Source organism: Paracoccus kondratievae (assembly GCF_009301415.1).
GTDB classification, from domain to species: Bacteria; Pseudomonadota; Alphaproteobacteria; order Rhodobacterales; family Rhodobacteraceae; genus Paracoccus; species Paracoccus kondratievae.
In genome coordinates this window covers 790893-846626 of the sequence record NZ_CP045072.1, presented here as the reverse complement: position 1 = coordinate 846626, position 55734 = coordinate 790893, and the positions used below count along the sequence as shown (strand labels likewise).

Genomic DNA, 55734 nt, shown 5'->3' with positions numbered 1-55734 from the left:
CGAATACGGCAAGCAGGACCGCCGCCCCGGCGAATTCGTCGAGGCGATCGCCATGCCGCTTAAAGGTAATGCCCGTATCGCCGCCTATAAGGTCAGCAAGCGCCACCACGCCGATATCACCGCCTCTGCCGCCGCCTTCCGGGTGGAAACCGACGGGACGACGATCATCGACGCACGCGTGGCCTTTGGCGGCATGGCCGGCACGCCCAAACGTGCGACCGGGGCCGAGGCCGCACTGAAGGGCCAGCCCTTCACCGCCGAGACCTTCGAGGCTGCGGCGCGCGCAGTCGCCAATGACTTTCAGCCGCTCACCGACTGGCGTGCCACCAAGGAATATCGCCAGACGCTTGCCGCCAATTTTTTCCGCCGCTTCTGGCTTGAACAGCAGGGTGAGGACCACCGCCTGAGGAGGGTCGAATGAAACAGGACGTTTTCGTCAAGGGCGCTGCCCATACGCCGATCATCCATGACTCGGCGGTCAAACATGTCACCGGCCAGGCCGATTACACCGACGACCTGCTGGAACCGGTGGGAACGCTGCACGCCTATCTGGGCCTTTCGACGGTCGCGCATGGCCGCATCCGTTCGCTGGATCTGTCCAAAGTGCGCGAGGCGCCCGGGGTGCATCTGGTCCTGACAGCCGAGGATATTCCCGGCGTGAACGACATCTCTCCCTCGGGGCTGCATGACGAACCGCTGCTGGCCACCGATGAGGTGCAGTTCCACGGCCAGCCGATCTTTGCCGTGGTGGCCGAGACCCGCGATCAGGCACGCCGCGCCTGTCAGCTCGCACAGATCGAATACGAAGAGCTGCCCTTTGCCATCGACGCCATCGGTGCCCGCGACGCCGGTATGGGCTATGTGACCAAGCCGCTGAAGCTTCAGCGTGGCGACATGGCCGGGCTTGAGCGCGCGCCCCGCCGCATCTCGGGGCGGCTGACCGTCGGCGGGCAGGAGCATTTCTATCTTGAAAGCCAGATCGCCATGGCGATCCCGGGCGAGGATGATGAGGTGGTCGTCAACACCTCTACCCAACACCCCAGCGAAGTGCAGCATATGGTCGCCCATGTGCTGGGCGTGCCCTCGAATGCGGTGGTGGTAAACGTCCGGCGGATGGGCGGCGGGTTCGGCGGCAAGGAATCGCAGATGAACCCCTTTGCCTGCATCTCGGCGCTGGCAGCGAAAAAGCTGAACCGGGCCGTCAAGTTGCGGCCCGACCGCGACGACGATTTCGCCATCACCGGCAAGCGCCACGATTTCGTCATCGACTATGAGGTCGGCTATGACGAGACGGGTAAGATTCATGCGGTCGAGGCCGATTTCTACGCCCGCTGCGGCTTTTCGGCCGATCTGTCGGGTCCGGTGACCGACCGGGCGCTGTTTCATGCCGACAACGCCTATTTTTACCCGGCGGTCGAGCTGCGCAGCCATCCGATGAAGACCAACACCTGCTCAAACACCGCCTTCCGCGGCTTTGGCGGGCCGCAGGGCGTCATCATGGCCGAGCGCGTGATCGAAGATATTGCCTATACGCTGGGCCGCGATCCGCTGGAGATCCGCAAGCTGAACCTCTATCAGAACGGCCAGCTGACCCCCTATCATCAGGAGGTCGAGGACCAGATCCTGCCGCGCATCTTTGATGAGCTTGAGGCAAGCAGCGACTACCACGCCCGCAGGCAGGCCGTGCTGGACTGGAACGCCAAGGGTGGCGTCATCCGCAAGGGTATCGCACTGACCCCGGTCAAGTTCGGCATCAGCTTTACCGCAACCTGGTACAACCAGGCCGGCGCGCTGATCCACATCTATTCCGACGGCTCGGTCCACCTGAACCATGGCGGGACCGAGATGGGTCAGGGCCTGAACACCAAGGTCGCTCAGGTCGTGGCCGAGGCGCTGGGAATCGACATCGACCGCATCCGCATCACCAGGACCACGACCGAGAAAGTGCCGAACACCTCGGCCACCGCCGCATCGTCAGGGTCGGACCTGAACGGGATGGCGGCGCTTGATGCCTGTCAGCAGCTTATCGCCCGCCTGACCGCATTTGCGGCCGAGACCAAGGGCGTTGCCCCCGAACTGGTCAGCATCGGCGAGACGGTGCAGATCGGCAATGAAACCATGCCCTTCGACGCCTTTATCAAAAGCGCCTATATGGCGCGGATCCAGCTGTCGGCGGCGGGCTTTTACAAGACGCCAAAAATCCATTGGGACCGCGAAACCGGCCGGGGTCGCCCGTTCTACTATTTCGCCTATGGGGCGGCCTGCTCCGAAGTCTCGGTCGATACGCTGACCGGCGAATACGTCATCGAGCGCGCCGATGTCCTGCATGACGTTGGCCGCAGTCTGAACCCTGCGCTGGACAAGGGGCAGGTCGAGGGCGCTTTTGTACAAGGAACCGGCTGGCTGACCAGCGAGGAACTGTGGTGGGATGACAAGGGGCGACTGCGCACGCACGCGCCTTCGACCTACAAGATCCCGCTGGCCTCGGACCGACCCAAGGTCTTTAACGTCAATCTCGCCGACTGGTCAGTGAACCGCGAGGCGACGATCAAACGCTCAAAGGCCGTGGGCGAGCCGCCCTTTATGCTGGGGATCAGCGTCTTTCAGGCGCTGAACATGGCGGTCGCCTCTTTCAACGGCTATGCCGAGAACCCGCGCATCGACGCCCCCGCAACGCCCGAGCGGGTGCTGATGGCGATCGAGCGGGTGCGGCGATGATCCGGGTCGAGGTTACGCGCACGCGCGGTTCAGCCCCGCGCGAAAAGGGGGCGGTGATGCATGTCACCGGACAGGGCCTCAGCGGCACGATCGGGGGTGGCCAGCTTGAATATATGGCCATCGACCGCGCCCGGCAGATGCTGGCGCGCGGCGAAGAGGCGGCTTGCATGGACGTGCCGCTGGGACCGCAGATCGGCCAATGCTGCGGTGGCCGGGTCGAGCTTGTGCTGACCCGCGTCGCCGAAGCGCCGCCCCAGCCCGAACATCCCCGGGTGCTGATTTTTGGCGCAGGCCATGTCGGGCGGGCGCTTTCGCGCGCGCTGGCGCTTTTGCCGCTGCGGCCGATCCTGATCGACCAGCGCGCAGGCGAGCTCGCGCAGGCAGAGGGCGAAACCCGCCTGACCCCCCTGCCCGAAGCCGAGATCCGCCACGCCCCCTTTGGCACCAGCTTTGTCGTCGTTACCCATGATCACGCGCTGGATTTCCTGCTGGCGGCCGAGGCGCTGCGCCGTATGGACGCGCCTTATATCGGCATGATCGGCAGCCGGACCAAGCTGGCGCAGTTTCGCCGCTTTGCCCGGGCGCAGGGGCTCGACACCGACCGGCTGACCTGCCCCATCGGTGCAGGCTGGTCGCGTGACAAGCGCCCCGAGATCATCGCCGCCTTCACCGCCGCCGAGATTATCGGCCGTCTGACCGAAACCGTTTCTTCACCGAAAAGACACCCATGCGAAAGCTGATCCGGGGGCGCACGCTCTCATTCCATGCCGACCCGGTCGAGGTCGAAAACGCGTTTACCTATCACGAGGATGGCGCCGTCATCGTCGAGGATGGCAAGATCGCCGCCGTCGGCGATTACGCCGATCTGCGCCAGCCCGACCTGCCGGAAACCGATCACCGCCCGCATCTGATCCTGCCGGGCTTTATCGACACCCATATCCATTTCCCGCAAGTGCAGGTGATCGCCAGCTGGGGCGCGCAGCTTCTTGATTGGCTGAACACCTATACCTTTCCCGAGGAATCGCGCTTTGCCCAGCAGGGACACGCCCCGGCCATGGCCGAGCGGTTCCTTGACCTGCTGCTGGCCCATGGCACCACCACCGCCGTCGCCTTTTGTTCGGTCCATCCGCAATCGGCCGAGGCGCTGTTTTCAGCAGCCGAGGCACGCAGTATGGCGATGATCGCCGGCAAGGTGATGATGGACCGCAATGCGCCCGAGACGGTGCTGGACACCCCCCAACAGGGCTATGACGACAGCAAGGCGCTGATCGCCAAATGGCACGGCCGCGGCAGACTGCGCTATGCGATCACACCGCGCTTTGCCATCACCTCGACGCCCGAGCAGATGCAGATGGCGGGCCAGCTTGTCCGCGAACATCCCGACTGTCATGTGCAAACCCACCTGAGCGAGAACCGCGACGAGATCGCATTTACGCTAAGCCTATACCCGCAGGCGCGCGACTATCTGGACATCTATGAGACCTACGGCCTGCTTTCGGATAAGCTGCTGCTGGGCCACTCGATCCACCTTGAACCGCGCGAGATTGCCCGCATGGCCGAGACCGGCTCACGCGCGGTGTTCTGTCCGACCTCGAACCTGTTCCTCGGCTCGGGCCTGTTTGACGAGGCGGGCTTGCGCGCTGCGGGCGTGGTCAGCGGCATCGCCACCGATGTCGGCGGCGGCACCAGCTATTCGATGCTGCAAACCCTGAACGAGGGTTACAAGATCCTGCAACTGCGCGGGCAAAAGCTGCATCCCTTTGCCGCCTTCCATTGGGTCACGCGTGGCAATGCGCTGGCGCTTGGCATGGCCGACCGCATCGGCACGCTGGACACCGGCAGCGACGCCGATCTGGTGGTGCTCGACAGCCGCGCCACCCCGGCGATGGCACTGCGTATGGATCGGGCCGGGACGCTGGCCGAAGAGCTGTTCATCCTGCAAATCCTGGGCGATGACCGCTCGATCGCGCAGACCTATGTCGCCGGAGAACCGATGCTTGGCTAAGGGCCAGACCAGCTGACGGGTTCAGTCCCGCCAGCCCCGGTCTGCCTCGTGAATACGTTCCGCAAAGCGGACCAGATCGGCAAGCGACTGTGCCCCGATCTTGCGCATCACCCGGCCGCGCCGGACCTTGACGGTGATTTCACTGACATCCAGCATCCCGGCGATCTGTTTGTTCAACAGCCCCTTTATGACCAGATCCATCACTGCGCGTTCGCCTTGGTTCAGGCTGGCATAGCGGCGGCGCAGATCCTGCCTGACCGCCTCTTCCTGCCGGCGGATGCGGTCCCGGGCGATACCCTGCTGAATGGCATCAAGCAGGTCCTGATCCCGAAAGGGCTTGGTCAGAAACTCGATGGCGCCGCCCTTCATCGCACGGACGGACATGGGGATATCGCCATGGGCAGTGATAAAGACGATGGGGATATACAGCCCCTGCCGCGCCAGCTCGTCCTGAAAATCAAGGCCGCTCAGCCCGGGCATACGCACATCAAGCACCAGACAGGCAGGGGCATCGGGCCGCTCAGCCTGTAAAAACTCCTGGCTTGAGGCAAATAGCATGCTGCCCAGTCCGACCGAGGCCAGCAGATCCTCAAGCGCGTCCCGGACCGATCTGTCGTCATCGACGACAAAGACCACAGGCTGATCCTGCTGACTGTCTTTAGGCATATTGTCCCGGTTCATAGGCATCATCACCCCCGTGTCTGGCGCGCGCGCAGGGTAAAATGAAATACCGCCCCGCCCTCGGGTTGCGGCTCGACCCAGATCCGTCCGCCATGCGCCTCGACGATCGAGCGGCTGACGGCAAGCCCAATCCCCATTCCCTGAGGTTTGGTGGTGTAGAAGGCATCGAATATGCCTGCAACCGCCTCGGGCGGGACACCTGTGCCATGGTCGCGGATCGAGAAGCGCACGAAGCCCGGCACTTCGCACGCCAGATCAATCGCCAGCTCGCGTCGCTCGGCCGGGGTGGCGGCCATGGCGTCGATGGCGTTCAGGACGATGTTCAACAGGACCTGCTGGACCTGCACGCTATCGGCCAACACAAGGGGCAGGCCATCGGCCGGTCTGACACGCACCCGGACCCCGTTCCGGTCCAGCTCACCGCGGCTTAGCGCGACGACCCCGGCGACCAGTACCGGGGCCTCTTGCCAATCTGCCCGCGGATCGGCGCGTTTGGACAGGTTGCGCACCTGCGCGACGATATCGCTGGCCCGGTTCGCATCGCCGATGATCCGCTCAAGCGCCTGTCGCGCCTTGCCAAGATTGGGCGGACCCGCCGCCAGCCAGCGCAACCCCGCATTGGCGCTGGTTACCACCGCCGTCAGAGGCTGGTTCACCTCATGCGCGATTGATGCGGTCATCTCGCCCAGCGTATTGACCCGGGCAAGCCGGACAAGCTGAGCCCGCGCCTCATGTTCGGCCAGAATGACCGAAGATCGGGTCAGGGCCAGATATGTGGTGATGGCAATGGCGCAAAGGCTCAGCGCGCAATTGATCACGCCAGCTTCGTAAGCCCCGGCGTGAGTAAAGAAGAAACTGGCCAGCGTCAGCACGATGCAGCTTGCCGCCACTACCAGCACACCGCGCCGGCGCAGGAACCCATCGGCGATCAGCACCACGGCGACGTAAAAGACCGCCACCGCGATTTCCAGCGCAGTGATGGTATCGGCGACGAATATCACCACCATCAGCCCAAGCATGAATGCCCAGCGCAGGGTGACGGCGATTTCTGCAAGACCCGGACGATTTTCGATCACCCCATCATCCTTTTCGGCTGTACCGACTGCTGTCGGGCGCGGTTCTACACCTTCGACGCGGGCGGAACGACGCATTAATCCCGCCCCGTCCCGGCCGCGTCCAGACGCCATCGGGCGGCAGTGACCATCGGCTCAAGGCTCAGCCGGCCGACGATCTGCTCAAGCAGCCGGTCCTGCCGGTTGTCGGCGCGCACGAAGGCCAGGACCTCGACCCGGTTGCTGTCCTCGATATTGCTGCTTTCCAGCTCGTGGATATGCAGGGCTGTGCCCAGATCGCGCAGCAGCAGCGCGCGGATCTGGGCCTCGACCTCGCCATGACAAACGATCGAGATGTGGTAATCCGCCCCGGCCTCGCTGGAGGCGACGGGGCGGCGTCCGATGACCCGCACCAGTGGTCGCAGTACCAGATTGACACCGATCACGAAACAGGCGGCAATGGTGGCGTGGGGATAAAAACCGGCGCCACACAGCACCCCCACCGCCGCCGAACACCAAAGCGTCGCTGCCGTGTTCAGGCCGGTGACGTTGAGGCCTTCCTTGAAGATGATGCCGGCGCCCAGAAAGCCGATCCCCGAAACGACCTGCGCCGCCATCCGGGTCGGGCTCATCTCGCCCGAGACAAGGCTTGCAAACAGCACGAAACTCGCCGCACCCAGCGCCACCAGCGTGTTGGTGCGCAGACCGGCGAGCCTTTGGCGCCATTGCCGCTCAAACCCGATCAGGCCGCCGAGCAACACCGCTGCGCTGAGGCCGAAAAAAGTCTGCGGAAGATGGTCAGTATTCAACATCGCACTCTCTCCTTCTGCCTGGGTCAAAGGGTCCGCGCCGGAGCGGGTAGCGGGGCCACCCCCTCTGCCTCGCGGATCGGCGCAACGAGCAGCAGGAGCGTGATCAGCAACAGATAGACGGCAACCGTGACCCAGCGGGCGGCACGAAGCGCAATGGGCGCGGGCTGGACAAGAGGCTGGGGGTTGCGTGACATAAGGATCGGACGTTGAAACATGGCGAAACTCCGTGGCAGGCAGTAAGAGAACGCCTCATCCGCCTGCCGTGGTGCCGCGCTCAGAATATCCAGATGAACTGGCCGCAAACAGACCGGCCGCAACTTGAAGGGTCGTCCATTGTCCCTGTCCTTTCTGTCATGCAGTGATCCGGCCAACGGCATCGCCAGGACGCGCCGCTGGCCATTCCGGTTCTGGCCGCGCCTTACAGCCAGGCCTTGAAACGGCGGATGTAGAGCGTTTTCACCAGCTGGGTCAGCACACAATACCCCGCCAAAGTCGCCACCAGCCAAGGAAAGTAGGACCAGGGCAGCGGTTGCAGCCCAATCATGCTGCCAAGCGGCGAGAAGGGAATATAGATGCCCAGCACCATGATCGCCCCGGTCAGCAGCAGAACGGGCCAGGTCGCCGTGCTCTGGACAAAGGGTATCTTACGCGTGCGGATCATATGCACGACCAGCGTCTGGGACAGCAGCCCCTCGATGAACCAGCCCGACTGAAAGAGCGACTGTTCCCCGATCGTGTTGGCGCTGAAGACGAACCACATCAGGCAATAGGTGGTGATATCAAAGATCGAGCTGATCGGACCGATGACCACCATAAAGCGGGCGATGTCCCCCGCATACCATTGGCGCGGCTTTTCCAGATACTCCTCATCCATGCGGTCCCAGGGCAGCGACAGCTGCGAGACGTCATAGCAAAGGTTCTGGATCAGCAGGTGGATCGGCATCATCGGCAGAAACGGCAGAAAGGCCGAGGCCACCAGCACGCTGAACACATTGCCAAAGTTCGAGCTGGCCGTCATCTTGATATATTTGATGATATTGCCAAAAACCTCGCGGCCCTTGATCACGCCCTCTTCCAGCACCATCAGGCTTTTCTCAAGCAGGATGATATCGGCGGATTCCTTGGCAATATCTGCGGCGGTATCGACCGATATCCCCACATCGGCATCGCGCAGCGCCGGAGCATCGTTGATCCCGTCGCCCAGATAGCCGACGGTATGACCCAGCGATTTCAGCACCTGAATGACGCGCGCCTTGTCCAGCGGCGACATCTTGGCAAATACCGTCGTACGCCCGGCAACCTCGGCCAGCTGCGTATCGTCCAGCCTTGCGATGTCGCGCCCAAGCAGCGGGGTTCCGACCTTTAGCCCGACTTCATGACAGATCTTGGCGGTGACGACAGCATTGTCACCGGTCAGGATCTTGACCGCTACGCCATGGGAATGCAGCGCGGCAATCGCCGCCCGCGCGCTGTCCTTGGGCGGATCGAGAAAGGCGAGGAAACCGTGCAGCGTCAACCCGGCCTCATCGCTAAGCGAATAGGCAGATTTTGCCTCTGCGCTGGTAAATTCGCGGGTGGCGACCAGCACCACGCGCAGACCATCCTCATTCAGCGCCCGCGCGCGGGCAACCAGAGCGGCGCGCCGCTCGGCATCCAACGGGCACATGCCATCAGGACCCGCGACGAAAGAGGAAATCGCCAGCATCTCTTCGACAGCGCCCTTGCAGACAAGCAGGTGCTCCCCCCCTTCTCCGGCGACCACGACCGAAAGGCGGCGGCGGACAAAATCAAAGGGGATCTCGTCCACCTTGTGATAGTTCAGGGGCCAGTCCGTGCCTTTGCGGTTTTTGTTGGCCGCGGCATAGTCCAGCACAGCAAGGTCAAGCAGGTTCTTGACCCCGGTCTGATGGTGGCTGTTCAGCCATGCAATCTGCAACACCCGGTCATCTGGCACGCCTTCGGTATTGAAATGCGCCTCAAGAATGACGCGGTCCTGGGTCAGCGTGCCGGTCTTGTCGGTGCAAAGCACATCCATCGCGCCAAAGTTCTGGATGGCGTTCAGGCGTTTGACGATCACCTTGCGCCGCGACATGGCAATCGCGCCTTTGGCAAGGTTCGCGGTCACGATCAGCGGCAGCATTTCGGGCGTCAGGCCGACAGCGACAGACAGCGAGAACATCAGCGCCTCAAGCCAGTCCCCCTTCACCACGCCATTGATGACCAGAACGATCGGCACCATCACCAGCATAAAGCGGATCAGCAAATAGCTGACACTTTTGACGCCGCGGTCGAACGAGGTCTCGGCCCGGGTGCCAACGATGGCTTTGGAAAGAGAGCCGAAATAGGTGTGATTGCCGGTCGCAACCACAATCGCGTGGCCCTGTCCGCTGACGACATTCGTCCCCATGAAGCAGATGTTGCTGAGATCAAGCGGCCCGGCATCGGCGGGCGCGACGGCACCGGCCGATTTCTCGGCCACCGCGCCGAGCGTGTCGTATTTCTCGACCGGGATGGATTCGCCGGTCAGCACCGCCTGGCTGACAAACAGGTCCTTAGATTCGATCAGCCGCACATCGGCGGGGATCATGTCACCGGCACCAAGGCGTACAATATCGCCGACGACCAGTTCGCGCATGGGTATCTCGGACCATTGCCCCTCTGGCGCGCCCCCGGTACGGCGCAGCACGGTTGCGGTGGTGCGCACCATGGCCTGCAACGCCTCGGCCGCGCGGGTCGAGCGGAACTCCTGCCAGAAACGCAGGATAACGCTCAGCACGATCATGGTGCCGATGATGATCGGGCCGGTCAGATCCTCGGGCTCAAGATAGACCGAAATCGCCGCCAGCATCGCCAGAACCAGGATGAAGGGGTTTTTCAGTGTTGCAAGCAACTGGATCGCCCAATGCGGAGCCTTTTCGTGGACGGTCTCGTTCGGACCGTTCCTGTGCAGGCGACGTTCGGCCTCGGCCGCAGTCAGGCCGCTCAGCGAGGATTTCAGGTTCGCAATCGTGATGGTCAGGTCGTTGTTTGCCTCACGCACGGCCCGCATCGAAAGAAGGGCCGCAGGTTTCTGCGGCGTCTGCCTGTGTCGCTCGCGGGTGGAAAGTGTCTGGTTCATTATCGGTTCTGCCTTGTCGTTTTGCACGCAGCGGCGCGGCAGAAACGGTACCCTGTCTCAGAAAAACAGCGGCCCGTCCCTCGCTGGCACGAGCCGCGTGGAGCATTGATCAAATCGCGTTTCTGCATGGGGCCGCCGCCCGGGCCTCAGGGCAAAAGCGGCGGCCGGTCAAGGTCCGCTATCCGTGTCGGAGCCTTTTCCCCGGCATCCTGCGCGGAAACGCCCGTGCGCCCCGCAAAAGCCCAGGCTCGGTGCCAGCGCCTTCATCGACAGTGACACGGGCGGCGTGCCAGGAAACCGTCAGTTGCCGGGTGTCAGGGCTGACGGACCAGCACATCCGCAGACGCGGCGCGGCCTGCATGGCCGACACCGGGCGGATGGGACGGATAACGTGATTGCGCCGGCCCTGGACCGGCACCACATTCCTGATGCGAATGCTGTTGTTCATGTCTCACCTCGTTATCCGCTGCAACGGACACCCCGAGGAGAGACCTGGCGGCCTAGCCCGTGCGGAGCATCTTTTGCAGCGCGTTAGATCGACTACTGTCGCTCGCCATTTCTGTACTTTCCTGTAGATGTCCGGTCGCGCAGGCGTCGGACGGCGTGGTTGCTCTTTAGACCAGGCGCGCACTCCTGACGAGTGCGCGTGAGGAAAGAACGGCCTGCCATTGGTATCCCGTTGATATACTTTTGTATAGCCGCGCCCCGGACAGAGGGCCTGGCCGATCCGGGCTCAGCAGGGTTTGGTTGCGGCCGGGCGGTGTGGCGCGACCCGGGCTATTGCCGGGCCAGCCATTCGGTGACCGGGCGACGCAGATTGATTTCGCCCGCAGCGCGCGCGTCATCAATCACCCGCTTCAGCTCGCTCAGGTTCACCCGGCGGATCAGATGCTTGACCGGCCCGATCGAGGCCGGGCGCATCGACAGCCGCCGAAAGCCAAGCGCGGCAAAGGTCACCGCCTCGATCGGGCGGCCGGCATCCTCGCCGCAGAAAGATACGGGCACCCGCGCCTCATCGCAGCGCTGCACGATCTGCTCCAGCAGCGTGATGAACGAGGTGTTGAGCGTGTCATAACGCCGCCGCACCATCTCGTTTTCACGGTCAGCAGCAAAGAAGAACTGCTTCAGGTCATTACCCCCGACCGAGATAAAGTCGCACATCTCAAAGAATTTCTTCGGGGCAAACGCCATCGACGGCGTCTCAAGCATCGCACCGACCCGGATATCCGACGGCAGCGCGTGACCCAGACGCTGTTCACGGGCAAGCTGCTCCATCAGCAGCTTATGCGCCTCTTCGAACTCGTTCATCTCGGTGATGAAAGGAAACATGACATGCAACGGCTGGCCAATGGCGGCACGGATCAGCGCCTGCAACTGCATGCGCAGCACCCCCCGCTTGTCCAGCCCGACACGGATCGCCCGCCAGCCCATGGCCGGGTTCGGTTCGTCCTGTGGCTTCATATAGGGCAGCACCTTGTCCGAACCGATATCGAGCGTTCGGAACATCACCGGCTTGCCATGGGCATTGTCCAGCACATGGGCATAAAGCGCCGCAAGCTCACCCCGGCGCGGAACCTTGGTACGGGTCAGGAACTGCAACTCGGTGCGGAACAGCCCCACCCCCTCGGCGCCCGAGCTTTCAAGGCTGGGCAGATCGGCCATCAGCCCCGCATTCATGTAAAGCTGAATCGTCGTGCCGCATGTCGAGGTTGCAGGCAGGTCACGCAGCCCGGCATAGCGCTGTTGTGCTTCGGCCTGCATGGCCATCTTGTCGCGGAAAGCCTTGGTGACGGTCTCTTCCGGGCGCAGATGCACCGTGCCCATGTCGCCATCAACAAGGATCAGATCACCGTTAAGCGCCTCGGAGGTGATGCGCTCGGCATGGATCACCAGCGGAATTGCCAGCGCACGGGCGACGATGGCGGCGTGGCTGCCAACAGAGCCTTCCTCAAGCACCACGCCTTTGAGCCGTCGGCCATAGTCCAAAAGCTCGGCCGGACCGATGTTGCGGGCGACAAGGATCGGATCCTCGGGCATTTCGGCCCCGGTATCGCGACCCTGCCCGGTCAGGATGCGCAGCAGCCGGTTGGACAGATCGTCAAGATCGTGCAGCCGGTCGCGCAAATAGGGATCGGCGGCGCTTTCCAGCCGGGCGCGAGCCTGGCTTTGTTCTTTTTCGACGGCCGCTTCAGCCGAAAGGCCAAGGTCGATCGCCTCTTCCATCCGGCGCAGCCAACTGCGCGAATGGGCAAACATGCGATAGGTCTCCATCACCTCGGCAGAATCGCCCGAGCCCATATCGGCGGCGGCCAGCAAGGAATCGACCGTGGTGCGCAACATGGCCACGGCCTCATTCAGCCGCGCCTTTTCCTTTAACGGATCGTCGGCAACAGGGTTCGTTATCACGACGCGCGGCTCGTGCAGCCAGACATGACCTTCGGCCGTGCCCTCTTGCCCGGTCGTGCCGCGGAACATGATCGGGAAATGGTGCAGGCTGTCCGCCTGCGAGCCAAGAAAAGCGCCCAGTTCGGCCATTTCGGCCAGAACCATGGCGACGACCTCAAGGCCATAAACCTCATCCTCGCTGAACTGGCGGGCACTGCGGGACTGCACCACCAGCACACCCAGTCTTTCGCCGACGCGCTGAATCGGCACGCCCAGAAAGCTGGAGAACACCTCTTCGCCGGTCTCGGGCATGTAGCGAAAACCGGGCTCACCCGGGGCATCGGCGGTGTTTACATGCCGCCCGGTACGGGCAACACGACCTACCAGCCCCTCACCCAGACGCAGACGGGTCTTGTGCACGGCCTCGGGCTTCAGCCCCTCGGTCGCGCAAAGCTCCAGCGTTTCGGGGTCGCGAAACAGATAGATCGAGCAGACCTCGGTCCCCATCGAATCAGCGATATGATGGGTAATCTGGTCCAGACGATGCTGCCCCCCTCCGGGGGCCGCCAAAGTCTCGCGCAGCCGCCGCAGCAGCTTGCGCGATTCGCTGTCTTTGCGTTCGGGCATAATCCTCCCGCTTCAGCCGTCAGTCTGGTTCAGGACTGTTCCAGTTCAAAGGCATCATGCAGTGCCTGAACCGCCAGTTCCATATATTTGCGGTCGATCAGCACCGAAATCTTGATTTCGCTGGTAGAAATCACCTTGATGTTGATGTTTTCATCGGCCAGCGCCTTGAACATGCGCGCCGCAACACCGGCATGGCTGCGCATACCGATACCAACGACCGAAACCTTGGCGACCTCGGTATCGACGACCAGTTCGTCATAGGCGATGTGACCGGCGGCCTTGGCCTCTTCCATTGCCTTGCGGGCGCGGGCGACCTGGTTGACCGGGCACGAGAAGGTCATGTCGGTGACGGCACCCGGATGGTCCTCGTAGTTCCGTTCCGAAATGTTCTGGACGATCATATCCACGTTGACGCCAGCGTCGGCCAGCGGCGCAAAGATCGCGGCCGAAATGCCGGGACGATCCTCGACGGTGACCAGGGTGATCTTGGCCTCTTCGCGGGAATATGCGACGCCGTTAACGACTTTCGATTCCATGATTTCATCCTCATCGCAGACCAGAGTGCCGCTGTTTTCGTCGGTATCTTCGAACGAACTCAGCACCCGCAGGCGGACCTTGTAGCGCAGCGCCAGTTCGACCGAGCGCGTCTGAAGCACCTTGGCCCCCAGACTGGCCAGCTCCAGCATTTCTTCAAAGGCGATCTTGTCAAGCTTGCGCGCCTTGGAGGTGATGCGCGGGTCGGTGGTATAGACCCCGTCCACATCGGTATAGATATCGCAACGTTCGGCCCCAAAGGCGGCGGCAAAGGCAACGGCGGTGGTGTCCGAGCCGCCCCGGCCAAGCGTGGTGATGCGGTTGTCCACGGTGATGCCCTGGAAACCCGCAACCACGGCAACCCGCATGCCTTCGGCAAATTTCTGGTCGATGTTGTCGCGCGGAATATCGACAAGCCGCGCCGCCGAATGCTGGGACGTGGTATGGATCGGCACCTGCCAGCCCTGCCAGCTGCGCGCGGGCACACCCATTTCCTGCAGCGTCAGCGCCATCAGCCCGGCCGTGACATTCTCACCCGAAGCAACGACAGCATCATACTCGCGCGCGTCAAACAGCGGCGAGGTCGCCTCGACCCAGCCGACCAGTTCGTTGGTCTTGCCCGACATGGCACTGACGATGACGATGACGTCATAGCCGCGTTCGACCTCGCGCTGAACTTTCAGCGCGGCATTCTTGATGCGGTCCAGGTCGGCCACCGAAGTGCCGCCGAATTTCATCACCAGAAGCGGCATTTCTTGCCCCCAGCATCACCAGTTTTCCGGGGCGCGTTCTATGGGCCGCACAGGAAAAGAACAAGGGGCGGCGGGCAGTTCCAGCCGTTTCGGCTGCATTATTTTGCCAACCGCCCCGCCGCTCAGGCCCCGTAACGGTCGCGCCAGCGCAGATGGATATTCTCGCAATGGGCGGTTTCACGGAACATGCGGTCCATCAGCGCCATGAAAAAGCTGCGCCACAGCGACGGCGGCTGGCGATAGACACGAGAGCAAAGCGGCTCTGATCTTTGCCCCCCAAGTGTGCGGTTGATGCAGACGGATGCGATCCACCAGGCGTTCATGAAGACCTCGCTTACTCATCGAGGGTCTTTCAGCAGAGGAATGTGACATCTGGAAAACAGCCGGATCGCAGCCACAGGTTCACGCCATAGTGATACCACAAGGCCACACCTGCGGAAAAGCCGACGGGACCCGGGAAAACCCTGTGAATACGCAGATCAGACCGGGCAGATCAAAAAGCCGACGCAGCGTCAACAACCACAAGGTGTGTTGTGTATTTCCGGCGCATCAATTAGCCCCCCCTCACTTCGCAAATATCACGCGAAAACCCCGACCCCACCGCGCCGCACCCGAATTGTTGCTGGCGCTTATAATTCTGTCAGTCGTGCGACCCTGCCTGTCCCTGTCCGGGACATCAGCCGCACTCGATCAGGAGCTTAGTTCATTATGCCGATCTCTGTTACGCTTACCTCTGTGCAAAACATTGCCGGAGGTCCGACGACCGGCCAGCCCGACGCCAGTTTCACTCTGGCCGAAACCTACGATCCCGCGCTGGACACCACGCAGATCGTCTTTCGGTCACCCGGCCAGACATTGGATATATTCGCCAACGGGGGCAGCGCGCTGCCCGGCTCAAACCCCGACCTGACATATGAAGGATCCGACGGTCAGGAAATCAGCCTGGATGAGGTGCAGACCGCTACCATCATACAGGCCGGGGTCATCTATGAAAACGTCAGGCTTCTGCTTGGCTACAGATCAGCTCCGGACTGGAGCGCAGACAATGGTCAGGCCGCGCTGAACGAAGCCGGATTTCATATCAATGCGATCTGGGCCGAGCTCACTCCGGGCAACTGGGAAATCATCGGCTATACCTCGACCGGCATGTCGATCGAAGAGGCGACCCGGCTTGCGCCCGGTGCCAGCACCGACGACATGGCCGAGGCCCCAGGCGATCTCACAAGAGCCATGCCCGGCGTTGTCGAAGGCACCGATGGGGATGACCTGATCGACGAAAACTATACCGGCGACCCCGAAGGTGAAAGGGTTGGTCCGGGCGATGACGTCATCATAGGCCTTGGCGGCAACGACTCCATTTTTAGCGGGGCGGGCAACGATACCATTCATGGCGGTGACGGCGACGACTACCTTGATGGCGGAGACGACGACGACCTCATTTATGGCGATGATGGCAACGACTCCATTTTCGGCGGGGCGGGCAACGACACCATTTTTGGCGGAAACGGCAACGACACCATTCAAGGCGGAGACGGCGACGACTACCTTGATGGCGCAGATGACGACGACCTCATTGATGGCGGTGATGGCAACGACTTCATCAATGGCGAGGCGGGCAACGACACAATTCGTGGTGGCAACGGTAACGACGAAATTCATGGCGGCAACGGTAATGATTCGCTGCTGGGGAATGAAGGCGACGATACGCTTTATGGCGGAGCGGGAAACGATACGCTTGTCAGCGGCGGGGGAAACAACCTGCTGGACGGCGGAGATGGCGACGACTTTTTACTTTCACAAGTTACCGTTACTGATCCTGAAGATCTGAGAGAAGACACCCTCTATGGAGGCGCGGGAAACGATACCCTTATCGCATACCATGGACATCACCTTCTGGACGGAGGTGAAGGGAATGACTTTCTTTATGGCATGAGCGGCGGCAGCACTCTGACTGGTGGTGAAGGGTTCGATCGATTTGACGTTCACCATGGCGGCGTTCGCGAAACCATCCTGATCACCGATTTCAACACCGGCACCGGTCAGGACATCCATGACGGCGACCAATCCAACAACGACCTTGTCGATCTGAGAGAATACTACAATCAGACCAACCTCGACGCCTATAACGCCGCCCACGGCACGAATTATAAAAACCCGCTGCAATGGATGCGGGCCGATCAGGCCGATGACGGCACGCTGAACATGCTGGATGGCCAGAACGGCCTGCCATTCCTGAACCTGCGGATCGAGAATGACGGCAGCCCCGTCGCGCCCGAGGACCTGACCTATGACAACACCAGCATCGTCTGTTTCGCAAACGGCACGCTGATCGAAACCGGTCAGGGCCAGCAGCGCATCGACGATCTGCGGCCCGGAGACCTCGTCCACACCGCAGACAACGGGTTGCAGCCGATCCGCTGGATCGGCTCGGTCAGGCTCGACGCCCGCACGCTTGCAGCAAATCCGAAACTGCGCCCCATCCGCATCCGGGCCGGGGCGCTGGGAAAGGGAACGCCGTCCTCGGACCTCGTCGTGTCGCCACAGCACCGGGTGCTGGTGCGCTCGAAGATCGCGCAGAAGATGTTCGGCACCGAGGAGGTGCTCGTCGCCGCCAGGCAGCTTGTGCAGATCGAAGGCATCGACATCGCCTCGGATATCACCGAGGTCGGGTATTTCCACATGCTCTTTGACCGGCACGAGGTCGTGACCTCGAACGGGGCCCTGACCGAGTCGCTTTATACCGGCCCGCAGGCGCTGCAATCGGTCGGCAAGGCGGCGCTGGAAGAGATCTTTACCCTTTTCCCGCAACTGCGCGAAGAAGGGTCCGAGCCCACGCCCGCACGACCGCTCACCTCTGGACGACGCGCGAGAAAGCTCGCAAACCGCCATCTGCAGCATCACCGCGCCATGGTCGGTTGAACACGGCCAAAAAAAGCATCAAGGGGCCGCGGGCAAAACCGTGGCCCTTTGGACGACACATCGGGACAACACCGCAGCGGCAGCTATCCAGCGGCACAGCAACCAGCGCGGTCAGCGCTGCAGATCGGCGATCTGGGCGTCGGTCACCTCATTCGCGCTGAACGCCATCACGTGATTGATGGCGAGCTCTGCCAGTGCGGCTATAACCTCCTCACGCACCCAGCCCGCCCCCTCGGCACTGTTCAAAAGCGCCATGAACGCAGGTTCAACCGCTTCTTGGCAGTCCAGAACGCGATCAGGGTAAGGGCCAAGATACCGGGGGCCAAGCATCATCAATCTCCGCAAGCTGTTGATGACAACCCTATTGAGGCGCAGAAGATCCCGAAAATGTGAAAGATCTCGTCTGGCCGCCAAATGCGCAATCGCCCGCTTATCGAGCAAATTCCCTGATCGAAGGTGCGGCAGGCCGCATCTGGCGAACGACAGGCTGATGGGGTTGGCGATGGCGCGGCATCTGGCCGGGCCAGCAGCGCGGCTTACACAGTCAGTGCGCGCGCCTGACCGGACCGGTTTTGTTATTCGAGCCGCAAAAGGCCCGTCTGGATACAGGTTCCGCTGTTTCTCAGGTCTTTAACTTGTCCGCAGCAGTCATGATCTGCGCGCGCAGGATCGAGTCCTTAAGAACAACAGGAACAGACAGCAGACGTTCATTCTCGGCCGCATGTATAAGGCCGAGAAGGCGCACGAGGTGACAGTCCAGAATCGTCATCGCAGTTTTCCCATGGGTCCCCCGACCGCAGCCTTTATCCGGATAACATCGGGGTGAGCGGTTCGTTCCCAACCAGTCTGCCAGAGGCCGCATTTTTCTGAACGATGGAAGAAAATTCGTCAGCCGGGCAAAAGGGCTAACCCGGGGAATGCACCCCGACCACCAAAGGCCGGGGCGCAAATAGCGATATGGACATGGTGACGGCTCGCCGGTCAGCCTTGATCAGCCAGACGCTCCAGATTGATGCGCAGAACCGAGTCGAGAGCACCCTCCCGATAGGCGGCGTCACTTTTATCATTCGAGACTTTGACAGTCATGAACAGCGTCCTGCCGTCCTCGCTGACCTCAAGGCTATTGGGATGGGCCGGCAGGGGTACGCGCTGCTTGATGGCATAGCTTTGCGCATCAATGACCAACAGCCCACCGGTGCCCGACTTGTTGTCCCGATCAACGCCACGCCATGTCGCATAGATCTCTTGCCGCGCCGGGTTATAGGCAACGTCAAGCGTGCCGAGGCCGACCGGGATCTGCCTGATCACCTTGCCGCTGGCGATGTCGGAAACGTAGATGGCACCGTCCTGCGCATCACTCGCAAAGAGGCGCTGACCTTCTGCATCAATCGCCAGATTAACAAAGAAATGGCGCGAGGCATCGCCCCCTTCTTCGGATGTGTCGCCGGTTGACAGCCCGCCGACGCGCTGGCCGCTGGCAACGTCGATCACCGAGATTTCTTCGATACCGCCGCCGCTGACATAAAGCCGCCCTGCCCCCGCATCGTAGGCCGCCCCGGCGGTCCACAGGCCGGTGTCGATCCGGTGCAGCATCTTGCGGGCCTTGGTATCGACGATCCAGGTCACGCCCTTCTGTCCCGGCCCGGTCACAAAGGCGAGACCGCGCTGTTCGTCCAGCACGATCATGCGGACGTGTTCGAAACCCTTGTCCTCGGGCTGGCCCAGCTGGATGGTGTCCAGGATCGTCCCGCCCTTCGCGTCGATCACGGTCAGCGAACCGTCCAGCGTATTGCCTGCGTAAAGCTGTCCAGTGCTGCGATCCAGTGCCAGCGCAAAAGCCCGGCGCGGCAACTGGACACGGCGGATCGGACGCAGATCAGAGGCGTCGAACACATGGACATAGCCCGGCACATCACCGTCAAACGAAGGCGACGAGGCGACAAAAAGCATCCCCTCCTCGGCCCAGTGCGCCACCTCATAGGCGCCAAGGACCGCATCGGTGCGGATCAGCGCCGGTGCGATCTGGGCGGCGGTCAGCGCCGCAGGCTCGCCGTTCGACTGTTGAGCGGCAAGCGGCAGCGCACCCATTGCAAGACACAGCGCCAAAGTGCCCACAGATAGCGTGGTTTTCGACCACGGATAAACGATACTCATGTAACTATTCCTCGCAGATGGGGGGTCAGAATTTGGCACGCAGCGTCAGCTCGGCGCTACGGGCCTCGCCATAGACGACCCTGCCGTAAAAGCCGGTGGTCGCGTAATATTCCTTGTCAAAGACGTTATTCACGCTCAGCGACAGCTCTGTCTTGTCGGTCAGCTCATAACGCGCATTCAGATCAAAGACAGCGTAAGAGCCCTGATGGACGTTCGTTTGCTGGCTGTCGCTCGCGAAATTCATGCTGTCGGTACCGCTTTGCCAGCGCATCGCACCGCCAAGGGTCAGTTTTTCGTCAAGAATGCCAGCCAGCCGGTAATCAGTCGCAATCTTGAGGGTGTGTTTGGGCTGGTCAGCCGCGAAACGTTTGCCATCCTTGTCCTCGGAGGTGCGGAAGGTGTAGCCGCCCGAGATATTCCAGCGATCGCTGATCGCCCCGGCCAGTTCGACCTCAAAACCGCGCGTCCTGGTGCCGTCGATGCTTTCATAGATGGCGTGCAGGTCGGTCTCATCATTACCTACCCAATTCGCCACATCCTTCTGATTGGTCTGAAAGATCGCGGCCGAGGCATACATGGCCCCGCCCATCAGATCGGCCTTGACCCCCAGTTCATAGTTCCAGCCGTAGGTCGGGTCGAGGTAATCGCCATTTTTGTCCAGAACGATCTGCGGCTTGTAAATGCTCGTGACGCTGCCATAGGCGGTGTAGGTCGGGTTCAGATCATAGGTAAAGCCCAGATAGGGCGTGATCTCACCGTTATAGCTGTATTCATAGGTCAGCTCGCCGGTCGTGGCCTCGCTGCCTTTCCACCAGTTCGCCCGCGCGCCGGCAATGATGGACAGCGCATCGCTCGCCTGCAGCCTGGTGGTTGCATAAAGCCCGTACTGACGCTGCTTATCGTGCCAGATCGTGGTTGCCGCGTCCGAAAAGCGCGGTCGCGGGTAACTGCCGTCCCAGTCAAATATATTACCGACCGGGGTCAGCGACGATCTGTCAGCCGCATAGCCGGAATAGTCGCTTTTAAAGTCAGAGACAGTGGCCCCAAGGACGAATTGGTGATCACGGCCAAAAGCCTGAAAGTCACCGTTCAGCATCCCATTCAGCGACGACACCTTGGTCGTCCCGTTATATTTCACCGCCGAGGGGGTCATGCCAAGTCCGGTTTCCCTGTCAGGACTACCCGAGATCCAAGCCAGCTCCATATCCGCCTCGCTGCGGATATGGGTGGCAACCAGCCGCGCGGTCCAGCCATTGTCAAAGACATGCTCAAGCGAGGCAAAAGCCTCGGTCCGCTCGGTATCGACATAGGTCCAGTCCGCGCCCAGCGTCGCGCCTTTATTCCAGTCGATCAGGCCGCCGTCGGCATAATAGGGCGGCAGCCCACCCCAGGTTACGTTGTCGGCCCTGGTTTTTTGATAGCTGATCCCGGCGTTCAACACGGTATTGTCGCCCAGATCGGCCTCGATCGCGCCATAAAGGACGTATTTGTCCTTGTGATATGCATCCAGCGATCCATCGCGGCTGTCGGCGACCGCAACAAACCGGCCCCGCACCGTGCCCGCGGTATTCAGCGGCCCCGAGACATCGGCTTCGACCCTGCCCCCCTTGGGATAGGCCAGCGAAACCGCCGTCTGGTTCTGGAACTCACTGGTCGGGCGCTTGCGGATAAAGTTGACCGAGGCCCCGGGCTCGCCCGCGCCCTGCATCAGCCCGGTAGCGCCTCGTACGATCTCGACATGATCATACAGCGCCATGTCGGGATTATTGTCGCCAAAGGTCCAGGCACCGTTTCGCGGCGTGGGGACACCGTCATACTGATAGGCGTCGATGTAAAAGCCCCGCGCGTAATAGTTGATCCGGTCGCTTTCATAAGCCTGCACGGTAATGCCCGTGGCGGCCTCCATCGTCTGGGCAATCGTGGTGATATTGCGGTCCTGCATCTGTGCATGGGTGACAGCGCTGGTGGATTGCGGCGTTTCCTTTTGGCTAAGCACCAGCCCTGTCGCCGAACGCATCCATGCCGTTGTCCAGCTGCCCGAACCCTCGGTCTCGGTGCCGGGGGCGGCGGTGATCGTCACCTCGTCCAGAACGACGGTGCTTTCTGCTCCATCCTCGGCCTCTTGCGCCAGGGCAGGACAGGCAAGCATCGTCAGAATACCGGCACCCAGCGCCGTTGTAAGCCGCACAGAAGCAGCGGAAGGGATCAGAAGAATACGCGTCATGGCAAGCAATCCGATTCTTTCGGTTTTTGGCTTGCATATGGCGTGCTTGTGCCCGCTATCCCTATTGCGGGGCCGATGATCAAGCTCAAGCGTCATATGACCGCAGGCCACGCGCGGTTGCTGCAATTGCGCAACAGTCACATTTGCAGCAAACTTTGGCTGAACGCGCGGGGGTCGTGAGCCGGGATCTGGTCATAGCACGATCACACACTTGAAAGCCACGCAAATTGACGCCATATTGTGCCTATCTATATGGAGGCGTGGATGCGTATCGAAGTTTATGCCGAAGGTGGCCAGTTCGCTCCGGCCCGGATCGCCGAAGCACTACGCACCACCAAGGACGAAGTGGCCCGCACGGTCGGCCTTGGCCGCGATGCCGTCATGCGACCCGATCGCGTGGCCAGTCCAAAGACCCAAAAGCGCCTGCGCGAGATGGTCGAGATCCTGAACCGGGTCGCGCCACGCTTTGGCTCTCCGCTGATCGCATATGCCTGGTATCGTTCTGAGCCGTTGACCGGCTTTGGCGGCCTGACCGCGATGCAGCTGGTGCGCGACGGTCATGCGGCAGAGGTGATGGATTATATCGACGCGGTGGAAGCGGGCCTTTACGCCTAGATTATGCATTACCGCGGTCTTCTTTATCGCGCCCTCAACCCCGTCTGGGCGCGCGAGCCACTTTCGGGCGAGGGAGCCCGGCGCTTTGGCGGGCGGTTCAACCCAAAGGGCGCCCCTGCTCTTTACACCGCGCTGTCAATCATGACCGCGATCCGCGAGGCTAATCAGATCGGCAACCTCCAGCCCACGACGCTGGTGGCTTATAAGGCCGATGTCGCGCGAATATTCGATGCAACCGACCCGGCCGCTCTGGACGAATACGGAATCGGACCTGCCGACCTGGCCGCCGACGACTGGCGCATCAGGATGAGAGAGGATGGCAAGGCCCCGACCCAGAAACTGGCCGAACAGCTGATCCGTGACGGTCATGACGGCATGCTGGTCCGCAGCTTTGCCAAAGGGGCAACGGATGCGGACCTGAACATGGTGCTGTGGAAATGGGGCGCCGCCCCGCCCGCCGTGCTGACGCTGGTCGATGACGAAAACCGGCTAGGTTAGGCGGCACCCTGCCCCTATTTCTTTGCCGCGCGCATCCCGAACCAGATGCCGGGCAGGCACAACAGAGCAATGCCAAGGCTGACCCATGTCGCAGCGCCTTGTGGACTGCCCTGCCCCGCCGCCATCAACAGCCCGGCGAAAGCCGAAACGATGGAAAAGGCAATCAGCTGCGTCGTGGTGATCGCGGCGGCAGCCTTGCCGCCCTCGGCCGGATCTGTGGCGCTGCTCATTGCGGCCACACCAAGCAAGGGCCAGCACAGGCCGATCCCCACCCCGGCAAGTGCCAGAGACAGTGCTTGCAACAAGGTCAGCCACGGCGCAGCACCCTGTTGCTGCATCAGGCCATAAGCGAAAAGACCAAGGACCAGCAACACCGGCCCCAGCCGGATTGCCCGCGCCCGTGCGGCGGCAGAGGCAAGCGTCACCGAATAAAGCTGCGCCAGTACCCAGGCAAGCGACAGCACCGCACCCAACAACCCGGCAAGCAGGGGCCCAAGCCCCGCAAGCTGCTGGGCAAACAGGGGAATGAAATTCTCAAGCATCACCCCGGTGCTCAGCGCAGCGACGGTCAGATAGATCCACTTCAACCGATTGCCCCGCTGCCATGTCAGACGCGGCAGAATGGTCTGCGTCGCCCGCCTCTCGACCCTGGCAAAGCCGATCAGCAAAAGCCCACCCACGGCCAGCGACACCACCGTCGGCCAACCGACCGGCAGCACCGCACTGACCGAAATCGCCACCACCGCCGCCATCAGCGTAATCAGCGATGCAACCGGCAAAGCCTCGCGCAGCGCCACAGGCGCGATGGCCCGGAAACCGCGCCGCGCAGGCAGGATCATCAGGCAGGCCGCCAGCGCCAGCAGGCCAAAAGCCCAGCGCCACAACCCAAGCTCGGCAAACAGCCCGCCAAGCGAGGGACCAAATAGCGTGCCGAGCCCCCACATGGCTGAAATAAGCCCCGTCGCCCGCGCCCATAGCGCCTCGGGCAAGGCGATGCGGATCACCGCATAGCCCAGCCCTGCCAGCACGCCACCGCCCAGTCCCTGAACAAGACGCGCGGCCAGCAGCGCCTGCATCCCCGGCGCGGATGCGGCAAGCAGCGCCCCGGCGGCGAACAGGATCAGCGCCAGCGTATAAGCCGCCCCCGGCCCGCGACGCGCCAGCATGCGACTGACCATCAACGAACCAAAGATCGCCGCGATAACGAAACCGGTCGTCACCCAGGCGTAAAACTCCTGCCCGCCAATTCCGGCGACGATCGACGGCAGCAGAGCCGCCGTAAAGTAAAGGTTCATCGCGTAAAGCAGCACCCCGCCCGCCATGACCGTAACAACGGCAAGGTTGCGGCCGCGGAAAAGATCAGCCCATGCGCCCTCGGGCTCCGCCGCAGCGAAGCTGGAAACAGATTGTGTCATCGTGGAAAGCCTCGGTTTTCGGATCAGGTCTTTTGCGGCCAGGAAAGGGCCAGCAGGATCAGCGCCACAGCCAGCACGACAAGGGGTGCGACACCGTGGGCGTATTCACCGTGGCCAAGCGTGGTCAGCGCCGCCGCCGCCATCACGCATGCGCCCAGAGCCGCACCGTAAACCCGGCTTGGCGAATAAAGGATCAGCAGCGCAGCCGACAGTTCTAGCGCCGCTGTCAGGTAATGAAACCAGCCGGGATAGCCCCAGCGGGCATATGCCGCCTCATTCTCGGCCGAAAGGAACAGATTCCCCCAGGCACCGAACAGGAAAAAGGCAGCCAGAAGCAACCCGAGGCCGGCAGCGGCCCGGTGTCTTGTCGTGTTCATTCATTCCTCGCAATCAGGACATGGCGGGAACGCCGCCCGCGATCTGCGCGGCCGCCACGACCCCCTGTTATTTCTAGTGCGATCAGTCTATTTAAAGGAAGCGCCACGTCAACACATAAATAGTGCAATCACTCTAGGAATATGCCATGGCACGTAAGGTCGACCCTGAAAAGCACGAGGAAAAGCGGCTGGAGCTGCTAGAGGCCGCTCATCGTTGCTTTCTTCGCGAAGGCTTGCGGGGGGCCTCGACGGCAACGATCTGCAAAGAGGCAGGGATCAGCCCCGGCCATCTTTATCATTACTTCAGCTCGAAAGAGGTGATCGTCGAGGCAATGGCCGAGGATTATCTGCGCCGCCTGCATGGCTATTTCGCGGACCAGCCCGAGGACGCAGACACCTCGGCCCTGCTATTGTCCGAGATCTGGACCATGCAGGGCTGGAGCGATGTCGAGCACTGCCGCATCCTCTTTGAGCTTCTGGCCGAGGCGGGGCGTAACCCGCGCATCCGGGCGATCCTGCAGGAAAATACCCGCCATGTGCGGGCAATCCTGTCACAGACTCTGAAGGCAGGTCAGGCCAAGGGCGAGGTCGATCCTGCGCTGGACCCTGAACAGGTGGCAGCAATGCTGATCGCGGTAGTGGATGCCGCACCCATGCTGCCGCTGATGGTCGATGGGTTAGACTTTGCCGCCAGCCGCGACATGCTGACGCTTATGGTGCGCCGCTTCCTCGCGCCGCCGGCCAAGGAGTGACCGGGCTGGGATACCCCCGCCCAGGCACCATCCGCGGCCGCAAGCGGCACCGAAAGTCAAACAGCTCGATGGCAGGCTCTGCGGCCATATCCATTCGGCAGGCATGTCATGATGACCGAAACCCATGTGCCCGCGCGGCCCAGACGACAGCAAGCGTGACAACCAGCAGCGCCAGCACACTCCATGGAAAGGCGACCGCTCCGAGGTTGTTGAGCAGTATCCCGCCCAGAATGCCGCCGCCGGCGATCGCGATATTCCACACCGTCACGATCATGGATTGCGCAACATCGGTGGCCTCGCCAGCAACCCGGGTCATGGACGTCGCGAAAAGCGTTGCCGCCCCTCCATAGGCCAGTCCCCACAGGCAGATCGCAGCATAGACCGCTGATGTGCTGTCGGTCCCGATGCCCAGCACCAAAGCGGAAACTGCAAACAATGCGATGCTTGCAAGCGTCAGGCTGCGCAGGTGACGATCTACCAGTGCACCTGCGATCCATATGCTGACAAGCGAGGTTAGACCGAAAACCAGCAGGATCAGCGTCGTTTGCCCGACCATGCGGGCGGCCGAAACGAACGGCGCGATGTAGGTGTAAAGGATGTTATGAGCAAGCATATACCCAAGCGTTGCAAGAAGCACGGATCGGATGCCCGGCATTCGAAAGACTTCGCCGAGTGAATGACGTCTGCCATCCGCCTGTCCGGGAAAATCCGGCAGTTTGATCAGCATCCACATGATCAGAGCAAGCGTCATCGCTGTCATCAGGCCAAAGCATGACCGCCAACCGATCAGCGTGCCAAGAAATGTCCCGGCTGGGATGCCAAGCGACAATGCAAGCGGCGTTCCGATCATGGCGACCGCGATAGCGCGGCCCTTCAATTGGTCCGGCACCATGCGCGCCGCATAACCGGCCAGCAGAGCCCAAAGCAGTCCGGCGGATACACCCGCGACAAACCGCGCCATCATGGTCAGAACATAGCTTGTCGATAAAGCCGTCACGGTATTGGCAATGGCGAATCCGGCGAGAGCGATCAACAAAAGGGGCTTGCGCCGCACAGCTTGGGTCAGCGCGATCAACGGGATGACGGTCAACAGCGAGCCCAGCGCATAGATAGTCACAAGCTGCCCGGTGAGACTTTCCGAAACCAGAAGGCTGCCACTGATCTGGGGAAGCAGGCCTGCCGGAAGCGCCTCGGTCAGAATCGTAATGAAGCCGGCAACCGCCAGTGCAAGCAGCGATCCAACAGGCAAACCTCTCTGCACAAAGGCAGCGCGGCCGGCTTCGTCGAAATATGATCTGGGTTCTGTCGTCTCGGTCATGGGTCTGCCTGTCTGATGAAAAACGACGAGCAAATATCGGCCCGTCAGGCGCGAAGGCTGTTCGTCGGCTTGGTGCTGACCTCCAAGGTAATTTCATTCGCAAAGAACGATAATATAGCTTAAATGCATAACATATCGGACATTTACATCCATAATTGGTAATGCAATGGACAGCCTTGGTTCTATGAACGCATTCGTTCGGGCAGCTGAAACCCGCAGCTTTACAAAGGCCGGGGCGCAGCTCGGCGTGTCGTCATCTGCGGTCGGCAAGGCGGTGGCGAGGCTGGAGGGGCGGTTAGGTGTCCGCTTGTTCCATCGTTCGACGCGCACGATCACCTTGACGGCCGAGGGGACGTTGTTTCTGGAACGGTGCCGACGCATCTTCAGCGAGATCGAAACAGCGGAAATAGAGTTGTCGCAGACCCGTGACGCGCCCCGCGGCAAGCTAAAGGTCAGCCTGCCGCTGGTCGGCATGCTGATGATGCCAACCCTTTCAGCATTCATGCGCACCTGGCCCGATATCGAGCTGGACCTCGACTTTTCTGACAGGTTGGTTGATGTGATTGATGAAGGATATGACGCAGTTGTTCGCACGGGCGATACAACGGATTCGCGTCTGATGATGCGTGTCCTTGGCAGCTTTGGCTTTAAACTGGTGGGCTCAGCCAGCTACTTCAGCGCACACGGCACGCCAAAGACATTGAGCGATCTCGTTACACATCGCTGTCTGCGACATCGCTATCCGACCAGCGGACTCGAGGACTGGCTGCATGACGGGCATGGAAACAAGATCACGTTCCAAATGACGACCGCCGTAACCTCCAGCGCGATTGAGCCGCTGATACAGTTGGCCAAGGACGGTCATGGCATCGCCTGCCTGCCGGATTTTGCAGTGCAAGAACAGCTTGATGACGGATCGCTGGTAAGCGTGATGGAACACGCGGTCCGCCACTCCAGCACATATCGCATCCTCTGGCCGTCCAGCAGGCAGCTGGCGCCTAAAATCAGCGTGTTTGTGGATTTCATGGCAGCAAACCTGTTCAAACCGCGCCCCATCTCGGCGGACAGTCAGCCGGATCAGGCTGATATCGGCGCGGTTGGCCGGGAAACAGCACGTTGATCCCTGAATGCTGCCGGAGGTGCCGCATTCCGGGATATGACAGGAGGAAACCTTCGCCTCCATCCAGAAAGGCTGGACCCAAGGCAGACGGCCTTGCTCAGACTCCCCGGCGATTCTGCTTATGATGTCATCGTAAAGACTGCTGCGAGCCCGGGCATCATCCGGCTTTTGCATTCAGATCATGCCATGCGCCTTGAACCAGTCGACCTCGTCGCGGATGGTTTCGGCTATGGGGCGGAAAGTCAGCCCCAGCTCATCGCGCGATTTCTCCGGATTGAAACGCGTGCGCTCGGCCTCGGCGCGCATGGTGCGTACAGTCGCAAGACTCAGCAGCGCCGGACGGCCGGTAATGCGGGCGATGATCTCTTGCATTGTCGCGATCGGCCACAGCACCGCGACCGGGATCTGACGCTTTGGAGCAGGTGTGCCGGTAACATGCTCGTAAATCTGCACAAGATCGTGCATGGCGATATGGCGCCCAGCGGCCAGATAATGCTCGCCCCGCCGCCCCTTTTCCGCCGCCGCGACCAAAGCAAATGCCACATCCCGGGCATCGACAAAGGAAAATGTGCCCGGAGGAATGCCAGGCAGCGCGCGCCGCAAGTAGTCCAGCGTGAACTGGCCTGCCGCAGTCGGCCCCAGATCGCCGGGACCGTGCATCCAGCCCGGCATCACAAAAGTCGCAAACATCTCGGGATGGTGGCGCAGAAAATCCTGCACCACGCGGTCCGATTGCATCTTGCTGCGATAATAATCGTCGGCATCGCGCGGATCGCGGGCCATCGTTTCGTCGATCAACGCGCCACGCGGCCCGTTCACCACCGCAATCGAGCTGGTATGGATGAAGCGCCGCACACCCGCCGCATGGGCAGCCGTAAGCAACTCTGCCGTGGCATCGACATTGATCCGTTTCAGCATCGCCCAATGCTTTCCGCCACCATAGCTTTCGCGGAAGTAGGCTGCGGTGTGGAACACCACATCACAGCCTGCCAGCGACGGGGCGAAATGCGCGACATCCTGCATGTCGCCTTCGATAATCTCAAGTCCGGGAAGCTGGCCGAACTGCGCCTCGGCCTTGGAGCGGGATCTGGCCAAGGCCCGCACCCTCACGCCACGTTCCAGCAAAAGCCGCACGAGGTTGTTGCCCAGAAGCCCGGTCGCACCGGTAACGAATACGGTCTGCATGTCGATGATCCTGCAAGGCGCGGAATGCACCCCTTCCCGGCTTAAATAGCGTCGGAGGGGTTTGCGCAGAACGCACGCTGTGGCAAAACAGATTTGCGTATCCGCAAAACTGGGCCGGAGTTATTCTATGAACTGGGACGATCTTCGCCTTTTGCTGGCGGTGGCGCGGCGCGGCAGCTTTTTGCGCGCGGGCGAGACACTTGGCATGGCCGCCTCGACGCTGTCGCGCCGCATCACCCAGCTTGAGACCGTGATCGGTGCGGCGCTGGTCGAACGCGGGGCCGATGGCACACGGCTGACGGCGCGTGGCTCAGCACTGGTGCAGGCGGCACAGGATTTTGAATCCGCACTGGTCCCGCCGCCAGAAGCGAGTGGTTTGTCAGGCCGGATCAGGATCACGGCGGGCGAGGGCTTTGTCGGCCCTCTGACCGATATCGCGGCTGAATTCACCACCCTGAATCCCGGTTGTACTGTGGACCTGTCGATCACGGCCGAACTGGTGAAATTGGCGCAGGGCGCGTCCGACATCGCCATCCGCACCCTGCATCTGGGCGAACCCTCGCTGATTTATCAACGGCTCGCTGATATTGAATTTCGCATCTTTTCCACCCCTGAAATTGCTGCCCGCCCCGGCCTGCGGCCAGAAACATTGCCGATGATCGGCTTACTGCCGCCTCTGGACCAACTGCCCCATATGAAAGTTGCGCGGACGGCTGGGTTCGGGAATATCCGCATCCGGGTTTCATCCTTTGCCGCGCAACTGGCCGCGGTGCAGCGCGGCCATGGCGCAGGCGCCCTGCCCCGCGTGCTGGCAAAAGATCTGGTCGAGCCTTTTCCCGGTCAGGTCCTGCCGGGCCTGGAGGTTTTCCTGGTCACCCGACCCCAGGCGCTGCGTCAGCCCCATATCCGGGCCTTTGTCGACCTGCTGAAAGGGCGGATGTTACCGGAGTAGCATGATCCCCAACCGTCAGCGCAGCCTACCACCCTGATACACGGACACGGCTTAAGGCAAAGTTGACGGCTCTCTGGAAAGAGAAAGCCAAGCGCGATAGTGCGCTCGCAGGCTGTCGAACGAAGTTGCACTCCTGCACGCCGGTCATGCCCGAGGCACAAAAATTCTTTCAAAAAAAACCGGACATACCAACATTGGAGCAAACGTCAGTCCCCCGATCCAGTCGGCAATTTGATGCGTTTGCTGCCTCAGACCGGAAATGTACTGGGGAGGCCCGACCGAACATGCCAGCGGCCCTGCCTCCTGTGTTCAGGCGGACCAGCCCAGCCTCTGCAGCAAAATGCAAAGGATCGCTGATTCTGAAAACCCCAGGGCACGGCGGTCTCTGCCAATTGATCAAAAGGGTCGCCAACCGCCAGCGGCACAAAAAAGGGCCGGTGCCAAGCTCTTCGTGCAGATCACGCGAGGCTTGAAACCGTATACAGGGCAATAGGTTATCCCTGTTTCGTGCCGCTTGCAGCGGATGCGGCGTTGTGGGCTGGGAGCCACATGAAAGCCTTGGGAAAGCAAGCCGGGTCGCACTGTGGCAGTGGCGATTGCCAAGGAACGGCGAGCTTGTCGGTCATCAAAGCCCAATCGTTCATGGCACTCCAGAACGAAGAGCGCGCTGCGCTCGGCTGCGCGTTCGAGGGATGGTCAGCGTGGCTGCTGTGCATCGTCAGCCTGGTTTTGGTGGCGCTGGCTTGCCCGTGCCACCCTTCCTGAACCCCAATCCACCGCCATGAAGGCTACCGGCATGTGCGGGATCAGCGTCGCTGCATCGGCAGCTTCGCCATAGGTTTGGGCATGGAGCTGCGCATAGCAGTCGGGGTCGGCTTTCAGGCTGGCGGGGCATGTAAAAGTCAGCTTGACGCTGCTGCTGGACGGCAGCGGCCCCAAGCGCAACTTCTTGGTCGTGCTCATCGTGATGTTCCTCGGTTGAACATGAGCGGCTGGTAGGGGAGGAGCGTCAAATCGCGCGCAACTATGATCCGCACCGGCAGGCCCGGCCGGCTGGTCAAGGTGGGCTGGATGTTCATGCTGCGGCGGGTCATCTCCTCGCCGGCCTGGTTGATGTTGTCCTGCGCGCTGTCGCGCCCGGCGATGATGATGCGTCGCCGTCCTGACGGTTCCCCGGCGCGGCCAGTTCGGCACCGACGCCCAGCACCGCCTTTACGCCGCACCGACGAAGATGCGGCCCCAGCGGTAGTCCACGTCGTCTTCCAGCCCGACATAGCCGGCCGGATCGGCGCCGACCAGATTGTCGAGTGTGCGCGAAGACGTGTCCGGCAGAATGATCCGGTTCCAGACAACTTGAACCCGACTCTGCCCGTAGCGGACCTGGCTGTTGTAGCGCCCAAGGATGCGCGATCCCTGCGGGATCAGCAGGAACTTGCCGGTGGCCGTGTCATAGACCGGCTCCGTCACCGTGGAGATCAAGTCGCCCGGCAGGTCGGAATTGATGCCCGTCACCAGCGCAGCGGCGACCACCGTGCCGGCCATGACCTGATAGGGCGAAGCCGGCAGGGTCAGGTTGCCGGAATTACGGGTTCCCGTAGAAGCGCCTTGCAGGAATGCCTCCTTCTGTTCCTGCCGTTCTGCACGGCGGTTGGATTGGCGGGCTGAGCGGCCGTTGAGGCCGATCCGGCCGCCATCGGATCAAAGGCCGCATTGGCAGCGAAACCCGGCGCAGCGGCGACCTGTGACTGCGCTACCGGCGCGGCGCCTTGCGTGCCCGAGCGGAAAAACACGGATGAAGCGGCGGCTTCCCCGGCCTCCTTCAACCGGGCCTGTCGCTCGGCCTCGGCCGGATCGTGGCGGGGTGGCGCGTAGGCCACCGCCGGCTGCCGCTGCGCATTGACGATGGCCGGGCCAGGATCGCCCGGCAGCGGCAGCCCCCGTTCCGGCACCTCGGACGGCAAGGCGGGCGGCAGTTGGGAATAGTCGGTCGGCAACCGCGCCAGTCCTTCGGAGCGCGAAACGCGATCGACGTTGTAGAGCTCGGTGGATTCGCCTGCGCCGCGCCGCTGCGGTTGCAGCGACCACATCAGCGCGCCCAGCACGGTGATCGACAGGTCGCCGGCGATGATCGCCAGCACGCGCCGGTTCAAGCGCGTGACCGGGCGCGGCTGGACGCGCAGCACCACCGTTTCCGGGGCCACCTTGTCCGCCTGTGGGATGGCAAGGTCGGGAGTGTCGTCCTGGCTCATGCTCAATTCCTCCGCGCCACGCCGTCGGTGCGTTCGATCCGCACCACGTCGCCCTTGCCCCCGCTCAGGCGCAGTTCGGCCGCGCCGAACAGCCGATCCACGATGTAGTACGGCGAGCGGAAACGGTAGTTCACCAGTTGCCTGTCATCTTGTGCTCCGATGACGAACAGCGGCGGCAGCTTGCCCTGCGCAATACCTGGTGGGAACTGGATATAGACCTTCTGGCCATCATCGAAGGCACGCAGCGGTTTCCACCACGGCTTGCTGCCGCTGATCGCGTAGCGGAAGCGGAAGCGCTCCAGCGACAGGCTGGCATCAACCGGCGCGGCGGCGTTGGCCGCCTGCGCCTGGCACTGCAATGCCAGCATCCACGCGCGGGCAGTCCCAGGAGACGGATGCCATCCAGGCACGTTCGGTCGAGGTCAGCTCCAACAGATAGGTGCGGCGATTGGTGGTGATGATCAGATTCGTCTTGAGGCCCGAACGCACGGGCTTGACCTGCACATTGACGCGCAACTCGTCGCCGGCGCCGCTGAATGTGTCGCTGACGATCCAGCGCACGGTATTGCCGGCGGCGACCGTCACCAGTTCCTCGCCCGGCTGCACCCGGTTGCACAGCACGTCACCCAGCGTGGCGCGATCCGTCTTGCATTGCTGGCGCAGCTCTTTCAGGCGCACGGGACCAGACGCCAGTTCTTCAACGGTCGGCACGTTCTCGTTCTCTGGCGCTTCATTCCAGCCGCAGGCAGTCAGTATCGCAGCCAACAAGAATGGAATGGCCTTCTTCATGGTTCGGAGTCTTCCAGGGAGTCGGGTTCGTCGTCCGGTGTTGGCCCTGTGTCTTCCGGTGACTCGATGGCCTGTACGCGCTCGATGAAGCGGGCCAGCGTTTCCGAAGGTTCGCCATCCAGGCGCAGCAGGTAGGTCGTGAGCATCGGCGAGCGGCCGACCAACGGCCGCGCGACGACGCCCTGTTCCCAGCCGGCCGCGATGTGCGCGGCGGCGGTCAGGCCCAAGGCGAAGCCGGCAGATACCAGCGCCATCATCAGGTCGCAGGACGCGACCCGCTCGGCCGCCAGCGGCTCCATGTCCACGCGGCGCAGCACGCGCTCGACCTGCCGTGCATGGCCTTTGCACGTATGCTGATCGCACAACACCAGCGGGTAGCGCAGCTGTTCTTCGAGCGGGATGCGTTTGTGGGCCAGCAAGGGATGCCGTGCGGGTACGGCCACCATCAGCAGACCGTTCCAGACGGGCAAGGCACCGATGCCCTCGCCGAGTCATCGGCGCGGGCAAAGCCCACGTCGTACAGGTTGTCGTGCAGGCCCTTGATCTGCTGCGCCAGCGGCACTTCGGTCGGGCGGATTTCGACTTCCGGTTCCTCCTGCCGACACAGTGCCAGCAAGGCAGGTAGCCGCGACGGCGTATGCCGTCGGACAAGGCGATGCGCAACTGACCGTGGAAGCCGTTGGCGGCCGCCTTCACGCTGTCGCGCGCCTGCTGCAAGGCGGCGAAGACGCGGGGGAACAGCTCGCCGACGCGGGTCAGGCGGGTGCTGCGCGTGATACGGGCGAACAGCACCACGCCAGTTCTTCCTCCAGTTCCTTGATGGCGCGCGACAGCGGTGATTGCTCGATATGCAGTCGCTCGGCTGCTACGCGCGAAGTGCAGTTCTTCGGCAACGGCCAGGAAGCAACGCAGATGAGGAAGCTCCATGGTAAACCTCTTTCAGCCAAACTCAGAGCTGTGTTCGCGCAGGCGCTGATGCCCCCACAGCGCCACGAGCAACACCACCGCACCTGCCGCAGAGCGCGACGGTGAATCCAGCCCGTGCGCCACTGTCATCGACCACCTGGCCGGATGCCGCAGCGCACAGCGTCACGCCAACATTCAGCCCGGCCAGCAGCCAGGTCATGCCTTCGGTCAGCCGGTGCTCGGGCATCAGTCGCTCGACCAGCGACATGGCCACAATCATGGTGGGCGCGAAGAACAGTCCCGCCACCAGCACCGCCCCCGCCAGCGCGGCGACGCTGCCAACCAGCAGCAGAGGCAAGGTGGTTGCGGCGGTTGCCAGCCCGCCCAGCAGCAACAGGCGATGCAATGGCGTTTGCAGCTTGATTGCGCCGAACAGCAGCCGGGCCAAGCAGGAACCCACGGCATAGGCCGACAAGACCAGGCTGGCCGCTGCCGGCTGGCCCATTTGTTCGGCGAAGGCCACGCTGACGATGTCCACAGTGCCGACCAGGACGCCCGTGGCCACCATCAGCAGCGCCAGCAGTCGCACGTTCGCCAGCCGGGTCACCGATCCCAAACCGTCCTTGGTGGCGTCTTGCGCCTCGACCGGCGGCTCGGTGCCGCGCTGCACGACCAAGGCGAAAACACCCGGGATCAGCAACAGCGCCCTGCCAGCGGGCCAGCCTGGGGAAACACTGCAACGGACAACCCGACCGACAGCGGCGCCCCGGCGATGAAGGTGGCTTCATCGAACACCGTTTCCGGCGAACAGGCTGTCTGCTAGCGTGGCTGGCCCCGGTACAGCGCCGTCCAGCGTGCACGCACCATCGCCGACATGCTGGGCATGAAGCCAGCCAGCACGGCGCCGATGAACAATGTCCAGCCGGCCGCCTGCCACCAGGAACCCGCGAGCAGAAGCAGCAGGCCAACGACGCTGATGGCCGTGGCTGAGGGCAGCACGCGGCCCTGTCCACGCCGATCCACCAGCCGGGAGATTTGCGGCGACAGCAGCGCGTAGGTCAGCACGAAGGTGGCGGATACCGCCCCCGCCAGCGCGTAGCTGCCGCGCAGTTGCGACAGCATGGTGATGATACCGATGCCCGTCATCGGCAGCGGAATGCGCGCCAACAGGCCGGCCAGGGCAAAGCCTGTTGTGCCGCGTGCGGCGAAAAATTCTCGATAAGGGTTGGCCGTTTCGTTCTCCAGGAAGCATCCGTTTGCCAAGGCAACGCTATGCGGCGAAAATACATGCAAGGAGTATGATTAGGGTCGTACAATCATACGTGCTGTCTGCAAATAATCATGTGCGTCGTATGTAAGGAGAAGACGGATGGTTCGCCGCACCCGCGCCGAGATGGAAGAAACCCGCGCCACGCGGCTGGCGACCGCTCGCCGGGTCTTCACCGGGCACGGTTACGCCGACACTTCGATGGACGACCTCACCGCGCAGGCGAACCTGACCCGTGGCGCGCTCTATTACCACTTCGGCGACAAGAAGGGCTTGCTGGCTGCTGTGGTGGAGCAGATCGACGCCGAGACGGATCAGCGCCGGCAAGCCGTTTCCGACACAGCCGAGGATGCGTGGGAAGGTTTTCGTGGCCGCTGCCGTGCCTATCTGGAAATGGCACTGGAGCCGGAAATCCAACGCATCGTGCTGCGCGACGCCAGGGCAGTACTGGACGGTACCTCGCCGGACTCGCAGCGCCATTGCATCCAGTCGATGCAGCGGATGATCGACAACCTCATACGCCAAGGTATCGTGGCCGAGGCTGACCCGCAGGCTTTGGCATCGCTGATCCACGGCGGGCTGGCCGAAGCGGCGTTCTGGATCGCTGACGGCGAGGACGGCAGTGCGCGACTGGCGCAGGCCGTGGACGCTCTGGAATTGTCGCTGCGCGGGCTGTTGGTCAAGCGATAGCCTTACGAGACGTCAAGGCCACGCTGCCGCCCAATCTCCCACGACACGCCATCATCGCGCACCGTCGCAGCAAGCTGCTGCCCCAGCCGTTGTTGGATCGCCAGACGCCATGGCACAAGCAAGAAGCCCATGGCGTCGTCCAGCATCGCTTACCGCCCGCTGGCGAGCATGACGCTGCGCCGGTAGATGCCGGCCACGCGCTGACCGTCCCTTACGGGTCGATGCTCCAAAGCCGGTGTCGGTGGCAATGTCCTTGGCGGCTTCCAGTTCCCGATTGCACAGCATGCCCAGCAGGTTCCGGGCGTAGCCCCCACACTTCGGCCAGATTGAACATCCAGCCCATCGACCCTGTTGCTTTGGGGCTTTGCCGCCAGTCCGAGCTTGATGCTGCCGTGCAAAAGGCAGCCAAGCGCAAGGCTGCTGAGGGCGGCATGATGACCGATGATGAACGTCGCAAACTGCTGTCGACCGAGACTTCGCTTGCGATGTCGGATGAGCCGCGCTTGCCCTCGTCCATCGCGGGGCTTGAGAATTTCACCCTTACCCGGGACGATGAGGACGAAAAGCCCGCAGAAGATCTGGATGCGGACAGCTTTTTCAACCTGCCCGATGCGGATGGCGACGACGAAGACGAGGATCGCTGATCCCGGCAACCCCGGAGCGATGCTCCGGGGTTTTCCGCTTCTCTGGCTCTGACGGATTCAGACAGAGAGGCAGATGTATTTCATTTCAAGATAGTCCTCGATGCCGTGGCGCGAGCCTTCGCGGCCAAGGCCCGATTGCTTGACACCGCCAAAGGGCGCGACTTCGGTCGAGATGATCCCGGTGTTCACGCCGACGATACCGTATTCCAGCGCCTCCTGAACCCGGGTAATACGGCCGATGTCCCGGGCGTAGAAATAGGCCGCAAGGCCAAAGATCGTCGCATTGGCGCGCTCGATCACCTCTGTCTCGGTGTCAAAGCGGAACAGGGGGGCAAGCGGGCCAAAGGTCTCTTCCTGCGCGACCTTCATCTTGTCGGTGATCCCGGTTATGACGGTCGGCTCAAAGAACAGCCCCTCGCGCGGTTTGCCGCCGGTGAGCACCTGTCCGCCGCCTTCAAGGGCGTCCTGAATGTGCTCCTGCACCTTTTCGACCGCAGCCTGATTGATCAGCGGGCCGGTGGTGACGCCGTCTTCAAGCCCGTCGCCGACGCGCAGCTTGTCCGCCGCCGCCGCCAGACGCCGGGCAAATTCGTCATAGACGCCAGCCTGTACATAGATGCGGTTGGCACAGACGCAGGTCTGGCCGTTGTTGCGGAACTTCGAGGCCATGGCGCCTTCGACCGCGGCATCCAGATCCGCATCGTCAAAGACGATGAAGGGGGCGTTGCCGCCAAGCTCCATCGAGCATTTCAGCACCTGACCGGCGGCCTGACGCAGCAGGATGCGCCCCACCTCGGTCGAGCCGGTAAAGGTCAGTTTCCGGATCAGCGGGTTCTCGCAGAATTCTTTGCCGATGTCGGACGATCGCGATGAGGTCACGATGCTGAACAACCCCTTGGGCACGCCCGCGCGTTCGGCAAGCACGGCCAGCGCCAGCGCCGAAAGCGGTGTCTCGGCGGCGGGGCGGCCAACAAATCCGCAGCCGGCGGCGATGGCCGGGCCGCATTTGCGGGTGATCATCGCGTTGGGAAAGTTCCACGGCGTGATCGAGCCGACCACTCCGATCGGTTGGCGGATCACGGTCAGGCGCTTGTCGGGCATATGACCGGGAATGGTCTCGCCATAGATGCGCTTGGCCTCTTCGCCGAACCACTCGATAAAGCTGGCGCCATAGGCGATCTCGCCCCTGGCCTCGGGCAGCGGTTTTCCCTGTTCGGCGGTCAGGATCTTTCCCAGATCGTCCTGGTTTTCGATCATCAGGTCGAACCATTTGCGCATCACCTGTGCGCGTTCTTTGGCGGTGCGGGCGGCCCAGCCCTTCATCGCCTGAGCCGAGGCCTCGATGGCGCGGGCGACCTCGGCGCGCGACAGGTCGGCCACCTCGGCGATCACATCGCCGCGCGCCGGGTTCACCACCGGGAAGGTCTTGCCGTCAGCGGCCGCGATCCACTCGCCAGCAACATAGGCCCGCGTTTCAAAAAGCGTGGGGTCCCGGAGCAAAAGCCGCAGATCCGTCGGATGGTTCGTCATGAAAAAGTCCTTATAAGGTGACGACGCGATTGCCGGGGTTCGGCCCCGACTTCAGCCGCTCCAGCGCGGCGGGCAACTGGTCAAAGCCAGCAACTTCGATCAACTGCGGGTCGAAGCTTCCGTCCAGCATCCGGCGGGCGATATCGCTGCCCGCAGCGACAAGTTCGGCCCATTGTCTATCGCTGCCGTGATGATGCAAGGCGTTGAGCCCGACCTCATGCAACGAGATCGTGGTGGTAAAGGCGGCCAGAGGCGCGCTTTCCTGCCGGTCCTGGATACAGACCAGATGACCGTTGGCGGCAATAAGCGAAGCAAGGCTCGCGGCATGAGCGCCGCTAACCATGTCGATCACGGCCTGCAAGGGGTGCTGCTGAACACGTGCAGCCCATCTCTCGCACCAGTCCGGCCGGCGGTAATCGGTCACCGTTGCAGCGCCCAGCCGCAGCAGGCGTTCTGCCTGTGATGCAGAACCCACGGCATGGATGATCCAGCCGCGTTCACGGGCCAGTTGCATCAGCGCACCGCCTACTGCCCCCGAGGCACCGGTCAGCAGTACATGAGCGCCGGGTTTCAATGGAAGCTTTTCGATCGCCTGCCGCGCCGTCAGACCCGGGCAGGGAATCGCCGCGGCGGCAGGAAAAGGCAACGCAGCGGGCAACGGAATGGCAGCACGTGCAGGGATCAGCGTATATTCCGCAAACGAACCAGGACGCAGCAGATCATTGTGATATGCGACCGGCGTTCCGGGACAAAGGCGAGACACCAGCGAGCCCAAGGCGACAACCTCACCCGCGCCATCGACGCCGGGAATATGCGGCCAGTCCCAGCCCTCATGCCCCCAACGGATGAACTTCCAATCGACTGGGTTCAATCCGATAGCGCGGTTGCGCACCAGCACCTCGCCCGGACCGGGTCGCGGGATTGGGCGATCTTCGAGCTGCAGAACCCCCGGATCTCCGGTGTCATGTTGAACCCACGCTTTCATTCTTTCAGCTGTCAGCATATCGAATACCCTCCGTCGATCGGGATCAAAGCTCCAGTCACATAACTCGCCTCGGGCGACAGCAGGAAACGGACAACTTCTGCGATTTCAATTGGTTGCGCCCATCTCCCCAGCGGGATCCGGCGGGCTATGCTTTCTGCACGAGCTGCATCATTGCGGGCCCGGGCCGAGATCCGGGTTTCGACCCAGCCGGGAGCAATGGCGTTGACCCGTACACCACGCGGCGCCCATGCCACGGCCTGCGATCGGGTCAGCGCCGCCACAGCACCTTTGCTGGCCGTATAGGCCGGCGCCCCCGGGGAACCGAAAATTGCCCACATCGATGCAACGTTCACAACCGCGCCTTGCCCGGCCTCAAGCCGAGGCAACAACGCATTGGCCAAAGCAAAACCCGCCGTCACATTGACATGCATCACCTGTTCAAAGTTTCTGGTTTCCCACTCGTGCTGGTGGCGCAATATGCCCGCACAATTGACCAGACCGGCAACTGACTCCTCAGGCAGAACCGCCAGACAGGCAGCCATGTCGGTCAGGTCCACAAACGAAAATTCAATGGTTGCCGGCAGATCGTCGTCCCGGTCCAGACCCAGCGCGCAAACACGCCAGCCGGCGGCCAAGAGCACCTCACCTACGGCGCGCCCGATGCCGGTCCCGCCGCCGGTGACAATCGCGAGTCGTGTCATCAAGCCCTCTCCTAACTGACGGAAACCGAAGCCTCGGCTTCAGCCTCGATAGTGGTCATGGCTGCGACCAGATCAGACAGGCCCAGCAACCGGGGAAAGTTCAGCATGTGCCGCACGGGCATGGCAGCCCGGGCGACGGCTTCGATCTGCTTGGTCGTGACAGCCCGGCCGGTCAGCTCCCGCAGACTGCGCGGCAGGCCAACATGATCGTATAGCGCAACCATATCGTCTGGCAGCCGTCCTCCAAGCAACCGGTGATGGACGGTCAGCCCATATGCGACCTCATGCCCATGCGGCATCGGCGCCGCCCCATGCAGAAGCGAAAGACCACGCGTCAACGCATGTGGCACTGAAAGACCACCGCTCTCAAAACCCAGGCCGGCCATCAGGATCATCGCCTCGACCGCAAACTCGAAATCCGCAGTCGGCTGTCCCGACCCTGCCGCGTCGTAGGCAGCAGCACCATGGACGAGTAGCGTGTCATGGCAAGTCGCGGCAATCAGTGTCGCGATACGCGGCGGGCGTGCCATGAACATGGTCAAGCCCTGACCCTGTGCGCAAGCCAGGGCCTCGGCCCCTTTGGACAGCGCGTCACCAAGACCGGCGGCAAACATGGCCTGCGGTGCACCCGCCAGCAAAACCGTGTCGACAACGACGAAATCGGGATTGTACGGCAGATGCCGTACCTCGGACAGATGGCCGTGTTCATCGTAAAGCACGTAGTTCTTACTGGTCGGTGCATCATTCGAGGCAACAGTCGGTACAGTAACCAGCCGCAACCCGCGCCGATCAGCCAGAGCCTTTCCCGCATCAATGGCCCGTCCGCCACCTGCCGCGATGACGACCTCAGGCAGCTGCGCCCCAAGAGTCTGATCCAGTTGCAGGGCCGTGTCCGCGAGGAGCTGGCCCGAAAATGGCAGAACCTCAAGCCCGACACCTGCTTGCCGGCAGCTTGCCTTTACCCGTGCCTCAATCAGCGGCAGCACCTGAGCATCAGCGACAAGCACCCCGGATTTACCAAGCTGCGCGACAAAGCTGCCCACCCGGTCCAGCAGGTCACGACCCTGCACATAGCGACCGGGGGCGCCAAACACCTGCATGCTCGCATCAAAAATCGCCAGTGGATCCATGGATTTCCCTCGCCTTCCTCTTTATCATATATCATATATGTTTTGACCGTCGCCACAAGGGCGATCTTTATGTCCATCGGAGGAGATGATGACGATCACCGGAGCTACCCGTTTCGTGCCGCTGCTGGCACACCCCTGTCGCCACGTGCGCACCCCACCCGTGTTCAATGCCGAATGCGCGAGGCGCGGCCTCGACATTGCCATGGTCCCGCTGGATGTCACGCCAGAGATGCTGCCCGCTACAGTCGAAGCCCTGCGCCACATCGGCAATCTGGCTGGCATGGTGATCACCATCCCGCACAAGAACAGCGCAGCGGCACTTTGCGACCGCCTGACCGGCGCGGCGCGGCTGCTGGGCGTCTGCAATGTCGTCCGGCGTGAAGCCGACGGCATTCTGACTGGCGCGATGTTCGATGGTGAGGGCTTTGTCGCTGGCCTGCGTGACCGGGGACATGAGCCGACAGGTCGGCGCGTACTCCTGGTCGGCGCAGGAGGTGCGGCCTCGGGACTGGCGCATGCTCTCGCGTCTGCCGGGGTCGCCAAACTGTTCATCACCAACCGATCTCCCGACAAGGCCGAACAACTGGCAGAACAACTGCGCGCAGCGTTCCCGCAGATCGAGATCAGAACTGGCAAGGCCGATCCAAAAGACTTTGATCTGGTCATCAACGGCACCTCGCTTGGAATGCATGAAGGCGATGCACTACCAGTCGATCCTGACCGGCTGACCCCCGGCACCGTGGTCGCAGAAGTGGTAATGCAGCCGGATGTCACCCCGCTTCTGGCTGCTGCCGAGGCGCGCGGCTGCCATATCCACAAAGGCATCCACATGATCGAGCAGCAAATTCGGCTGCTGGTCGACTTCGTGGCCTGAAATCAAACGGCCCGCGTCCTGACCGGCGCGGACCATCTTGTCAGACGCGCTGGCGGGCCGCCGCCCCGACGCCCTGAAGCAGCACCGCAAGGATGATGATAGCGCCCTTGATGATCTGTTGCGGATAGGCCGGAACACTCATCAGGTTCATGATGTTTCCGATAAGCCCCAGGATCAGAACACCGACCATGGTGTTGATCACACTGCCTTTTCCTCCGGACAAAAGCGCGCCCCCGATCACACAGGCAGCGATCGCGTCCAGTTCAAGCCCAGCGCCTGTCACCGGGGTGCCCACGGCTGTCCGGGCGGTCACAAGGATACCAGCCAATGCACTAAGCCCGCCACAAATGGTGTAGGCGAGAAACTTGTAGCGCGCGACCGGCAGCCCTGCGAGCCGCACTGCTGTTTCGTTGCTGCCCGTCGCAACAGTCAGCCGCCCCCAGCTGGAGCGCCGCAACAGGAATGTGAACAACAACACGATGACAAGTGCTCCCACCACCGGCCAGGGCAGACCGATGCCTGGAACCCCTTTGGCACCAAATGCAGTCAGGATCTGGGCAGTCGGCAGTTCACGCGGGAAACGGACTGGCTGCCCGTTCGACAGCATATAGGCAATGCCGCGCGCCATGGTCATCATCGCCAGCGTGGCGACGAAAGAGGCCATACCGAAGCCTGCGACCAGCACGCCATTCACAGCCCCCAGCACCACGCCACATGCTGTCGCTGCAAGAACGCAAAAGACCAGAGCTCCTGCCCCCTCTATCGGCATGGCAGGCATTGTCATCGCAATAGCCATCCCCCCGATAGCGGCGACCGAGCCCACCGACAGGTCGATGCCACCAGTCAGGATCACCAGCAGCATGCCCAACGAAACCAGCGCCAGCGGGGCAAGCTGTCGCAGCAGGTTGAACACGTTCTGCACTGTCAGAAAATGTTCGGAGAGCAGCGACGAAGCCACGATCAGCGTCAAAAGCATGACATAGATATTGTATTTTATCAGCCAGGCCAGCGCGATCATCCCCCGGCGGCGCTGCTCGGCTGGCTGCAAGTTTGCCGTTTCAGTGGACATGTTCCCGCCCCATCGCCAGTTCAATGATGTTTTCTTCGGTCAGGGAGGCGCCCGCCAATTCGCCGGCAATTGCACCGGCATGCATGACCAGAACACGATCGCACATGCCGATCAGCTCCAGCATCTCGGACGAAACCATGACCACAGCCGTACCTTGCGCAGCCAGTTCGTTGATGACCCGATAGATCTCGACTTTCGCGCCGACATCGACACCGCGCGTGGGTTCGTCCAAAAGCAGCACTTCGCAGCCCGAGACCAGCCACTTCATCAGTGCGACCTTCTGCTGATTCCCGCCCGAAAGCGTTCCAGCCTCGACGTCGAGACTTGCTGCCTTGAGGCGCAGAGACTGAGACAGATTCCGCACCGCCTTGCGCTCGCGGCGGTCGCGCAGCAGGCCCAGCCGCCACAGATGTGGATTGACCGGCGTCATCAGCGCATTGGTCAAGATCGGCAGATCCAAGAGCACTCCTTGCTGCTTGCGATCCTCGGGAACCAACCCAATCCCGGCACGCACCGCATCGCCGGGATTATGCGGACGAAACGGCTGACCACGTAACAGGATCTTTCCGTCCGCAATGGGATCCGCGCCAAATATCGCGCGCAGCACCTCGGTCCGCCCCGCTCCAACCAGTCCGCCGATACCCAACACCTCGCCACGTCGGACCGCCAGATCCAAGGCAGGCGCTCCCGGCGCGAGCATCAGCTGGTTCAGCTCCAGGATGATCGGGCCAATCTGCGCCTCGCGCGATGGAAAGAAGTCGCTAAGCTCACGCCCGATCATCAAATTTGTCAGCCGCTCATGATCAAGTTCGGCCACCGGCCAGGTGCCGACCGTGGCACCGTCCTTCAGGACCGTCACGCGATCGCAAAGGGCAAAGACTTCATCCAGCCGATGGGAAATATAAATGATGCAGACCCCTCGGGCACGCAGCCGGCCCACCAGAGCAAACAGTTTTTCTGCCTCATACGTGGTCAAAACCGCGGTCGGCTCATCCAGAACAAGGATCGAGCATTCCCGGGAAAGGGCCTTGCAGATCTCAACTACCTGCTGAAATGCGACCGGCAGATCACCAACCGTGCCGCGCGGGTCGATTTCGGGAAAGCCCATTTCGGCCAGCAATTCGGCCGCGCGCATCTCAAGCGCGCGATGGTCGATCAGGCGCTGACGGCCCAGCCGATCCAACAGGATATTCTCGGCCACGGTCAGATGTCTGGCCAGCGAGAACTCCTGATAAATGACCGAAACACCTCGACTTATGGCGTCCTGCGGAGTGTGGATGCCGACCGGCGTACCGTCGATACGGATATCACCTCCATCATGGTGATAGGCGCCGGACAGGATCTTCATGAGAGTGGACTTGCCGGCTCCGTTTTCGCCCATCAGGGCATGAACCTCGCCCGCGCGAGCCGAGAATGTGGCTCCACGTAAGGCCGCAATTCCGCCGAAAGCCTTTGAGATGCCTTGCATGCTCAGGCGTTCCATCGCCAGCTCCTTTCAGATTTTTGCAGACCGGATGTGACCGTCCAGAGGATCGTATCCAAAGGATGCTCAGCCGTTCATCTGCGGGATCGTGCGAAAAGGCGGGATGATATAGCGGAAGAACGGGTTCGAAGTGTCCGGATCGATGACCTCTTCCACATTGTCCTTGGTGGCAATGGCCGGCGGGAAATAGGATCCAAGCGGCATATCATTGGCATCAAAGCCTTGATCAAAGATCTGGTGGATCAACTCTATCACCGCGATGCCATTGTGGCGTCCCGAGTTGAGTCCTGTCACCAGCATCTCGCCCGACCTGACCAGATCCAGCGACACGCGGAAGCCGTCGGCGGCATTGGCTATCGCAATCTTGTCCTTGAGCCCCCGGTTCTCAAGCGCCCGCAGCGCGCCCATGCCCATGAAGTCATTCTCGGCCAGAATGATGTTCAACTTGCGGCCGTGGGCCGAAAGGATGTCCTCGGCCGCGTTAAGACCACCTTCCTCGGTCCACTGGCCGACCCCCATCGCCAGAACATCCAGCTTGACCTCTGGGTAGGTGAACGAGCCCCGCGTCTTCAGCTCCTGAAACTTGTTGAAACCCGAAAGCATCGCATCCTCTCGCGACATGCCCAGCCCGAGCTGTTCGGATCGCTCATAGACAATGCCCGAGATCATGCCGTTGACCCGGCTTTCCGATGTCGAGTTGCCCACCGTACCAATGATCGCTGCCGCTTCGATCAAAGTCTCGGGTCCATAATGCTGTGCGACATAACGCCCGGCCTCGAAACCGTTGCCATAAGGGCTGAAAAGCACCGTGGTCACAATGGGGCTGTCGTCGGGGACAGTGCCCAGGGCAATAACGGGAATGCCTGCATCGACGGCGCGTTGGGCATCGGCAGCGGTCGCGGCAAGATCGGTCGGATCAACAACGATCACATCGACACCGCGCGCGATAAAGGCGTCGAATTGCGCGCTGGTCCTGGCGGGATCGCCATCCGCGACCTGCACATCAACCTCATAGCCATATTCGGCAGCCTTGGCCCTGGCGGATTCCACTACTTCGATGAACCAGGGGTTACCGAGGGTGATCTCGGACCAGCCGATGATCAGGCTGTCCTCGGGATTCCGCAGAGCGGTCGGCAGTGCCTTCGGAATGTCCGCGCGGCTCGCCATCTGCGGATCAATGACACCCGACAGCGCTGAATTCGGCATGAGCGTATAGATTTCGGCCTTGTCCTGAGCCAGCACGGGCGCAACCAGTGCAAGTGACATCAGGACCGCAGCCGAGGCGGCAGCATGTTTCATCGACTCTCTCCCTGTATGTGATGGTTCGCGCGCCTCCCCCTTGGCGCGCGGGACCTTGATCAGCCGATGATCTCGCGGATCACCGACTCGATACCGGCCTCATCCAGCCGGTAATGGGCGTAAAGATGCGTTGGCGGCGCAATCAGTGCATATTCGTCGCGGATGCCGTGGCGCACGAGCCGGGCCGGAGAGCCCTCTTCGGCCAGAACCTCGGCGACCGCCGCGCCAAGTCCTCCAAGGATATTGTGTTCCTCGATGGTGAGGATCACCTTCGAGCGCGACGCCGCCTCAAGGATGGCGTCGCGATCAAGGGGCTTCACCGTCGCCATATCCAGAACACCGACACTGCGGCCTTCGCCGTTCAGGCGTCTTGCCGACTGCACGGCCGGATGCACTGACAGACCGCACGCGATCACCGTCACCTCCTCACCCCGGGCATGCTCGATTGCCTTCCCAAAGACAAAAGGCTGCGAGGGATCATACAAGTCTGGCTCGCGGCCGCGTCCGGTGCGGAAATAGATCGGCCGGTCGTGATCGGCACTGGCACGGATCGCCGCCTCAAGCTGCGGTCCATCGGCAGTTGAAACCACGGTCAGGTCGGCAATCGAGCGCATCGTGCCGATATCCTCTGTCGCATGATGCGAGGTACCGTAGAACCCCATCGAGATGCCGGTGTGATGACCGATCAGCCGCACCGGCAGTGCACAATAGGCAACATCCATGCGGATCTGTTCACAGGTCAGCAACCCCAGAAACGACGCAAAAGTCGCAACATAGGGCATCATTCCAGTGGTGGCGATGCCAGCCGCGGCCGAGACCATGTTCTGTTCGGAAATGCCAAAACCGACATAGCGATCCGGATAACGCTGGGCAAAACGATTCAGGCCATTCGAATACTGCAGATCGGCAGAGCCAGCGACGACCGGATGCCCGGCCTCGACCAACGAGATCAGGCCGTTGGACAGATGATCAAGGCCCGGATTTTTCTGGTTCAGCTCCCGGTAATGCCAGGAATTTGGCGACTGCGGGCGGGTGTAGATGGTCATGTCAGATCACCTTCGACAGGATTTCGCGGCGCGCCGCCTCGGCATCCGACGGATCCAGATAGCCCAGATGCCAGCCCGGCTCGGTTTCCATATAGCTGACACCCTTGCCTTTCACGGTACGGGCAATGATGCAGCACGGTCGTTTGCGGCTTACGTCGGCCTTGGCGCGACGCAGAGCCTCGGTCAGCCCGCCGATATCGTGGCCATCCACGACATGGACCTCCCAGCCAAAGGCGCGCCATTTTTCATCCAGGGGCTCAATGCCCATGACATCATCAACCGCCCCATCCAGCTGAAAACCGTTGCGATCCACAATGGCGATCAGCCGGTTCAGCTTATGATGGGCGGCACTGATCGCGGCCTCCCAGACCTGACCTTCCTGCATCTCGCCGTCGCCCAGCATGACAAAGGTGATGAAATCACGCCCCTGCATCCGGCCGCCCAGCGCCATACCGACACCATTCGACAGCGCATGGCCGATCGAGCCTGACGAAAAGTCAACACCCGGCACCTTGCGCATATCGGGATGGTCCCCAAGCGGATTACCAAGCCGGGTATATCCATTCAGAACCTCGACCGGCAGATAGCCCTTTTCCGCCAGGATGGGGAACAGGCCTACCGCCGCATGCCCCTTGCCCATCAGGAAGCGGTCACGGTCAGGATGTTTCGGATCGGCCTCAAGCCGCATAACGTCATAGTATAGCGCCGAAAAGATTTCAGCCGCCGAAAACACCGACGTGTAATGCCCGACCTTGGCGATCTCGATCAGCCGAATGGTCTCTAGCCGCACGAATTGAGCACGGTCGCGAAGATATGCAATCTCGGCCTCGCTCGGACGAAAGTCATTTCTGATGGGTGCGGTCACCGCTTCTCCTCCTGTTGCTCCGCTGGCAACGAATCCTTGTGTCTCCCCTTCTTAACATCATATATGATATATGTCACTAACAAATGGGAGGATAGGAAGTGACCCTTTCCCTGACGAAATCCGACATTGCCGCGATCCGGGCCAAGCTGGCATTGAACGGGCAGGCATTTATCGACGGCCGGTTCGTCGATGCAGCGTCCGGCGCCACATTTGACAATATCTCGCCCCGCGACGGTCAAGTCATCGCGCAAGTCGCCTCTTGTGATACAGAGGACGTTGACCGTGCTGTCCTGGCCGCCCGCCGCGCGTTTGAGACCGGGGTCTGGCGCGACATGGCTCCCAAGGATCGCAAACGCGTCTTGCTTCGCTTTGCTGAACTGTTCGAGCGTGACATGGACCAGCTTGCTGTTCTGGAAACACTGGACATGGGCAAGCCCATTGCCGAAAGCCGCGCCATCGACGTGCATGTCGTGCTGGAGACGCTGCAATGGTACGCAGAGTGTTCCGACAAGCTTTATGACGAGATTGCCCCCACTGGTCCTGGCCAGCTGGGTCTGATCACGCGTGAAGCGATCGGCGTGGTGGCAGCAGTGGTTCCCTGGAACTTTCCAATGCTTATGGCCGCATGGAAGCTGGCCCCTGCCCTGGCCGCCGGCAACTCGGTCATTCTCAAACCTGCCGAACAATCGCCGCTGACTGCGATCCGCCTGGCCGAACTTGCCGCCGAAGCCGGCATTCCGGACGGTGTGTTCAACGTACTGCCCGGATTCGGTCCGACCGCGGGCAAGGCACTGGGTTTGCATATGGATGTGGACTGCGTCGCCTTTACCGGCTCGGGCGAGGTCGGGAAGCTGTTCCTGCAATATGCCGGGCAGTCGAACATGAAGCGGGTCTGGCTGGAGTGCGGCGGAAAATCCCCCAACATCATTCTGGACGACGTTCCCGAGCTGCGCGCCGCCGCAGAACGTGCAGCCACGGCCATCTGCTTCAACCAGGGTGAAGTCTGTGTCGCACCATCGCGCCTGATCCTGTCAGAGCGCATCCGCGACGAGTTTCTGGAAATCGTGGTGGACACCGCCAAAGCCATCCGACCGGGCGATCCGTTGAACCCCGAAACGCGCATGGGTGCGTTGGTCGAAGCCGACCATCGCAACCGGGTCGAGAGCTATATCGCCAAGGGACAAGAGGAAGGCGCAAAGCTTATCCTTGGCGGTAACCGGCCACAGACGCCGCTTGATGGCTACTACGTCAATCCGACGATCTTTGCCGATGTGACGAACGACATGACCATTGCGCGAGAAGAAATCTTTGGCCCCGTCCTTTCAGCCATCACCGTCGCCAATGACGAGGAGGCGGCGCGGGTCGCCAATGACAGCAGTTACGGGCTGGCCGCAGCGGTCTGGACCCGCGATCTGTCAAGGGCGCACAGAATGGCCCGCCGGCTACGTGCAGGAACGGTCTGGGTCAATTGCTATGACCACGGCGACGTGACAGTACCCTTTGGAGGTTTCAAGCAATCCGGTAACGGTCGCGATAAATCACTGCACGCGCTGGATAAATATACCGAGCTGAAAACAACCTGGATCGAGCTTTAAGACTGATCAACGGGGCTGGTTCATACCACCCCGTTGGTTTCCAGCCAGTCAACCATGACGCTGCCGACACCAATATCGGCCTGAATGGCCTGCCGTGCCGCCTCGGGATCCCTGGCTGCAAGTGCGCGCAGCACCGGATAATGGCCGTGATCCTCGCTGACCAGCACCCTGCGCGGAGTATTGAGGTGATACATGTGGATGAGCGGCCCCATCTGCGCCCACATACCTTCGATGATCGCCAGCATCTGCGGCATCTCGCCGGCCTCGGCGACCCGGAAATGGAATTCACGGTTCAGACGCGAGGCCTCGACAGGGTCCGTCGCCGCCGCACGTGAGAATGCAGCCTGCAGTTTTTCCAGCTCTCTCAGTTCGGAGGGCGAGATGCGAAGCGCCGCCTGCGCGGAAGCCTCGCCCTCGATGTGATGACGGATGGTCTGGATTTCGCGCAGCTCTTCGGGGGTCAGGCGGCGGACATGGATCGAGGTTGCCGCACGCATTTCCAGCGCCCGCTCGGTCACGAGGCGAAAGATCGCCTCGCGCACCGGCGTGATCGAGACGCCAAGCTGTTCGGCCAGACTGGCGATGGTCAGCCGGTCACCGGGCTGATAGCGCCCCTCCATCAACGACTCGCGGATCGAGCTGTAGACCTGCTCGGAAAGATTGCTCTTGGCGATCTTGTTCAATGCCGTCATCACTACACCTCACCTCCCAACCGTTTTGGCATCCTCCCAACTGCGCGACAAGGGCTTCAGGCGTTCGAGGCCGGCAGCGGAGGCAGCCCCCGGATCAGGTCCGAGGCCTTTTCACCGATCATGATTGCCGTCGCGTTGGTGTTGCCGGAGATCAGACTGGGCATGACCGAGTTATCGACGATCCGCAGGTTACGCAGCCCCCTGACCCGCAGTTCCGGATCCACGACCGCGCGGTCATCCTTGCCCATGCGACAGGTGCCGACCGGATGATAAACCGTTTTTCCACGCGACCTGATGTAAGCCCGCAACGAGGCTTCGTCCTGCACGTCTTCACCGGGAAAAGCCTCGGCCTTTTCGACGTAAGGGGCAAAGGCAGACTGGGTCAGGATATGCCGGGCGCAAGCCAATCCTTTCAGCGACAGGCGCATATCCCCGGGAGCGGTAAGATAACGCGGATCGACAACAGGCAGAGCTTCAGGATCAGCGCAACGCAGCCGGACCTCACCCCTGCTTTCAGGACGCAGCACGCAAGGGTTGATCGTGACCCCCGCACGTTTGATCGGCTGCTGGACATAGCCCTCCATGAAGACGATAGGCACGAAATGCATCTGGATGTTTGGCTCTTGCTCGGGGTCATCCACATTCACAAAGGCACAAGCCTCGGTGACATTGGACATGACCGGCCCAGTGCCGAACAACAGATATTGCAAGCCATTCTTGATCGAACGCAGCGGACCATCTTCGCCAAAATAGCCATAGCGGCCGGTGCAGAAGCGAATCGCCGGAAATTCAAGGTGGTCCTGCAGGTTCTGACCGACACCTTCCAGCCGCTGCTTGACCGCAATGCCGTGTCTTTGCAACTCGGCCTCGGGACCGATGCCCGACAGCATCAGCAGTTTCGGGGTCTGAATTGCACCGCCGGACAAGATCACCTCACAACCGGCGCGCGCACATTCCAGCTTGCCGTTGTGGGTATATTCCACACCGACAGCGCGGTCGCCTTCAAGCAGGATACGAATGACCTGACAGCCGGTGCGGATCTCCAAGTTGCCGGTCCGCAATGCCGGCCGCAGATAGCCGACCGCGGCAGAACAGCGGCGACCATTCCGCGTCGTGGTCTGGTTCAGCCCGACCCCACGTTGCCGCGCCCCGTTGAAATCATTCGTCAGCGGAATACCGGCCTGCTGGGCGCCCCGCAGGAAAGCCCGGGTCAGCTCATTGACATGGCGCAGGTCTGAAACCCCCAGCGGCCCCCCATTGCCATGATATTCGTCCGCAAGCCGGTCGTTATCCTCGGCCCGGCGGAAATAGGGCAGGACGTCGCGATAGGACCAGCCATCTGCTCCGTCCTGAGCCCAGCCATCGTAATCACTGCGCTGGCCCCGAATATAAACCGTTGCATTGACCGAGCCGCCACCACCAAGGACATGGCCTTGCGGCAACACGGGGCGACGGCCATCAAGCCCCGCCTGCGCCTCGGTTGCGTAGTGATAAAGCAGCTTGCTGTCCAACAGCTTCACGAAACCTGCCGGGATATGGATCAGCGGGTTACGGTCCCGCGGCCCGGATTCCAGAACCAGCACCTTTGCGCCGGCCTCGGCCAGACGACCGGCCACGGCACTGCCGGCGGATCCTCCGCCCACGATAATATAGTCGGCCAAGTCGAGCCTCCCTTGATTGATTTGACAAAAACGGCCGGGCGCCCCTCTCACCCGACCGGCGTCGGGCCAAGTCTAGCGATGGGCTGCAAGAAAGGAGCGGACGCGGGGCAACACGATCTCGGGCGCCTCGAGCGTCGGGCTGTGGCCGGTCTTGGGCACCACCATCACCTCGGCATTCGCCAGACGGTCTGCACATTGCCAGGCCCATTCCGGAGGGCGCTGGAAATCCTCTTCGCCGTTGACCAGCAAAACAGGCAGGGTCATGCCATCCAGAAGATGCAAGGCGTCCTCGCGCTCGATCACTCCGCGCATCGCCGGCAGCAGCCGTCGCGGCACGGCACTGATCCGGTCTTGCCACAGGGCGACGAGGTCGGCCTTGGCAGGATCGCTGCGGGTACTGGCACCCAGCATGATCTCCATCGTTTCATCCAGCGCCTGGTTGATGAAGCCCATCTCGCCCGCATGATCGACCCAGGCGCGCAGACGTGCGATCTTGGCCCGATCCTCTTCCTGTACAGATGAGCCAAGCATGATCCAACTGCGAAACAGCTCAGGCCGAGCGTGGATCATGCGCACACCGACGTCGCCGCCCATGGACTGCGCGACCAGACGAATATCGCGCAGACCCAACAGATTGATCAGCGCCAGCATGTCCCCGGCGGCGTCATCCATGGTGATGATCTCGGCATCAGACAGATCGCTGCGGCCCTGTCCCCGGAACTCGGGCCGAATGATGCGGTATTCGCCGGTAAAATACGCGGCCAATCCGTCGAACATGCGCGAATCCAGAAACAGGGAATGCAGGCACAGCATCACCGGCAGGTCCGGCTCGCCGCTGTCCTCGACAAAAAGATGAGTGCCGTTTACGGCGATGATGGATCTTGGCATCTCAGCCTCCGTTGATTTACTTGATGACGACGGGATTGACCGGCGCTCCAGAACCACCGACGACTTTCAGCGGCGCAGCCGTGTAAAGGAACGTCCACTGCCCGTCCGCCGCGCAGTCCTCGGCAAGGGCGTCAAGCGCCGCAATTTCAGTGAAAGCGATACCGAGGTTGCGCATCAGCGCGCAGTGAAGTGGCACGACCACGCCGGTTTCTGGGTCCGAGGTGACCTCATTCGCGATCGTGTCGGTGACAAGATTCGCAATCTCGCGCTCATGAAACCACTCGACCAGCTCGCGGCTGAAGGTCAGCCCTGGCTCACGAAAATCGTTATAGAATTCCGCCGGATCGCGGTCGTAAAATGAACCGATCCAACCCGTGCGGACCAGCAAGATGTCATGGGGCAGGATCTCGATGCCCTGAGCCTTGGCCACAGCCTCAAGGTCGAGATGGTTAAAGGTCTCGCCCTTTTCCAGAACGGCTTTGCCACGATGGCGGGCAATATCAATCAGCACCCCGCGACCTACCACGCCACGCTCGGCAAGGGGCAGAACGCTGGCCTTTTTCAGCGCGCCCGAGGTGCTGCGCGCATCATAGCCATTCCAGATCTGATCCCCATACCAGACGTGCCCAAGCGCATCATATTGCGTCGAACCCTGCAAATACAGGAACATCACGTCATCAGCATATTCGTGACCGCCGGGAAACTCGGGACCGTCGCCGCAAAGAAAATGCCCTTTGTCCATGATATTGAAACGCTGAGCCGGATGGCGCCCGGGCCAGACAGGATCGCCCTTGGGATGCCCCATCTGCACCTGTAGCGTAAAAATCTTGCCGCTGCGGACCGAGGCGACCCCGCGCATCACCTCGGCCGGAGTAAGAAAATTCAGCGCGCCGACTTCATCCTCGGCGCCCCAGCGACCCCAGTTCGTCGGCAGACCATCCAGCAATACGCTCATATGCGGGCTGGGATGGGTCTTGTTGCAATCACACATTCGCGACCCTCCTCATGACATGACCGTGCCGCCATCGACATTAAGCGTCTGGCAAGTGATGAAGGCTGCATCATTGCTGGCAAGAAACACCGCAGCACCCGTCAGATCCTGCGGCTGCCCCATGCGCCCCATCGGCACGGCCCCGATGAATTGCCGTGTCGGCTCCCCGGCAGGCACGCCCATGCTTTGCGCATAAAGCCGATCCACCGTCTGCCACATCGGCGTGTCCGTGATCCCGGGTGCCACAGCGTTCACGCGAATACCATGAGGGGCCATTGCCAGTCCGGCGCTTTGCGTATAGCTGATGACCGCCGCCTTCGAGGCGCAGTAATGCGCCACCAGTGGCTCGCCGCGTCGTCCGGCCTGAGAGGCAACGTTCACCACGGCACCACGCACCCCGGCCTGGACCATACGCGTCAGCACCGCCTGCATGGTAAAGAACATGCCCCTGACGTTGACCGAGAACAGCCTGTCGAACATCTCTTCATTCGCCTCGGTTACCGGGGCAAGATCGAAGATCGCGGCATTGTTGAACAGCAGGTCCACGACACCACGGCGCGTTTCGGCCTCCGCCACGACCCGCCGCATTTGCCCCGCGTCCGAGACGTCAGCAACAATATAATCCAGCCGATCCCCAAAGCGCGCGGCCAGCGCCGCAATTCCGGCGCACGGTTCATCGGCAAGGTCGATTGCGGTGCATTGAGCGCCCTCGGCCAGATAGGCCTCAAGCACGGCAAGGCCGATACCCCCGGCAGTGCCCGTCAGCAAAGCATGGCGGCCCTCCAGTCGTCCGGTATTCGTCATATACTCCTCCTCAAAACTTCTCGCGCGAGGTCACGGAAAGCACGACCAGCAAAACCAGGCCGCTGACGACGTAGCGAAGCGCAACCCCAAACCCAAATGAAATCAGCAAGTTGGTCAGGACGGCAAAGATCAGTGCACCCAGGCAGGTGCCGATATAGCTGCCCCGCCCCCCGGCCAAAGAGGCACCACCAATGACGACGGCCGTAACCGACATCATGGTATAGGGGGCGCCCAGCGACAGGTTGACGCTGCCCGCAAAGCCATAAAGCAGGATGCCCGCAAAGGCCGACAGCAGGCCGCTCAGCAAATAGGTTCCGATAAGGATGCGGGCCACAGGCACCCCCGCTGCCCGTGCCGCACGGGTGTTTGCACCGACCATATACAACATCTGGCCAAAACGAGACCGGCGCAGCATGAGCGTTAGCCCCAGCGCCACCAGCAAGGCCATGACAACCACCCAAGGCAGGCCCATGATACTGCCGACGCCCAGCGTCTCAAGCACCGATCCCGGCAGCGAGGGAGCTCGGGTCTGGGCATAGACAAGGCCGATCCCCTCGACCGCGAATGAGACACCCAGCGTGACAATCAACGGATAGAGCTTCAGAAAATGCACACCCAGCCCGTTCAGCAACCCAACCAAGGCACCTACCGCCAGCGCAAGCAGCGCGGCCTGCGGCAAGGCCGCGTCGGATGCTCCGGCGATCCCCGACACGAGCAACGCCGAAATCGTCATGACCGAGCCGACTGAGAGGTCATAGCCCTGATTACCCGACAGGATCACCAGCGTCTGCCCGGCGCTGGCAAGTGCGAGCATGGCGGCCGCGGCAAGGACGCCCACGATATTGCCCTGAGTCAGAAAACCCGGATTGATCATGGCGCCGGCAAGGCATAACCCGGCGATGACGGCCAGCGGCGCTGCGTGGGGCAACCCTCGCAAACTCGCGGCAAGAGACAAGCGTTGCGGCATATCGGTTCCGGTCAGACTGGACATCACGCGGCCTTTTGGCTGAGTTGCAATTTTCTGATGATGGCTTCGCGCCGCAGACGCCGGGTCCAGTTTCCAAACAGCACCACGCCGACCAACCCCAGCAGCAGGATCAGCCCGACGATCGACTGCTGATAGAACGGTGAAACCCCCGCGCCCAGCGCCAGTTCGGCCGCGATGCCAATGAACATGACCCCCAGAACCGCCCCAGGACCGGTGCCCTCACCTCCGGCCAGCGACACACCGCCGATGATTGCCCCGGCAATGGTAAGCAGCGTGTATGGTTGCGCCAGCAACGGATCGCCCGAACCGACCGCGTAGGTCAGGCACAGCGCCGCGACCGCGTTGATGATCCCGGCAATGGCGAAAGCCTGCGCG

Annotated in this window: 58 protein-coding genes and 1 pseudogene (2 of these 59 running past the window's edge); 14 read left to right on the top strand and 45 right to left on the bottom strand. The window is 61.9% G+C overall.

Annotated features, from left to right (window positions below):
• The 4 genes in view from xdhA to guaD are tightly spaced (each overlapping or abutting the next) and all read left to right on the top strand, a layout consistent with a single transcriptional unit that may run on beyond the window.
• Positions 1 to 421, top strand: the end of a protein-coding gene (gene xdhA, locus F8A10_RS04310; protein WP_152366788.1) for a xanthine dehydrogenase small subunit. Its footprint begins 1025 nt before the window's first position; 421 of the gene's 1446 nt are visible here — the last part of the coding sequence; its start codon lies off the left edge, out of view; its stop codon occupies positions 419 to 421.
• On the top strand, positions 418 to 2718 hold the full coding sequence (xdhB, locus tag F8A10_RS04305) for a xanthine dehydrogenase molybdopterin binding subunit (RefSeq protein ID WP_010395317.1): 2301 nt from the start codon (positions 418 to 420) through the stop codon (positions 2716 to 2718). Before xdhA ends, xdhB begins: the two co-directional genes overlap by 4 nt.
• Positions 2715 to 3458 carry a xanthine dehydrogenase accessory protein XdhC gene (gene xdhC, locus F8A10_RS04300; RefSeq protein ID WP_152366787.1) on the top strand — a complete coding sequence of 248 codons (744 nt, stop codon included), beginning with the start codon at positions 2715 to 2717 and terminating at the stop codon, positions 3456 to 3458. The genes xdhB and xdhC overlap by 4 nt, the downstream gene beginning before the upstream one ends.
• On the top strand, positions 3446 to 4723 hold the full coding sequence (gene guaD / locus F8A10_RS04295; protein ID WP_152366786.1) for a guanine deaminase: 1278 nt from the start codon (positions 3446 to 3448) through the stop codon (positions 4721 to 4723). The genes xdhC and guaD overlap by 13 nt, the downstream gene beginning before the upstream one ends.
• 21 nt (positions 4724 to 4744) lie before the next feature.
• On the opposite strand, the gene F8A10_RS04290 is transcribed toward guaD, so the two are convergent.
• The 9 genes from F8A10_RS04290 to F8A10_RS04250 form a co-directional block, all read right to left on the bottom strand.
• The gene (locus tag F8A10_RS04290) at positions 4745 to 5404 is read right to left on the bottom strand and encodes a response regulator transcription factor (RefSeq protein WP_152366785.1); all 660 of its coding nucleotides are present in this window, start codon (positions 5402 to 5404) and stop codon (positions 4745 to 4747) included.
• An 8-nt stretch (positions 5405 to 5412) separates the two neighbouring features.
• Positions 5413 to 6555 carry a sensor histidine kinase gene (locus F8A10_RS04285; protein ID WP_010395324.1) on the bottom strand — a complete coding sequence of 381 codons (1143 nt, stop codon included), beginning with the start codon at positions 6553 to 6555 and terminating at the stop codon, positions 5413 to 5415.
• The gene (locus F8A10_RS04280; protein WP_010395326.1) at positions 6555 to 7268 is read right to left on the bottom strand and encodes an MgtC/SapB family protein; all 714 of its coding nucleotides are present in this window, start codon (positions 7266 to 7268) and stop codon (positions 6555 to 6557) included. Before F8A10_RS04280 ends, F8A10_RS04285 begins: the two co-directional genes overlap by 1 nt.
• A gap of 23 nt (positions 7269 to 7291) precedes the next feature.
• Complete coding sequence (locus F8A10_RS04275; RefSeq protein WP_010395327.1) at positions 7292 to 7483, bottom strand: hypothetical protein; 192 nt, start codon at positions 7481 to 7483, stop codon at positions 7292 to 7294.
• A 203-nt stretch (positions 7484 to 7686) separates the two neighbouring features.
• Positions 7687 to 10386, bottom strand: a complete 2700-nt coding sequence (gene mgtA / locus F8A10_RS04270) for a magnesium-translocating P-type ATPase (RefSeq protein WP_152366784.1) — start codon at positions 10384 to 10386, stop codon at positions 7687 to 7689.
• 178 nt (positions 10387 to 10564) lie between these two features.
• Positions 10565 to 10834, bottom strand: a complete 270-nt coding sequence (locus tag F8A10_RS04265; protein ID WP_152366783.1) for a hypothetical protein — start codon at positions 10832 to 10834, stop codon at positions 10565 to 10567.
• Between the two features lie 329 nt (positions 10835 to 11163).
• A complete protein-coding gene (gene ptsP / locus F8A10_RS04260; protein ID WP_085502256.1) occupies positions 11164 to 13398 on the bottom strand; it encodes a phosphoenolpyruvate--protein phosphotransferase in 2235 nt (744 codons plus the stop codon).
• 29 nt (positions 13399 to 13427) lie between these two features.
• Positions 13428 to 14684, bottom strand: coding sequence for an aspartate kinase (locus F8A10_RS04255; protein ID WP_010395338.1), 1257 nt, complete (start codon positions 14682 to 14684; stop codon positions 13428 to 13430).
• A 122-nt stretch (positions 14685 to 14806) separates the two neighbouring features.
• A complete protein-coding gene (locus tag F8A10_RS04250; protein ID WP_010395341.1) occupies positions 14807 to 15007 on the bottom strand; it encodes a hypothetical protein in 201 nt (66 codons plus the stop codon).
• 385 nt (positions 15008 to 15392) lie between these two features.
• Here F8A10_RS04250 and F8A10_RS04245 point away from each other — a divergent pair, with 385 nt between their 5' ends.
• Positions 15393 to 17603: a Hint domain-containing protein gene (locus tag F8A10_RS04245; protein ID WP_152366782.1), complete on the top strand. Its 2211-nt coding sequence runs from the start codon at positions 15393 to 15395 to the stop codon at positions 17601 to 17603.
• A gap of 111 nt (positions 17604 to 17714) precedes the next feature.
• Here the strand turns inward: F8A10_RS04245 and F8A10_RS04240 are convergent, their stop codons facing one another.
• The 4 genes from F8A10_RS04240 to F8A10_RS04230 form a co-directional block, all read right to left on the bottom strand.
• The gene (locus tag F8A10_RS04240) at positions 17715 to 17936 is read right to left on the bottom strand and encodes a hypothetical protein (protein ID WP_010400533.1); all 222 of its coding nucleotides are present in this window, start codon (positions 17934 to 17936) and stop codon (positions 17715 to 17717) included.
• A gap of 289 nt (positions 17937 to 18225) precedes the next feature.
• The gene (locus F8A10_RS21040) at positions 18226 to 18372 is read right to left on the bottom strand and encodes a hypothetical protein (RefSeq protein WP_010400531.1); all 147 of its coding nucleotides are present in this window, start codon (positions 18370 to 18372) and stop codon (positions 18226 to 18228) included.
• 212 nt (positions 18373 to 18584) lie between these two features.
• A complete protein-coding gene (locus F8A10_RS04235; protein ID WP_010400529.1) occupies positions 18585 to 19757 on the bottom strand; it encodes a YncE family protein in 1173 nt (390 codons plus the stop codon).
• A gap of 25 nt (positions 19758 to 19782) precedes the next feature.
• The gene (locus F8A10_RS04230; protein WP_010400527.1) at positions 19783 to 21981 is read right to left on the bottom strand and encodes a TonB-dependent siderophore receptor; all 2199 of its coding nucleotides are present in this window, start codon (positions 21979 to 21981) and stop codon (positions 19783 to 19785) included.
• A 264-nt stretch (positions 21982 to 22245) separates the two neighbouring features.
• Here F8A10_RS04230 and F8A10_RS04225 point away from each other — a divergent pair, with 264 nt between their 5' ends.
• Positions 22246 to 22596, top strand: coding sequence for an MbcA/ParS/Xre antitoxin family protein (locus F8A10_RS04225; RefSeq protein ID WP_010400526.1), 351 nt, complete (start codon positions 22246 to 22248; stop codon positions 22594 to 22596).
• 3 nt (positions 22597 to 22599) lie between these two features.
• Complete coding sequence (locus F8A10_RS04220; protein WP_085503179.1) at positions 22600 to 23094, top strand: RES family NAD+ phosphorylase; 495 nt, start codon at positions 22600 to 22602, stop codon at positions 23092 to 23094.
• A gap of 14 nt (positions 23095 to 23108) precedes the next feature.
• Here the strand turns inward: F8A10_RS04220 and F8A10_RS04215 are convergent, their stop codons facing one another.
• The gene (locus tag F8A10_RS04215) at positions 23109 to 24509 is read right to left on the bottom strand and encodes an MFS transporter (RefSeq protein ID WP_193668154.1); all 1401 of its coding nucleotides are present in this window, start codon (positions 24507 to 24509) and stop codon (positions 23109 to 23111) included.
• Positions 24510 to 24532: 23 nt separating this feature from the next.
• Positions 24533 to 24886: a DoxX family protein gene (locus tag F8A10_RS04210; protein ID WP_152366781.1), complete on the bottom strand. Its 354-nt coding sequence runs from the start codon at positions 24884 to 24886 to the stop codon at positions 24533 to 24535.
• Between the two features lie 146 nt (positions 24887 to 25032).
• On the opposite strand from F8A10_RS04210, the gene F8A10_RS04205 reads away from it, so the two are divergent.
• Entirely contained in the window at positions 25033 to 25638 is a 606-nt protein-coding gene (locus F8A10_RS04205; RefSeq protein WP_152366780.1) for a TetR/AcrR family transcriptional regulator, read from the top strand.
• 106 nt (positions 25639 to 25744) lie between these two features.
• Here F8A10_RS04205 and F8A10_RS04200 read toward each other — a convergent pair whose 3' ends face one another.
• On the bottom strand, positions 25745 to 26956 hold the full coding sequence (locus F8A10_RS04200; RefSeq protein WP_152366779.1) for an MFS transporter: 1212 nt from the start codon (positions 26954 to 26956) through the stop codon (positions 25745 to 25747).
• A 184-nt stretch (positions 26957 to 27140) separates the two neighbouring features.
• Here F8A10_RS04200 and F8A10_RS04195 point away from each other — a divergent pair, with 184 nt between their 5' ends.
• Positions 27141 to 28076, top strand: a complete 936-nt coding sequence (locus tag F8A10_RS04195; protein WP_264675552.1) for a LysR family transcriptional regulator — start codon at positions 27141 to 27143, stop codon at positions 28074 to 28076.
• A gap of 174 nt (positions 28077 to 28250) precedes the next feature.
• Here the strand turns inward: F8A10_RS04195 and F8A10_RS04185 are convergent, their stop codons facing one another.
• Positions 28251 to 29261: an SDR family oxidoreductase gene (locus tag F8A10_RS04185; RefSeq protein ID WP_152366777.1), complete on the bottom strand. Its 1011-nt coding sequence runs from the start codon at positions 29259 to 29261 to the stop codon at positions 28251 to 28253.
• 127 nt (positions 29262 to 29388) lie between these two features.
• On the opposite strand from F8A10_RS04185, the gene F8A10_RS04180 reads away from it, so the two are divergent.
• Complete coding sequence (locus tag F8A10_RS04180; protein ID WP_152366776.1) at positions 29389 to 30213, top strand: LysR family transcriptional regulator; 825 nt, start codon at positions 29389 to 29391, stop codon at positions 30211 to 30213.
• A 696-nt stretch (positions 30214 to 30909) separates the two neighbouring features.
• Here F8A10_RS04180 and F8A10_RS04175 read toward each other — a convergent pair.
• From F8A10_RS04175 to F8A10_RS21330, 11 genes are all read right to left on the bottom strand, one after another.
• The gene (locus F8A10_RS04175) at positions 30910 to 31176 is read right to left on the bottom strand and encodes a DUF2274 domain-containing protein (protein ID WP_454557381.1); all 267 of its coding nucleotides are present in this window, start codon (positions 31174 to 31176) and stop codon (positions 30910 to 30912) included.
• On the bottom strand, positions 31173 to 31487 hold the full coding sequence (locus F8A10_RS22025; RefSeq protein WP_454557380.1) for a TrbI/VirB10 family protein: 315 nt from the start codon (positions 31485 to 31487) through the stop codon (positions 31173 to 31175). The genes F8A10_RS04175 and F8A10_RS22025 overlap by 4 nt, the downstream gene beginning before the upstream one ends.
• Positions 31426 to 31755 carry a TrbI/VirB10 family protein gene (locus F8A10_RS22020; protein ID WP_454557379.1) on the bottom strand — a complete coding sequence of 110 codons (330 nt, stop codon included), beginning with the start codon at positions 31753 to 31755 and terminating at the stop codon, positions 31426 to 31428. The genes F8A10_RS22025 and F8A10_RS22020 overlap by 62 nt, the downstream gene beginning before the upstream one ends.
• A gap of 26 nt (positions 31756 to 31781) precedes the next feature.
• The gene (locus F8A10_RS22015) at positions 31782 to 32462 is read right to left on the bottom strand and encodes a hypothetical protein (RefSeq protein WP_454557378.1); all 681 of its coding nucleotides are present in this window, start codon (positions 32460 to 32462) and stop codon (positions 31782 to 31784) included.
• Between the two features lie 2 nt (positions 32463 to 32464).
• Entirely contained in the window at positions 32465 to 32830 is a 366-nt protein-coding gene (locus F8A10_RS22010) for a TrbG/VirB9 family P-type conjugative transfer protein (protein WP_454557377.1), read from the bottom strand.
• On the bottom strand, positions 32778 to 33251 hold the full coding sequence (locus tag F8A10_RS22005) for a TrbG/VirB9 family P-type conjugative transfer protein (protein WP_454557376.1): 474 nt from the start codon (positions 33249 to 33251) through the stop codon (positions 32778 to 32780). The genes F8A10_RS22010 and F8A10_RS22005 overlap by 53 nt, the downstream gene beginning before the upstream one ends.
• Positions 33248 to 33721, bottom strand: a complete 474-nt coding sequence (locus tag F8A10_RS22000) for a LysR substrate-binding domain-containing protein (protein WP_454557375.1) — start codon at positions 33719 to 33721, stop codon at positions 33248 to 33250. The genes F8A10_RS22005 and F8A10_RS22000 overlap by 4 nt, the downstream gene beginning before the upstream one ends.
• Positions 33697 to 33867, bottom strand: coding sequence for a hypothetical protein (locus F8A10_RS21995; protein WP_454557374.1), 171 nt, complete (start codon positions 33865 to 33867; stop codon positions 33697 to 33699). The genes F8A10_RS22000 and F8A10_RS21995 overlap by 25 nt, the downstream gene beginning before the upstream one ends.
• 139 nt (positions 33868 to 34006) lie before the next feature.
• Positions 34007 to 34261, bottom strand: a complete 255-nt coding sequence (locus F8A10_RS21990; protein WP_454557373.1) for a helix-turn-helix domain-containing protein — start codon at positions 34259 to 34261, stop codon at positions 34007 to 34009.
• Positions 34201 to 34857, bottom strand: coding sequence for an MFS transporter (locus F8A10_RS21335; RefSeq protein WP_227493415.1), 657 nt, complete (start codon positions 34855 to 34857; stop codon positions 34201 to 34203). The genes F8A10_RS21990 and F8A10_RS21335 overlap by 61 nt, the downstream gene beginning before the upstream one ends.
• Before the next feature lie 119 nt (positions 34858 to 34976).
• Positions 34977 to 35450, bottom strand: coding sequence for an MFS transporter (locus F8A10_RS21330; RefSeq protein ID WP_227493414.1), 474 nt, complete (start codon positions 35448 to 35450; stop codon positions 34977 to 34979).
• A gap of 76 nt (positions 35451 to 35526) precedes the next feature.
• On the opposite strand from F8A10_RS21330, the gene F8A10_RS04150 reads away from it, so the two are divergent.
• Positions 35527 to 36114 (top strand): TetR/AcrR family transcriptional regulator, encoded by a 588-nt coding sequence (locus F8A10_RS04150; protein ID WP_152366775.1) that lies wholly within the window; start codon positions 35527 to 35529, stop codon positions 36112 to 36114.
• Positions 36115 to 36116: 2 nt separating this feature from the next.
• On the opposite strand, the gene F8A10_RS21985 is transcribed toward F8A10_RS04150, so the two are convergent.
• Positions 36117 to 36245 carry a DUF3363 domain-containing protein gene (locus F8A10_RS21985; RefSeq protein ID WP_454557372.1) on the bottom strand — a complete coding sequence of 43 codons (129 nt, stop codon included), beginning with the start codon at positions 36243 to 36245 and terminating at the stop codon, positions 36117 to 36119.
• A 198-nt stretch (positions 36246 to 36443) separates the two neighbouring features.
• Here F8A10_RS21985 and F8A10_RS04140 point away from each other — a divergent pair.
• A pseudogene (locus F8A10_RS04140) lies at positions 36444 to 36758 on the top strand (cell cycle transcriptional regulator TrcR); the annotation flags it as partial.
• A 57-nt stretch (positions 36759 to 36815) separates the two neighbouring features.
• On the opposite strand, the gene F8A10_RS04135 reads toward F8A10_RS04140, so the two are convergent.
• Genes F8A10_RS04135 through F8A10_RS04120 form a run of 4 tightly spaced genes read right to left on the bottom strand, consistent with a single transcriptional unit; the run spans position 36816 to position 41104 of the window.
• Positions 36816 to 38288 (bottom strand): NAD-dependent succinate-semialdehyde dehydrogenase, encoded by a 1473-nt coding sequence (locus F8A10_RS04135; protein ID WP_010398717.1) that lies wholly within the window; start codon positions 38286 to 38288, stop codon positions 36816 to 36818.
• Positions 38289 to 38298: 10 nt separating this feature from the next.
• Positions 38299 to 39273, bottom strand: a complete 975-nt coding sequence (locus F8A10_RS04130; RefSeq protein ID WP_152366774.1) for an alcohol dehydrogenase catalytic domain-containing protein — start codon at positions 39271 to 39273, stop codon at positions 38299 to 38301.
• Between the two features lie 11 nt (positions 39274 to 39284).
• Complete coding sequence (locus F8A10_RS04125; protein WP_152366773.1) at positions 39285 to 39974, bottom strand: SDR family NAD(P)-dependent oxidoreductase; 690 nt, start codon at positions 39972 to 39974, stop codon at positions 39285 to 39287.
• 11 nt (positions 39975 to 39985) lie between these two features.
• Entirely contained in the window at positions 39986 to 41104 is a 1119-nt protein-coding gene (locus F8A10_RS04120; RefSeq protein WP_227493413.1) for an iron-containing alcohol dehydrogenase, read from the bottom strand.
• An 88-nt stretch (positions 41105 to 41192) separates the two neighbouring features.
• Between F8A10_RS04120 and F8A10_RS04115 the strand changes: the two genes are divergently transcribed.
• Entirely contained in the window at positions 41193 to 41978 is a 786-nt protein-coding gene (locus F8A10_RS04115; RefSeq protein ID WP_152366772.1) for a shikimate dehydrogenase family protein, read from the top strand.
• A gap of 40 nt (positions 41979 to 42018) precedes the next feature.
• Here the strand turns inward: F8A10_RS04115 and F8A10_RS04110 are convergent, their stop codons facing one another.
• From F8A10_RS04110 to F8A10_RS04090, 5 genes are all read right to left on the bottom strand, one after another.
• Positions 42019 to 43047: an ABC transporter permease gene (locus tag F8A10_RS04110; RefSeq protein ID WP_152366771.1), complete on the bottom strand. Its 1029-nt coding sequence runs from the start codon at positions 43045 to 43047 to the stop codon at positions 42019 to 42021.
• Complete coding sequence (locus F8A10_RS04105) at positions 43037 to 44530, bottom strand: sugar ABC transporter ATP-binding protein (protein WP_152366770.1); 1494 nt, start codon at positions 44528 to 44530, stop codon at positions 43037 to 43039. The genes F8A10_RS04110 and F8A10_RS04105 overlap by 11 nt, the downstream gene beginning before the upstream one ends.
• Positions 44531 to 44596: 66 nt before the next feature.
• On the bottom strand, positions 44597 to 45829 hold the full coding sequence (locus F8A10_RS04100; RefSeq protein WP_152366769.1) for a sugar ABC transporter substrate-binding protein: 1233 nt from the start codon (positions 45827 to 45829) through the stop codon (positions 44597 to 44599).
• Between the two features lie 59 nt (positions 45830 to 45888).
• Positions 45889 to 46875: a transketolase family protein gene (locus F8A10_RS04095; protein ID WP_152366768.1), complete on the bottom strand. Its 987-nt coding sequence runs from the start codon at positions 46873 to 46875 to the stop codon at positions 45889 to 45891.
• A gap of 1 nt (position 46876) precedes the next feature.
• Positions 46877 to 47740: a transketolase gene (locus F8A10_RS04090; protein ID WP_152366767.1), complete on the bottom strand. Its 864-nt coding sequence runs from the start codon at positions 47738 to 47740 to the stop codon at positions 46877 to 46879.
• A gap of 98 nt (positions 47741 to 47838) precedes the next feature.
• Here F8A10_RS04090 and F8A10_RS04085 point away from each other — a divergent pair, with 98 nt between their 5' ends.
• A complete protein-coding gene (locus tag F8A10_RS04085) occupies positions 47839 to 49335 on the top strand; it encodes an aldehyde dehydrogenase (RefSeq protein ID WP_152366766.1) in 1497 nt (498 codons plus the stop codon).
• 20 nt (positions 49336 to 49355) lie between these two features.
• Here the strand turns inward: F8A10_RS04085 and F8A10_RS04080 are convergent, their stop codons facing one another.
• The 7 genes from F8A10_RS04080 to F8A10_RS04050 all read right to left on the bottom strand — a co-directional run.
• Complete coding sequence (locus F8A10_RS04080; protein ID WP_152366765.1) at positions 49356 to 50027, bottom strand: GntR family transcriptional regulator; 672 nt, start codon at positions 50025 to 50027, stop codon at positions 49356 to 49358.
• Positions 50028 to 50083: 56 nt separating this feature from the next.
• On the bottom strand, positions 50084 to 51688 hold the full coding sequence (locus F8A10_RS04075; RefSeq protein ID WP_152366764.1) for a GMC family oxidoreductase: 1605 nt from the start codon (positions 51686 to 51688) through the stop codon (positions 50084 to 50086).
• Positions 51689 to 51760: 72 nt separating this feature from the next.
• Positions 51761 to 52576: an alpha/beta fold hydrolase gene (locus F8A10_RS04070; protein ID WP_152366763.1), complete on the bottom strand. Its 816-nt coding sequence runs from the start codon at positions 52574 to 52576 to the stop codon at positions 51761 to 51763.
• A 16-nt stretch (positions 52577 to 52592) separates the two neighbouring features.
• Positions 52593 to 53567, bottom strand: coding sequence for a cyclase family protein (locus F8A10_RS04065; protein ID WP_152366762.1), 975 nt, complete (start codon positions 53565 to 53567; stop codon positions 52593 to 52595).
• 12 nt (positions 53568 to 53579) lie between these two features.
• Complete coding sequence (locus tag F8A10_RS04060) at positions 53580 to 54371, bottom strand: L-iditol 2-dehydrogenase (protein ID WP_152366761.1); 792 nt, start codon at positions 54369 to 54371, stop codon at positions 53580 to 53582.
• Between the two features lie 10 nt (positions 54372 to 54381).
• A complete protein-coding gene (locus tag F8A10_RS04055) occupies positions 54382 to 55362 on the bottom strand; it encodes an ABC transporter permease (RefSeq protein WP_152366760.1) in 981 nt (326 codons plus the stop codon).
• On the bottom strand, positions 55362 to 55734 hold the 3' end of the coding sequence (locus F8A10_RS04050; RefSeq protein WP_152366759.1) for an ABC transporter permease. Its footprint extends 635 nt past the window's final position; only the last 373 of its 1008 coding nucleotides appear in the window; its start codon lies beyond the right edge, outside the window; it ends in the stop codon at positions 55362 to 55364. Before F8A10_RS04050 ends, F8A10_RS04055 begins: the two co-directional genes overlap by 1 nt.

What these genes read in the sequence shown, in the direction of transcription:
- F8A10_RS22015 (WP_454557378.1), bottom strand. Translation starts at nt 32,462, where the DNA reads ATGAGCCAGGACGACACTCCCGACCTTGCCATCCCACAGGCGGACAAG.
- F8A10_RS04185 (WP_152366777.1), bottom strand. Translation starts at nt 29,261, where the DNA reads ATGCAGACCGTATTCGTTACCGGTGCGACCGGGCTTCTGGGCAACAAC.
- F8A10_RS04215 (WP_193668154.1), bottom strand. Translation starts at nt 24,509, where the DNA reads ATGACACAATCTGTTTCCAGCTTCGCTGCGGCGGAGCCCGAGGGCGCA.
- F8A10_RS04125 (WP_152366773.1), bottom strand. Translation starts at nt 39,974, where the DNA reads ATGACACGACTCGCGATTGTCACCGGCGGCGGGACCGGCATCGGGCGC.
- F8A10_RS04290 (WP_152366785.1), bottom strand. Translation starts at nt 5,404, where the DNA reads ATGAACCGGGACAATATGCCTAAAGACAGTCAGCAGGATCAGCCTGTG.
- F8A10_RS04225 (WP_010400526.1), top strand. Translation starts at nt 22,246, where the DNA reads ATGCGTATCGAAGTTTATGCCGAAGGTGGCCAGTTCGCTCCGGCCCGG.
- guaD (WP_152366786.1), top strand. Translation starts at nt 3,446, where the DNA reads ATGCGAAAGCTGATCCGGGGGCGCACGCTCTCATTCCATGCCGACCCG.
- F8A10_RS04130 (WP_152366774.1), bottom strand. Translation starts at nt 39,273, where the DNA reads ATGAAAGCGTGGGTTCAACATGACACCGGAGATCCGGGGGTTCTGCAG.
- F8A10_RS04060 (WP_152366761.1), bottom strand. Translation starts at nt 54,371, where the DNA reads ATGACGAATACCGGACGACTGGAGGGCCGCCATGCTTTGCTGACGGGC.
- F8A10_RS04235 (WP_010400529.1), bottom strand. Translation starts at nt 19,757, where the DNA reads ATGAGTATCGTTTATCCGTGGTCGAAAACCACGCTATCTGTGGGCACT.
- F8A10_RS04210 (WP_152366781.1), bottom strand. Translation starts at nt 24,886, where the DNA reads ATGAACACGACAAGACACCGGGCCGCTGCCGGCCTCGGGTTGCTTCTG.
- xdhC (WP_152366787.1), top strand. Translation starts at nt 2,715, where the DNA reads ATGATCCGGGTCGAGGTTACGCGCACGCGCGGTTCAGCCCCGCGCGAA.
- F8A10_RS04195 (WP_264675552.1), top strand. Translation starts at nt 27,141, where the DNA reads ATGAACGCATTCGTTCGGGCAGCTGAAACCCGCAGCTTTACAAAGGCC.
- F8A10_RS04230 (WP_010400527.1), bottom strand. Translation starts at nt 21,981, where the DNA reads ATGACGCGTATTCTTCTGATCCCTTCCGCTGCTTCTGTGCGGCTTACA.
- F8A10_RS04135 (WP_010398717.1), bottom strand. Translation starts at nt 38,288, where the DNA reads ATGACGAACCATCCGACGGATCTGCGGCTTTTGCTCCGGGACCCCACG.
- F8A10_RS04070 (WP_152366763.1), bottom strand. Translation starts at nt 52,576, where the DNA reads ATGCCAAGATCCATCATCGCCGTAAACGGCACTCATCTTTTTGTCGAG.
- F8A10_RS04175 (WP_454557381.1), bottom strand. Translation starts at nt 31,176, where the DNA reads ATGAGCACGACCAAGAAGTTGCGCTTGGGGCCGCTGCCGTCCAGCAGC.
- F8A10_RS22010 (WP_454557377.1), bottom strand. Translation starts at nt 32,830, where the DNA reads ATGCTGGCATTGCAGTGCCAGGCGCAGGCGGCCAACGCCGCCGCGCCG.
- F8A10_RS04240 (WP_010400533.1), bottom strand. Translation starts at nt 17,936, where the DNA reads ATGATGCTTGGCCCCCGGTATCTTGGCCCTTACCCTGATCGCGTTCTG.
- F8A10_RS04065 (WP_152366762.1), bottom strand. Translation starts at nt 53,567, where the DNA reads ATGTGTGATTGCAACAAGACCCATCCCAGCCCGCATATGAGCGTATTG.
- F8A10_RS04285 (WP_010395324.1), bottom strand. Translation starts at nt 6,555, where the DNA reads ATGCGTCGTTCCGCCCGCGTCGAAGGTGTAGAACCGCGCCCGACAGCA.
- mgtA (WP_152366784.1), bottom strand. Translation starts at nt 10,386, where the DNA reads ATGAACCAGACACTTTCCACCCGCGAGCGACACAGGCAGACGCCGCAG.
- F8A10_RS04265 (WP_152366783.1), bottom strand. Translation starts at nt 10,834, where the DNA reads ATGAACAACAGCATTCGCATCAGGAATGTGGTGCCGGTCCAGGGCCGG.
- F8A10_RS04275 (WP_010395327.1), bottom strand. Translation starts at nt 7,483, where the DNA reads ATGTTTCAACGTCCGATCCTTATGTCACGCAACCCCCAGCCTCTTGTC.
- ptsP (WP_085502256.1), bottom strand. Translation starts at nt 13,398, where the DNA reads ATGCCCGAACGCAAAGACAGCGAATCGCGCAAGCTGCTGCGGCGGCTG.
- xdhB (WP_010395317.1), top strand. Translation starts at nt 418, where the DNA reads ATGAAACAGGACGTTTTCGTCAAGGGCGCTGCCCATACGCCGATCATC.
- F8A10_RS22005 (WP_454557376.1), bottom strand. Translation starts at nt 33,251, where the DNA reads ATGAAGAAGGCCATTCCATTCTTGTTGGCTGCGATACTGACTGCCTGC.
- F8A10_RS04120 (WP_227493413.1), bottom strand. Translation starts at nt 41,104, where the DNA reads ATGGATCCACTGGCGATTTTTGATGCGAGCATGCAGGTGTTTGGCGCC.
- F8A10_RS04115 (WP_152366772.1), top strand. Translation starts at nt 41,193, where the DNA reads ATGACGATCACCGGAGCTACCCGTTTCGTGCCGCTGCTGGCACACCCC.
- F8A10_RS04095 (WP_152366768.1), bottom strand. Translation starts at nt 46,875, where the DNA reads ATGACCATCTACACCCGCCCGCAGTCGCCAAATTCCTGGCATTACCGG.
- F8A10_RS04105 (WP_152366770.1), bottom strand. Translation starts at nt 44,530, where the DNA reads ATGGAACGCCTGAGCATGCAAGGCATCTCAAAGGCTTTCGGCGGAATT.
- F8A10_RS22020 (WP_454557379.1), bottom strand. Translation starts at nt 31,755, where the DNA reads ATGGCCGGCACGGTGGTCGCCGCTGCGCTGGTGACGGGCATCAATTCC.
- F8A10_RS04180 (WP_152366776.1), top strand. Translation starts at nt 29,389, where the DNA reads ATGAACTGGGACGATCTTCGCCTTTTGCTGGCGGTGGCGCGGCGCGGC.
- F8A10_RS04100 (WP_152366769.1), bottom strand. Translation starts at nt 45,829, where the DNA reads ATGAAACATGCTGCCGCCTCGGCTGCGGTCCTGATGTCACTTGCACTG.
- F8A10_RS04245 (WP_152366782.1), top strand. Translation starts at nt 15,393, where the DNA reads ATGCCGATCTCTGTTACGCTTACCTCTGTGCAAAACATTGCCGGAGGT.
- F8A10_RS22025 (WP_454557380.1), bottom strand. Translation starts at nt 31,487, where the DNA reads ATGTCGGGCTGGAAGACGACGTGGACTACCGCTGGGGCCGCATCTTCG.
- F8A10_RS21040 (WP_010400531.1), bottom strand. Translation starts at nt 18,372, where the DNA reads ATGACGATTCTGGACTGTCACCTCGTGCGCCTTCTCGGCCTTATACAT.
- F8A10_RS04110 (WP_152366771.1), bottom strand. Translation starts at nt 43,047, where the DNA reads ATGTCCACTGAAACGGCAAACTTGCAGCCAGCCGAGCAGCGCCGCCGG.
- F8A10_RS04150 (WP_152366775.1), top strand. Translation starts at nt 35,527, where the DNA reads ATGGTTCGCCGCACCCGCGCCGAGATGGAAGAAACCCGCGCCACGCGG.
- F8A10_RS21985 (WP_454557372.1), bottom strand. Translation starts at nt 36,245, where the DNA reads ATGGGCTTCTTGCTTGTGCCATGGCGTCTGGCGATCCAACAACGGCTG.
- F8A10_RS04220 (WP_085503179.1), top strand. Translation starts at nt 22,600, where the DNA reads ATGCATTACCGCGGTCTTCTTTATCGCGCCCTCAACCCCGTCTGGGCG.
- F8A10_RS04280 (WP_010395326.1), bottom strand. Translation starts at nt 7,268, where the DNA reads ATGTTGAATACTGACCATCTTCCGCAGACTTTTTTCGGCCTCAGCGCA.
- F8A10_RS04250 (WP_010395341.1), bottom strand. Translation starts at nt 15,007, where the DNA reads ATGAACGCCTGGTGGATCGCATCCGTCTGCATCAACCGCACACTTGGG.
- F8A10_RS04055 (WP_152366760.1), bottom strand. Translation starts at nt 55,362, where the DNA reads ATGTCCAGTCTGACCGGAACCGATATGCCGCAACGCTTGTCTCTTGCC.
- F8A10_RS04200 (WP_152366779.1), bottom strand. Translation starts at nt 26,956, where the DNA reads ATGACCGAGACGACAGAACCCAGATCATATTTCGACGAAGCCGGCCGC.
- F8A10_RS04255 (WP_010395338.1), bottom strand. Translation starts at nt 14,684, where the DNA reads ATGCCGCTTCTGGTGATGAAATTCGGCGGCACTTCGGTGGCCGACCTG.
- F8A10_RS04205 (WP_152366780.1), top strand. Translation starts at nt 25,033, where the DNA reads ATGGCACGTAAGGTCGACCCTGAAAAGCACGAGGAAAAGCGGCTGGAG.
- F8A10_RS04080 (WP_152366765.1), bottom strand. Translation starts at nt 50,027, where the DNA reads ATGACGGCATTGAACAAGATCGCCAAGAGCAATCTTTCCGAGCAGGTC.